This window comes from Luteibacter sp., assembly GCF_036499525.1.
GTDB lineage: Bacteria > Pseudomonadota > Gammaproteobacteria > Xanthomonadales > Rhodanobacteraceae > Luteibacter.
In genome coordinates this window covers 1-54,979 of record NZ_DASYDO010000014.1, presented here as the reverse complement: position 1 = coordinate 54,979, position 54,979 = coordinate 1, and the positions used below count along the sequence as shown (strand labels likewise).

60 protein-coding genes and 1 tRNA gene (1 of these 61 cut by a window edge) are annotated in these 54,979 nt (G+C 65.4%); 32 read left to right on the top strand and 29 right to left on the bottom strand.

Features of this window, described 5'->3' with window-relative positions; all coding sequences use genetic code 11:
- Together VGM71_RS02090 and purD are read left to right on the top strand one after the other, a co-directional pair.
- On the top strand, nt 1-562 hold the end of the coding sequence (locus tag VGM71_RS02090; RefSeq protein ID WP_414675074.1) for an AMP-binding protein. It extends 806 nt beyond the left edge of the window; the window shows 562 of its 1,368 coding nt (coding positions 807-1,368); its start codon lies beyond the left edge, outside the window; it ends in the stop codon at nt 560-562.
- Nucleotides 563-644: 82 nt separating this feature from the next.
- Nucleotides 645-1,928 (top strand): phosphoribosylamine--glycine ligase, encoded by a 1,284-nt coding sequence (gene purD / locus VGM71_RS02085; RefSeq protein ID WP_331542122.1) that lies wholly within the window; start codon nt 645-647, stop codon nt 1,926-1,928.
- 12 nt (nt 1,929-1,940) lie between these two features.
- On the opposite strand, the gene VGM71_RS02080 is transcribed toward purD, so the two are convergent.
- Nucleotides 1,941-3,731, bottom strand: a complete 1,791-nt coding sequence (locus VGM71_RS02080) for an RICIN domain-containing protein (RefSeq protein WP_331542121.1) — start codon at nt 3,729-3,731, stop codon at nt 1,941-1,943.
- Nucleotides 3,732-4,063: 332 nt separating this feature from the next.
- On the opposite strand from VGM71_RS02080, the gene VGM71_RS02075 reads away from it, so the two are divergent.
- Nucleotides 4,064-5,938, top strand: a complete 1,875-nt coding sequence (locus tag VGM71_RS02075; protein WP_331542120.1) for an MFS transporter — start codon at nt 4,064-4,066, stop codon at nt 5,936-5,938.
- A 31-nt stretch (nt 5,939-5,969) separates the two neighbouring features.
- Here VGM71_RS02075 and VGM71_RS02070 read toward each other — a convergent pair whose 3' ends face one another.
- The 8 genes from VGM71_RS02070 to VGM71_RS02035 form a co-directional block, all read right to left on the bottom strand.
- Nucleotides 5,970-6,836, bottom strand: coding sequence for a beta-lactamase induction protein (locus VGM71_RS02070; RefSeq protein WP_331542119.1), 867 nt, complete (start codon nt 6,834-6,836; stop codon nt 5,970-5,972).
- Nucleotides 6,837-6,887: 51 nt separating this feature from the next.
- Nucleotides 6,888-7,871, bottom strand: coding sequence for an NAD(+) diphosphatase (nudC, locus tag VGM71_RS02065; RefSeq protein WP_331542118.1), 984 nt, complete (start codon nt 7,869-7,871; stop codon nt 6,888-6,890).
- Nucleotides 7,872-7,881: 10 nt separating this feature from the next.
- A complete protein-coding gene (erpA, locus tag VGM71_RS02060) occupies nt 7,882-8,265 on the bottom strand; it encodes an iron-sulfur cluster insertion protein ErpA (protein WP_166699957.1) in 384 nt (127 codons plus the stop codon).
- Between the two features lie 30 nt (nt 8,266-8,295).
- A complete protein-coding gene (locus VGM71_RS02055; RefSeq protein ID WP_331542116.1) occupies nt 8,296-8,730 on the bottom strand; it encodes a polymer-forming cytoskeletal protein in 435 nt (144 codons plus the stop codon).
- Nucleotides 8,717-9,460 carry a DUF6776 family protein gene (locus VGM71_RS02050; RefSeq protein WP_331542115.1) on the bottom strand — a complete coding sequence of 248 codons (744 nt, stop codon included), beginning with the start codon at nt 9,458-9,460 and terminating at the stop codon, nt 8,717-8,719. Before VGM71_RS02050 ends, VGM71_RS02055 begins: the two co-directional genes overlap by 14 nt.
- A gap of 116 nt (nt 9,461-9,576) precedes the next feature.
- On the bottom strand, nt 9,577-10,056 hold the full coding sequence (bfr, locus tag VGM71_RS02045) for a bacterioferritin (RefSeq protein ID WP_331542114.1): 480 nt from the start codon (nt 10,054-10,056) through the stop codon (nt 9,577-9,579).
- A 103-nt stretch (nt 10,057-10,159) separates the two neighbouring features.
- A complete protein-coding gene (locus VGM71_RS02040) occupies nt 10,160-10,363 on the bottom strand; it encodes a (2Fe-2S)-binding protein (protein WP_331542113.1) in 204 nt (67 codons plus the stop codon).
- 57 nt (nt 10,364-10,420) lie between these two features.
- Nucleotides 10,421-10,966 (bottom strand): RNA pyrophosphohydrolase, encoded by a 546-nt coding sequence (locus tag VGM71_RS02035; protein ID WP_331542112.1) that lies wholly within the window; start codon nt 10,964-10,966, stop codon nt 10,421-10,423.
- Nucleotides 10,967-11,128: 162 nt separating this feature from the next.
- On the opposite strand from VGM71_RS02035, the gene VGM71_RS02030 reads away from it, so the two are divergent.
- Nucleotides 11,129-11,205: transfer RNA gene (locus VGM71_RS02030), tRNA-Met, on the top strand.
- 29 nt (nt 11,206-11,234) lie between these two features.
- Here the strand turns inward: VGM71_RS02030 and VGM71_RS02025 are convergent.
- Complete coding sequence (locus VGM71_RS02025) at nt 11,235-12,080, bottom strand: hypothetical protein (RefSeq protein WP_331542111.1); 846 nt, start codon at nt 12,078-12,080, stop codon at nt 11,235-11,237.
- A 363-nt stretch (nt 12,081-12,443) separates the two neighbouring features.
- On the bottom strand, nt 12,444-13,043 hold the full coding sequence (locus VGM71_RS02020) for a LuxR family transcriptional regulator (RefSeq protein WP_331542110.1): 600 nt from the start codon (nt 13,041-13,043) through the stop codon (nt 12,444-12,446).
- Between the two features lie 186 nt (nt 13,044-13,229).
- Between VGM71_RS02020 and queD the strand changes: the two genes are divergently transcribed.
- From queD to glmU, 12 genes are all read left to right on the top strand, one after another.
- Nucleotides 13,230-13,586, top strand: coding sequence for a 6-carboxytetrahydropterin synthase QueD (gene queD, locus VGM71_RS02015; RefSeq protein WP_331542108.1), 357 nt, complete (start codon nt 13,230-13,232; stop codon nt 13,584-13,586).
- 424 nt (nt 13,587-14,010) lie between these two features.
- A complete protein-coding gene (locus VGM71_RS02010) occupies nt 14,011-14,376 on the top strand; it encodes an ATP synthase subunit I (RefSeq protein ID WP_331542107.1) in 366 nt (121 codons plus the stop codon).
- 2 nt (nt 14,377-14,378) lie between these two features.
- A complete protein-coding gene (gene atpB, locus VGM71_RS02005) occupies nt 14,379-15,218 on the top strand; it encodes a F0F1 ATP synthase subunit A (protein ID WP_331542106.1) in 840 nt (279 codons plus the stop codon).
- A gap of 82 nt (nt 15,219-15,300) precedes the next feature.
- Nucleotides 15,301-15,588 (top strand): F0F1 ATP synthase subunit C, encoded by a 288-nt coding sequence (atpE, locus tag VGM71_RS02000; RefSeq protein WP_331542105.1) that lies wholly within the window; start codon nt 15,301-15,303, stop codon nt 15,586-15,588.
- Between the two features lie 81 nt (nt 15,589-15,669).
- Complete coding sequence (locus VGM71_RS01995) at nt 15,670-16,140, top strand: F0F1 ATP synthase subunit B (protein ID WP_331542104.1); 471 nt, start codon at nt 15,670-15,672, stop codon at nt 16,138-16,140.
- A gap of 2 nt (nt 16,141-16,142) precedes the next feature.
- The gene (locus tag VGM71_RS01990) at nt 16,143-16,676 is read left to right on the top strand and encodes a F0F1 ATP synthase subunit delta (protein WP_331542103.1); all 534 of its coding nucleotides are present in this window, start codon (nt 16,143-16,145) and stop codon (nt 16,674-16,676) included.
- A 19-nt stretch (nt 16,677-16,695) separates the two neighbouring features.
- Nucleotides 16,696-18,246, top strand: coding sequence for a F0F1 ATP synthase subunit alpha (gene atpA / locus VGM71_RS01985; protein ID WP_331542102.1), 1,551 nt, complete (start codon nt 16,696-16,698; stop codon nt 18,244-18,246).
- 74 nt (nt 18,247-18,320) lie between these two features.
- Complete coding sequence (atpG, locus tag VGM71_RS01980) at nt 18,321-19,229, top strand: F0F1 ATP synthase subunit gamma (RefSeq protein ID WP_331542100.1); 909 nt, start codon at nt 18,321-18,323, stop codon at nt 19,227-19,229.
- A gap of 39 nt (nt 19,230-19,268) precedes the next feature.
- Complete coding sequence (gene atpD, locus VGM71_RS01975) at nt 19,269-20,681, top strand: F0F1 ATP synthase subunit beta (protein ID WP_331542099.1); 1,413 nt, start codon at nt 19,269-19,271, stop codon at nt 20,679-20,681.
- A gap of 39 nt (nt 20,682-20,720) precedes the next feature.
- Nucleotides 20,721-21,146, top strand: coding sequence for a F0F1 ATP synthase subunit epsilon (locus tag VGM71_RS01970; protein ID WP_331542098.1), 426 nt, complete (start codon nt 20,721-20,723; stop codon nt 21,144-21,146).
- A gap of 202 nt (nt 21,147-21,348) precedes the next feature.
- Nucleotides 21,349-22,425, top strand: a complete 1,077-nt coding sequence (locus VGM71_RS01965; RefSeq protein WP_331542097.1) for a DUF748 domain-containing protein — start codon at nt 21,349-21,351, stop codon at nt 22,423-22,425.
- Between the two features lie 67 nt (nt 22,426-22,492).
- Entirely contained in the window at nt 22,493-23,869 is a 1,377-nt protein-coding gene (glmU, locus tag VGM71_RS01960; protein WP_331542096.1) for a bifunctional UDP-N-acetylglucosamine diphosphorylase/glucosamine-1-phosphate N-acetyltransferase GlmU, read from the top strand.
- A 99-nt stretch (nt 23,870-23,968) separates the two neighbouring features.
- On the opposite strand, the gene VGM71_RS01955 is transcribed toward glmU, so the two are convergent.
- Complete coding sequence (locus tag VGM71_RS01955) at nt 23,969-24,943, bottom strand: pteridine-dependent deoxygenase (protein ID WP_331542095.1); 975 nt, start codon at nt 24,941-24,943, stop codon at nt 23,969-23,971.
- 195 nt (nt 24,944-25,138) lie between these two features.
- Here VGM71_RS01955 and VGM71_RS01950 point away from each other — a divergent pair, with 195 nt between their 5' ends.
- Genes VGM71_RS01950 through VGM71_RS01925 form a run of 6 tightly spaced genes read left to right on the top strand, consistent with a single transcriptional unit; the run spans nt 25,139 to nt 30,017 of the window.
- Nucleotides 25,139-25,411: a phosphopantetheine-binding protein gene (locus VGM71_RS01950; protein ID WP_331542094.1), complete on the top strand. Its 273-nt coding sequence runs from the start codon at nt 25,139-25,141 to the stop codon at nt 25,409-25,411.
- 55 nt (nt 25,412-25,466) lie between these two features.
- A complete protein-coding gene (locus VGM71_RS01945; protein ID WP_331542093.1) occupies nt 25,467-25,775 on the top strand; it encodes a hydroxymyristoyl-ACP dehydratase in 309 nt (102 codons plus the stop codon).
- Nucleotides 25,772-26,719 carry an acyltransferase gene (locus tag VGM71_RS01940; protein ID WP_331542092.1) on the top strand — a complete coding sequence of 316 codons (948 nt, stop codon included), beginning with the start codon at nt 25,772-25,774 and terminating at the stop codon, nt 26,717-26,719. Before VGM71_RS01945 ends, VGM71_RS01940 begins: the two co-directional genes overlap by 4 nt.
- Nucleotides 26,643-27,287 carry a LolA-related protein gene (locus VGM71_RS01935; protein WP_331542091.1) on the top strand — a complete coding sequence of 215 codons (645 nt, stop codon included), beginning with the start codon at nt 26,643-26,645 and terminating at the stop codon, nt 27,285-27,287. The genes VGM71_RS01940 and VGM71_RS01935 overlap by 77 nt, the downstream gene beginning before the upstream one ends.
- Nucleotides 27,284-29,608 (top strand): xanthomonadin transporter, encoded by a 2,325-nt coding sequence (locus tag VGM71_RS01930; protein WP_331542090.1) that lies wholly within the window; start codon nt 27,284-27,286, stop codon nt 29,606-29,608. Before VGM71_RS01935 ends, VGM71_RS01930 begins: the two co-directional genes overlap by 4 nt.
- A complete protein-coding gene (locus VGM71_RS01925) occupies nt 29,583-30,017 on the top strand; it encodes a phosphotransferase (protein ID WP_331542089.1) in 435 nt (144 codons plus the stop codon). The genes VGM71_RS01930 and VGM71_RS01925 overlap by 26 nt, the downstream gene beginning before the upstream one ends.
- A gap of 33 nt (nt 30,018-30,050) precedes the next feature.
- Here the strand turns inward: VGM71_RS01925 and VGM71_RS01920 are convergent, their stop codons facing one another.
- Genes VGM71_RS01920 through VGM71_RS01905 form a run of 4 tightly spaced genes read right to left on the bottom strand, consistent with a single transcriptional unit; the run spans nt 30,051 to nt 34,438 of the window.
- Nucleotides 30,051-31,646 (bottom strand): NAD(P)/FAD-dependent oxidoreductase, encoded by a 1,596-nt coding sequence (locus VGM71_RS01920; RefSeq protein WP_331542088.1) that lies wholly within the window; start codon nt 31,644-31,646, stop codon nt 30,051-30,053.
- A gap of 22 nt (nt 31,647-31,668) precedes the next feature.
- Entirely contained in the window at nt 31,669-32,442 is a 774-nt protein-coding gene (locus tag VGM71_RS01915) for a glycosyltransferase family 2 protein (protein WP_331542087.1), read from the bottom strand.
- Complete coding sequence (locus VGM71_RS01910) at nt 32,439-33,239, bottom strand: beta-ketoacyl synthase chain length factor (protein WP_331542086.1); 801 nt, start codon at nt 33,237-33,239, stop codon at nt 32,439-32,441. Before VGM71_RS01910 ends, VGM71_RS01915 begins: the two co-directional genes overlap by 4 nt.
- Nucleotides 33,236-34,438 carry a beta-ketoacyl-[acyl-carrier-protein] synthase family protein gene (locus VGM71_RS01905; RefSeq protein ID WP_331542084.1) on the bottom strand — a complete coding sequence of 401 codons (1,203 nt, stop codon included), beginning with the start codon at nt 34,436-34,438 and terminating at the stop codon, nt 33,236-33,238. Before VGM71_RS01905 ends, VGM71_RS01910 begins: the two co-directional genes overlap by 4 nt.
- An 87-nt stretch (nt 34,439-34,525) precedes the next feature.
- Between VGM71_RS01905 and VGM71_RS01900 the strand changes: the two genes are divergently transcribed.
- Both VGM71_RS01900 and hemF read left to right on the top strand, forming a co-directional pair.
- Nucleotides 34,526-35,236, top strand: a complete 711-nt coding sequence (locus VGM71_RS01900; protein WP_331542083.1) for a YdcF family protein — start codon at nt 34,526-34,528, stop codon at nt 35,234-35,236.
- A 38-nt stretch (nt 35,237-35,274) separates the two neighbouring features.
- Nucleotides 35,275-36,177, top strand: coding sequence for an oxygen-dependent coproporphyrinogen oxidase (gene hemF / locus VGM71_RS01895; RefSeq protein WP_331542082.1), 903 nt, complete (start codon nt 35,275-35,277; stop codon nt 36,175-36,177).
- A 77-nt stretch (nt 36,178-36,254) separates the two neighbouring features.
- Here hemF and VGM71_RS01890 read toward each other — a convergent pair whose 3' ends face one another.
- The gene (locus VGM71_RS01890) at nt 36,255-36,908 is read right to left on the bottom strand and encodes a hypothetical protein (RefSeq protein WP_331542081.1); all 654 of its coding nucleotides are present in this window, start codon (nt 36,906-36,908) and stop codon (nt 36,255-36,257) included.
- A 152-nt stretch (nt 36,909-37,060) separates the two neighbouring features.
- On the opposite strand from VGM71_RS01890, the gene gpmA reads away from it, so the two are divergent.
- Entirely contained in the window at nt 37,061-37,795 is a 735-nt protein-coding gene (gpmA, locus tag VGM71_RS01885; RefSeq protein ID WP_331542080.1) for a 2,3-diphosphoglycerate-dependent phosphoglycerate mutase, read from the top strand.
- 101 nt (nt 37,796-37,896) lie between these two features.
- Nucleotides 37,897-38,433, top strand: a complete 537-nt coding sequence (locus VGM71_RS01880) for a DUF1453 domain-containing protein (RefSeq protein ID WP_331542079.1) — start codon at nt 37,897-37,899, stop codon at nt 38,431-38,433.
- 20 nt (nt 38,434-38,453) lie between these two features.
- Here VGM71_RS01880 and glnK read toward each other — a convergent pair whose 3' ends face one another.
- Entirely contained in the window at nt 38,454-38,792 is a 339-nt protein-coding gene (gene glnK, locus VGM71_RS01875) for a P-II family nitrogen regulator (RefSeq protein WP_166699925.1), read from the bottom strand.
- Between the two features lie 174 nt (nt 38,793-38,966).
- On the opposite strand from glnK, the gene VGM71_RS01870 reads away from it, so the two are divergent.
- The 5 genes from VGM71_RS01870 to VGM71_RS01850 all read left to right on the top strand — a co-directional run bounded on the left by VGM71_RS01870 (nt 38,967) and on the right by VGM71_RS01850 (nt 44,758).
- Nucleotides 38,967-39,221 (top strand): accessory factor UbiK family protein, encoded by a 255-nt coding sequence (locus VGM71_RS01870; RefSeq protein ID WP_331542168.1) that lies wholly within the window; start codon nt 38,967-38,969, stop codon nt 39,219-39,221.
- A gap of 172 nt (nt 39,222-39,393) precedes the next feature.
- Entirely contained in the window at nt 39,394-40,893 is a 1,500-nt protein-coding gene (locus VGM71_RS01865) for a YifB family Mg chelatase-like AAA ATPase (protein WP_331542078.1), read from the top strand.
- Between the two features lie 248 nt (nt 40,894-41,141).
- Nucleotides 41,142-41,663, top strand: coding sequence for a hypothetical protein (locus VGM71_RS01860; protein WP_331542077.1), 522 nt, complete (start codon nt 41,142-41,144; stop codon nt 41,661-41,663).
- A gap of 502 nt (nt 41,664-42,165) precedes the next feature.
- Nucleotides 42,166-43,632: a PLP-dependent aminotransferase family protein gene (locus VGM71_RS01855; RefSeq protein WP_331542076.1), complete on the top strand. Its 1,467-nt coding sequence runs from the start codon at nt 42,166-42,168 to the stop codon at nt 43,630-43,632.
- Between the two features lie 136 nt (nt 43,633-43,768).
- On the top strand, nt 43,769-44,758 hold the full coding sequence (locus VGM71_RS01850; RefSeq protein WP_331542075.1) for a redoxin family protein: 990 nt from the start codon (nt 43,769-43,771) through the stop codon (nt 44,756-44,758).
- A gap of 33 nt (nt 44,759-44,791) precedes the next feature.
- Here VGM71_RS01850 and aceA read toward each other — a convergent pair whose 3' ends face one another.
- Nucleotides 44,792-46,081 (bottom strand): isocitrate lyase, encoded by a 1,290-nt coding sequence (aceA, locus tag VGM71_RS01845; RefSeq protein WP_331542074.1) that lies wholly within the window; start codon nt 46,079-46,081, stop codon nt 44,792-44,794.
- Nucleotides 46,082-46,097: 16 nt separating this feature from the next.
- Nucleotides 46,098-47,696, bottom strand: a complete 1,599-nt coding sequence (aceB, locus tag VGM71_RS01840; RefSeq protein WP_331542073.1) for a malate synthase A — start codon at nt 47,694-47,696, stop codon at nt 46,098-46,100.
- A gap of 134 nt (nt 47,697-47,830) precedes the next feature.
- Between aceB and VGM71_RS01835 the strand changes: the two genes are divergently transcribed.
- Nucleotides 47,831-48,847, top strand: coding sequence for a LysR family transcriptional regulator (locus VGM71_RS01835; protein ID WP_331542072.1), 1,017 nt, complete (start codon nt 47,831-47,833; stop codon nt 48,845-48,847).
- Nucleotides 48,848-48,863: 16 nt separating this feature from the next.
- On the opposite strand, the gene VGM71_RS01830 is transcribed toward VGM71_RS01835, so the two are convergent.
- From VGM71_RS01830 to VGM71_RS01790, 9 genes are all read right to left on the bottom strand, one after another.
- Nucleotides 48,864-49,325: a hypothetical protein gene (locus VGM71_RS01830; RefSeq protein WP_331542071.1), complete on the bottom strand. Its 462-nt coding sequence runs from the start codon at nt 49,323-49,325 to the stop codon at nt 48,864-48,866.
- A 351-nt stretch (nt 49,326-49,676) separates the two neighbouring features.
- Entirely contained in the window at nt 49,677-50,264 is a 588-nt protein-coding gene (locus VGM71_RS01825; RefSeq protein ID WP_331542070.1) for a 1-acyl-sn-glycerol-3-phosphate acyltransferase, read from the bottom strand.
- Nucleotides 50,261-50,683, bottom strand: a complete 423-nt coding sequence (gene arfB, locus VGM71_RS01820) for an alternative ribosome rescue aminoacyl-tRNA hydrolase ArfB (RefSeq protein ID WP_414675073.1) — start codon at nt 50,681-50,683, stop codon at nt 50,261-50,263. The genes VGM71_RS01825 and arfB overlap by 4 nt, the downstream gene beginning before the upstream one ends.
- Nucleotides 50,684-50,718: 35 nt before the next feature.
- Entirely contained in the window at nt 50,719-51,441 is a 723-nt protein-coding gene (locus VGM71_RS01815) for a pseudouridine synthase (RefSeq protein ID WP_331542069.1), read from the bottom strand.
- A gap of 3 nt (nt 51,442-51,444) precedes the next feature.
- Nucleotides 51,445-53,094 carry a ubiquinone biosynthesis regulatory protein kinase UbiB gene (gene ubiB / locus VGM71_RS01810; protein WP_331542068.1) on the bottom strand — a complete coding sequence of 550 codons (1,650 nt, stop codon included), beginning with the start codon at nt 53,092-53,094 and terminating at the stop codon, nt 51,445-51,447.
- Entirely contained in the window at nt 53,091-53,759 is a 669-nt protein-coding gene (locus VGM71_RS01805) for a ubiquinone biosynthesis accessory factor UbiJ (protein ID WP_331542067.1), read from the bottom strand. Before VGM71_RS01805 ends, ubiB begins: the two co-directional genes overlap by 4 nt.
- Before the next feature lie 292 nt (nt 53,760-54,051).
- Nucleotides 54,052-54,390 carry a DUF6402 family protein gene (locus VGM71_RS01800; protein ID WP_414675077.1) on the bottom strand — a complete coding sequence of 113 codons (339 nt, stop codon included), beginning with the start codon at nt 54,388-54,390 and terminating at the stop codon, nt 54,052-54,054.
- Nucleotides 54,391-54,403: 13 nt separating this feature from the next.
- On the bottom strand, nt 54,404-54,565 hold the full coding sequence (locus VGM71_RS01795) for a hypothetical protein (RefSeq protein ID WP_331542066.1): 162 nt from the start codon (nt 54,563-54,565) through the stop codon (nt 54,404-54,406).
- A gap of 53 nt (nt 54,566-54,618) precedes the next feature.
- The coding region (locus VGM71_RS01790) for an IS30 family transposase (RefSeq protein ID WP_331542065.1) at nt 54,619-54,979 on the bottom strand (361 nt) is incomplete at its 5' end.

The window sequence follows — 54,979 nt, the reverse complement described above, 5'->3', positions numbered from 1 at the left end:
CCTTGCCACGGCGGCAGAGCAGCGTTTCCGCGCGCCGTTGTACGAAGTGTTCGGCTCCACGGAAACCTGCGTCTTCGCCAGCCGCCGTCCGTCGGTAGAAGAAGATTGGACACTCTACGCCGGCGTGGCGCTGCACCCGCAACCCGACGGCACCCTGGTGGAAGCGCCACAACTGGCGGAGCCTATCGTGCTCGCGGACATTGTCTCGCTGCACGACGAGGGCCGCCGCTTCCGCTTGCGCGGCCGCAACACCGATCTGCTCGAGATCGCCGGCAAGCGCGCTTCGCTGGGCGACCTCAACCGTCGCCTGCTGGCGATCGACGGCGTGCGCGACGGCGTGCTGTTCCAGCTCGACGAGACGGACGCATCCGGCGTACGCCGCATCGCCGGATTGGTCGTTGCGCCGGGCATGACCGACCAGGCGGTATTGTCCGCACTGCGTCAGGCCATGGACCCGGTGTTCCTGCCGAGACCGCTGCGCATGGTCGACGCGCTACCTCGCAACGAAACCGGCAAGCTGCCGCGCGGCGAGCTGCTAGCCCTCATCCGCCCGGCGCTGTAGGAAAAAAGGACCGGAGTCAATGTGACTCTGACCCCTTTTTCTCCGGAGGTTAGAATAGGCGGCTCGACACCCGGAGAATCCCATGAAAGTCCTCGTCATCGGCGGCGGCGGGCGCGAACACGCGCTGGCCTGGAAGCTCGGCCAGTCCCCGCGCGTGGACGAGGTGATCGTGGCGCCGGGCAATGCGGGCACGGCGCGCGAGCCGGGGATGCGCAACGCCGCCGTCGCCGTCACCGATATCGACGGCCTGGTGGCGCTGGCGCACCGCGAGAATGTCGGCCTGACGGTGGTCGGTCCCGAGGTGCCGCTGGTCGCCGGCGTCGTGGATCGCTTCGCCAGCGAGGGACTGCGTTGCTTCGGGCCCACCGCTGCCGCGGCCCGGCTCGAAGGCAGCAAGGCCTTCGCGAAGGACTTCCTCGCCCGCCATGGCATTCCTACCGCGCACTACGCGGTATTCACCGAGCTCGCTCCCGCGCTGGCGCATGTCCGCGAAAAGGGTGCGCCTATCGTCATCAAGGCAGACGGTCTCGCCGCCGGCAAAGGCGTCGTCGTCGCAATGTCGCTGGGCGAAGCGGAAGCGGCGCTCGAGGACATGCTCGGCCAGCAGGCTTTCGGCGATGCATCCTCGCGCGTGGTAATCGAGGAATTCCTCGATGGCGAGGAAGCCAGCTTCATCGTGATCGCGGACGGCAAGCGTGCCCTGCCGATGGCGACCAGCCAGGACCACAAGCGCCGCGACGACGGCGACAAGGGCCCGAACACCGGCGGCATGGGCGCGTACTCGCCGGCCCCCGTGGTGACGGACGATGTCTCGGCGCGCGTGATGCGCGAGATCGTGGAACCCACGCTCGCCGGCATGGCGGCCGACGGCGCGCCCTTCACTGGATTCCTCTACGCCGGCCTCATGATCGACCGGAACGGCGCGCCGAAGGTCATCGAATTCAACGTGCGCTTCGGCGATCCGGAAACCCAGCCGATCATGCTGCGCCTTCGCTCCGACCTCGTGGACCTCGTCGATGCGGCCCTGGATGGCGACATCGACGGCGCGGCTGCGCATTGGGATCCGCGACCCTCTCTCGGCGTGGTCGTGGCCGCCGGTGGGTATCCAGGCAAGGTGCGCGCAGGCGATCCCATCGAAGGAACAGACATCGATTTCGGTCCCGGCGTGAAGGTGTTCCACGCCGGTACCGCCGAGGGACCGGACGGCCGTCCGGTCACCGCGGGCGGACGCGTGCTCGCCGTCTGCGCGCTGGGCGACGATCTCGCGTCCGCGCGTGCCCTCGCCTATGCGGCGGTCGGGCGCCTCCACTTCACCGATGCCTTCCATCGAAGCGATATCGCGCATCGCGCACTGGATCGCCGCTAATCGTATGACGAATCACAAACCCGTGCGCACAGGCAGGGGTTGCCAGCGTTCTTCCACGGTCACCGCGCTGTATTGCAGGTAGCTTTCGGGAATCTGGGGCGACGAGCCGGCGAGGTTGGGTATCACGTCTCCCTTGCTTGGCTTGTTCGGGTAGGACGACCATGGGCGCAGCAAGGCGTGGTACTGATTCGAGACTATTTCCTGATGGCGCTTCGGATCGAAACGGGCTCCAGGGATGCCGTCCCGGACGTGCAGACGCCACCGGTTGCCGCCCTCATAAAGCGACTGAAGACGATCGGCCGACCAGTGCCACTGCTGGTTCAAAGGGGTGCCCGAGCAGGCGGCCGCGTGCACGATGCCGCTGGATGGATCGGTGGTAAGGCACTGGCGACTTCCACGATTCCGATAGGTGTTGTCCGCCTCAAGGTACCATTGCTGCGCCTCCCCGCCGGGGCCCTTGCCGCACGTTTCCATGACGACGTCGAGCGCCTCCGGGTCGTGCTGCGACAGGCATGCGCCCAATCCATGCAGCGATTGCAGCCGGACGGTGGGTTGCCGGGTGAGGTATGCCGATCCCAGGTTTATCCGGCTTAAGAAGGAAATGGTCGCCTCGCGGTCGGGGCCTGCCTCCGACGTCTGCTCGAGGGAGTCGTATATGCGTACGTCGACGTCCGCTCGCGTGATGACATCGAGCCAACCCTCATAGGCTCCCGGCAGTCGCCACACGGAAGCCGTCTGCAATGTGGCGCGCCGCATCATGGGGGTCATCCGCCCAGTGGAATTGAGCGGTCCCTGGAGTCCGTCACCATCCTCGAAGTAGCTGACATTCCTTGCGATGTCCGGAGCGAGTGAAAAGGCCCAGGTCACGGCGCGGCTACCTTCATTGCCTTCGCGCGTGGAGGCTTCGACGAAGTAATCCTTCAGGGTCATCGAGACGGACAGTTGCTCCGTTCGCTCCTTGCCATAGTTGAAACCAAGCGCGATCTTCCCGAGATGAGGCGCACTGTTTTTCTCCAGTCCTTCGAGAACGTCGAAGGTTGCGCTGGCGCCGTAACTGGTCTTCACAGACACCGTCTCGTTGATCGCCCGTTCGATGGCGCCATCGGACTTCGGCTCGAACTCCTGGACGCCCAGGCGTACCGCCTGGCCCACGCCAGCCAGCTGGGTGGTGACCACGTAGCGGTTGGGTACGAACAGGGCATAACCCTTGCCGTCCGGCTGGAACTTGCCATTCCAGACCGCGCCGTTCTTTTCCGAAGCCTGGTCCACCTCGGTCGTTACCATCACCACCTTCTGGTCGCGACTGGCTTCGATGTCGCGAACCACGACGATATGGTGTCGTATCGCCCTACCGCCTTTGAACGACTTGTCCTGGTGAATTTCTACGCGGGGCACATAGCCTCCATCGCCGGGGGCATCACTGGCCGCCGCCGTGGCTGCGCGAGCCCTTCCTATGCGGGGGGCGGCCATCCGACCTCGTTCCAGCCATTCGTTGAAGGCGGCCTCGACTTCATCGAACGCCAGGTCCTCGTCCACCGTCTTTACGTCGAGCGACCCATCTTGGGAGCGCCGGTATGCCGATATCGCACCCGATGCCTCGAAGCCGAAAGTCGCCGCTTCTCCACCGGTCTCGTCCCCCGGGCCGGTCACCAGGATGACCGCGCCGCGGCCCAGTTCGTCCGCCACCCTGTGACGAACATCGACGTTGGATAGATCGCCGCGCCGGACCCAGGCGAGTGGCATGGATGGATTCGTCGACTCACTGAGCAGCGGCACCATGCCGTTGTATGGGGCAGTGAGCACGGCTGCCAGATCCCGTTGCTGCAGAAAAAAGGGGGGAGCGGGCGCGCCCGGCGGAGCGATGACGGTATTTGCCTCCGCCGCAAAAGGGGCAACTGCCGTCAGCGCCCATACGAAACATCGGATTTTCATCATCTGCCATGTCCTTGGCTTGTGAGGGGGGGAGGGAGCGCAGAGATTGGCGGACGCGCCCTTGGGCTGATGTCAGACTTTTCTGAATCTAGCGACGGTATCGACTGAACCGTGCTTGGGTGTGACCGGCGACATGTTCACGCAGGTAGGAATCGGTTAGGCCGCTTCGCTACACTGGACCGAAAAGACAGGATGTTCCTCGGATGTCGCAGTTCTCGTTGCTCGCCAAACGGCGATTCGCCCCCTTCTTCTGGACGCAGGCACTCGGTGCCTTCAACGACAATGCGTTCCGCAACGCGATGGTCATGCTGGTGGCGTTCCAGATGGCCTTGCCGGATGCCCAGGTATCGCTTTACACGAATCTGGCGCCTGCGCTGTTCATCCTTCCGTATTTCCTGTTCTCCGCGACGGCGGGTCAGCTTGCGGAGAAGTTCGAGAAGACGCGGATCATCCGATACGTGAAACTGTTCGAGATCGCCGCCATGACCATCGCGGCGTTCGGTTTCTTCACGCACCACGTGTCGCTGCTGCTCGTGGTGCTATTCCTCATGGGCGTGCACTCCACCGTGTTCGGTCCGATCAAGTATTCGATCCTGCCGCAGGCGCTGGAACGCAGCGAACTGGTCGGTGGCAACGCGCTGGTGGAAACCGGCACGCAGCTGGCGATGCTTGTCGGCATGATCGTGGGTAACTCGCTGATGCTGATCGCGGGCTACGGCACATTGGCGGCGTCGCTGACGACGATCGGCATCGCGTGCGTGGGCTATCTCGCCAGCCGCTCGATTCCACTGGCACCGGCGACGGCGCCCGATCTACGTTTCAACTGGAATCCGCTGAGCGAGACCTGGCGCGTGCTGAAGATCACCCACGAAGACCGTGCGGTGTTCAACGCGGTCCTGGGCATATCGTGGTTCTGGTTCTTCGGCACCGTGATGATCGCGCAGCTGCCGACCTACACGCGCCATGTGCTCGGCGGCGACGGCTCGGTCAACACGCTGGTGCTTACCCTGTTCTCGTTGGGCACCGGCATAGGCTCGCTGATGTGCGAGCGCCTGTCGCGCAGGCGCGTTGAAATCGGCCTCGTGCCGATGGGCGCGTTCGGCCTCACCGTGTTCGCCGTGGACCTCTACTTCGCACGTCCCGGCGTGACGCCGGGTGTCGCGCTGGACTGGACCGCGTTCATTGCGGTTCCGGGCGCGTGGCGGGCGATGCTCGACCTCGCCATGATCGGCGCGTTCGCCGGCTTCTACGTCGTGCCTCTCTTCGCCTTCGTGCAGAGCCGTGCGCCGCGCGAGCGGCTGTCGCGCATCATCGCGGGCAACAACATCGTCAACGCGTTGCTCATCTGCATCGCCTCGGGCTTCGGCATCGGGTTGACGGCCATGGGCCTGGACGTGCCGACGATCTTCCTGATTACCGGCATCGTCAACATCGCGGTGGCCGTGTACATCTTCACCCTCGTGCCCGAATTCATGATGCGGTTCGTCACCTGGGTGCTGGTAAACACGCTTTACCGCGTGAGTGTGGACGGTCTGAAGAACGTACCCGACGAAGGTGCCGCGCTCGTGGTCTGCAACCATGTGAGCTTCATGGACCCGCTGATCCTCATGGCGAGCGTGCGCCGGCCGATGCGCTTTGTCATGTATTACAAGATTTATGACATTCCCGTGCTGCGTTTCGTGTTCCGCACGGCGAAGGCCATTCCCATCGCGGGGCGGCAGGAAGATCCGGCCCTGATGGAGCGTGCGTTCGAACTCGTCGACCAAGCCCTGGCCAATGGCGAAGTGGTGTGCATCTTCCCGGAGGGTGGCATTACCCGCGACGGCAGCATCCAGAACTTCCGCCCCGGCGTGGACCGCATCCTGGCCCGCCGCCCGGTGCCAGTGGTGCCACTGGCCTTGCGCGGCATGTGGGGCAGCATCTTCAGCCGCCGCGACGGTACGCTGCGCCGCGCACGCCTGCCGCGGCGGTTCTGGTCGAGGATCGAACTGGTGGGCGGTGAGCCGCTCGCGGCGGGCGATGTCGATGCAGCCTCACTGGAGGCCCGCGTCGCCGAACTCCGTGGCGACAAAGCCTAGCGAGAGCCTGCGGCTCCCACCAAGCCATCGCTCAGGCGAACCAGGCGGCGAGGACGATAACGGCCACCACCGCCAGCCACACGATCAGAACACGGCGGATCACGCGGCGGGCGTCCTCGAGTTCGGCAATCGGATCGCTCACGTCCTGCACGTAACCGTCGCCGGCTTCCACGTCGGCATCGACGCCGGCGCGCGCCACGGCGCCCAGGAAATCCGGGTCCAGTCGCGAACGGGGGCTGCCCGAGGTGCGATGCCACTGCTTCCAGGCACCCGTGACGGCGTCGAAATCGGACACCAGCGCCATGGCGAACACCATCAGGTGCGCCGGGATCCAGTCCAGTGCATCGGCTACCCGGCGTGCGGCTCCGCGCGTGGCTATGTCCAGCACTATCGCCGTGTCGCGGGCGAGGATCTGCGCGAGGCGATAGCCTAGCGCACCGGAAGGGCCGAGCAGGAAGAACCAGAACAGCACGCCGAAGCGGCGGCGCAGCGCCCCGTAGAAAGCAGCTTCGACGAGCACCGGGGCGAACCAGCCCAGCGGCGCATCGTCGTGGCGCAAGGCGGCCACGGCTTCGTCCCGGCGCAAGGTATCGTGCGCATGCAGGACCGCGTCGATGTCGCTCTCGATCTCGCGAGGCCCCAGCGCATAGACGAGCACCGCGATGGCGAAGACCAGCCAGCCGAGGTCGAAAAAGGGCAGCGAACGAAGGATGCCGGCAAGAATGGCGCAGGCGATCACCGGCACGAGCAGCACCACCGCGACCCGACCGGGGCCTGAAAGATCGGCCATTCGCTCGACCCAGAGACGGAACCAGCGTTCGTCGCGCCAACGGGACAGCTGCGGCACGCTCCAGGCGATGACGAGGGCGACGAGTACGGCGAAGAGACGTAAGGCCATGACAGACACGATCCGCGGGTCGATGCCTGGATTGTAGGCGAAGGACGATAGTTAGCGGCGGGTGCTCGCCAGCAGTTGGTCGAGATCGACACCGCGCAGGCCGAGCCAATGCTCGATGAGGCGGTACGACACGGAAAGGGGCGGCGGCACGCCCAGCGTGCCCGAGGTCATGCCGTGCACGATATCGTCCACCGTGAACCAGCGGGCATCCTCGAGCTCGTCGTCGCGCAGGCGGATCTCGCGGGTCTTCGCCGTGGCGGTGAAGCCGACCATCAGCGAGGCCGGCAGCGGCCACGGCTGTGAGGAATGATAGGTGGCGTGCAGCACCTCCACGCCGGATTCCTCGCGCACCTCGCGCCGCACGGCGTCCTCGAGCGATTCGCCGGGCTCGATGAATCCCGCCAGCGTCGAATAGCGCCCGGCGGGCCAGCCACGCTGACGCCCGAGTAGGCACGCGTCGCCATCTTCGACGATCACGATGATCGCGGCGTCCGTGCGCGGGAAGTGCAGGTGGGCGCCGTCCGGATTCGTGCACTGCACGCGATGGCCGGAAGCCACCACGAGTGTCGGCGCGCCGCATCGGCTGCAGAAACGCGTGTGCCGTTGCCAGTGGGTTATGCCCTTCGCGTAGGCGAAGAGCCCGGCCTCGAACGCGTCGAGCACGAGGCCGCCCTCGCGCAGCGACATGCGCCGCGCGCCGGTCAGGGAAACGAAGAGCTCGGCCTGGGCCTCGTCCACGACGAGCGTGAACCAGGCGGCGCCGCCGGCAAGTCCCAGCAAGGTGGAGGGAATATCGCCGAAGCGCTCCGCGCGCATTTCCGGCGACATCCAATGCGGCGATTCGGCGTCCGCACGAATGAAGGCGTTGCCCTCGGTATCGAGGACGAGGAAGCGTGTATCCGGAAGCCTTTCCAGTTCTTCTACCCAGAGGCGATCGTCGCGACGCTCCGCCATGCGATCGATGTCGATGCCGGCGAAGACGTTCTCACGGGCACGCGTTGCCGCGGCCTTGTCGCGCTCCTGTTCGACGCTCACGCTCCGCCGCTCATGCGCTGAACGAAGAACCGCAGCCGCACGTGGTCTTCGCATTGGGATTGCGAATGACGAACTGCGAGCCGCTGAACGATTCGGCGTAGTCGATTTCCGCGCCCGTCAAATATTGCAGGGAGAGCGGATCGACGAGCAGGGTGACGCCTTCGCGCGCCACGGCGAGGTCGTCCTCTGCCTGCTCCTCGTCGAAGGTGAAGCCGTACTGGAACCCGGAGCAGCCGCCACCGCTGATGTACACGCGCAGCTTGAGGCCGGGGTTGCCTTCCTCTTCGATCAGCTCGTGCACCTTGCGGGCGGCGGCCTCGGTGAAGACCAGCGGCGCCGTGCCCGATCGGTAGTCGGGCGCGCCGCTCGGAGCCATGGGGAATGGGTTGTTCATGCCGACATAATGGCGCCGTTCCGGATCAGGTCAAGCCTCGTCGAGCACCGGCGCAGCCTCGATGGCCGCCTGGGTAAGCTGGCGGATGGTCTGCGGGGCCCTATGGACCATCTTGCCGTTCACCTGGGCGCCGGCGGCCATTTCCAGCACCTGGTAGTGCACGTCCCCGTCGATCCGGGCCAGCGGAGCCAGTTCCAGGCGCTCAGTGACGTGGACGTCACCCGTGACACCTCCATTGATCACGGCGTGGGGCACCTCGATGCGGCCGACGACTCGGCCGGTCTCACTAATGGTCAGCACCCCATCGCTGCCAGGATCGGCATGGATGGCCCCTTCGAGGGTGCCATCCAGGTGCAGCGCACCACTGAACAGGATGTCGCCACGCAGCGTGACGCCACGGGCGATGAGGCTGGTGGCGGAGGCGCTGACTGAGGGCGCCTGGTTCTTCCGGTTACTGTTGAACATCGTTGGCCTCATCGTTACGCAGGGCGTCGCTCCACGTCACCGTACCGGTGACCGGTTGATCGCCCGTGACATCGGCGACCAGACGCAACCGGGTTGGCTTGAAGCCTGCCGGCAAGGTGAAGCTGCCCTGGATCTGCTGGAAGTACTTGAAAGAGAAGGGAAGGTCGGTCGATTGGCTGCCTTGGCCGAGCGCCGGCCCTTCGAGCGTGGCGACCTTGTTGCCCTGGATACCCTCGACCGCGAGTTTCACCGAGCCCTTGATCACCTCGCCACGGCGGGCGTTCTGGGTGAGGGTCACCACGAGGTTCCACGCGTTGGCGGCACCCTTGACGGGAGTGCTGCGCGCGCCCTGGATCTTGAGCCCGTCGCGCTGACCGCCTCCGCCCACGAGACGCGAATAAAAGGCGAGGTCGGTGCGCAGGCCGCTGATCTCCTCGTCGCGCTCGGCGAGGTTCCGTTTGAGTTCTTTCGCGGCGACGTCGGCGACCTGACCCGCCCGTTGCAGGTTTGCCAGTTGCTGGCGGAGGTCCTCGTTATCGCCTTTCAGTTGCAGGCTGGCGCCGCGATCGGCGACCGCCGCGGGCACGCGCGCTGCGGCAAACCATGCCCCGAAGCCCGCCAGGAGCAGGCTGAGCACCCATCCGCCCACCAGGACGAGGCGCTTCCGGCGCTGGCGGGTCGCGTCCTCGAGCGTGCGCACGACAAACCGTGGCGGTGGGCGTGAAGCCATGGATGTTTCCGTGGAGGAGGCGTGAAGACCGCGATGGTATAGCCCCCGGTTCCTTCAGTGGTCAAGGAGCCGTTCCCTATAAACGAGGAAGGCCACCTTGCGCGGCGGCCTTCCCATTATTCGTGCAGCGAGCCCACCTTGCTGAGCATGTATCGCTCGGGTCCGATATCGGAAATCAGGCTGAACTGGGTCTCCAGCCAGTCGATGTGCTCTTCCTCCTGGCCGAGGATGAACTTGAACAGGTCACGGCTGACGAAATCGTGGATGCCTTCGCTATAGGCGATGGCCTCGCGCAGGTCCTTGGTGGCCAGCAGTTCGAGGTCGAGGTCGCCCTGCAGCGCTTCCATTACGTTCTCGCCGATACGCAGCTTGCCCAGGTGCTGGAGGTTCGGCAGGCCGTCGAGGAACAGGATGCGCTCGATCAGCTTGTCGGCGTGCTTCATCTCCTCGATGGATTCCTCGTACTCGTGCCTGGCCAGTTCGCTGTAGCCCCAGTCCTTGAACATCCGGTAATGGAGGAAGTACTGGTTGATGGCGGCCAACTCGTTGTAGAGGACCTTGTTGAGGTATTCGATGACCTTCGCGTCGCCCTTCATGAGGGATCTCCCTGTTGTGCGGGGGACGACTATACGTCGACCTGCCAAGCCATGACGTAACGAGAATGAAGGTGTTTCGCGTCCGCGAATGGACGCGCTGGCGTCAGGCCGGGGACGGCAGGAACGTCAGCAGCGGGCGCGCGGCCTCGACGGCGTCGCGCAGGCACTGGCGGGCTTCTGGCTCGCAGGCACCGCAGCAGTCCGAACAGCCCGTGCGGGCCTGGAGTTCGGCGAAGGATTCGACACCATCGGCCGCGGCGCGGCGGATGGCGTGGTCGGTAACGGCATTGCACATGCAGATGTACATGGGATTGCATTCGAACGCGAATGCGAACGATTGTCAACTACCGAATTGTGAAGGCGTTCAGGCGCCGGTGTCCCCAACCTGATGCAGGGTTTCGGTCTGCTGCGGGCAGCGGCCTACCTCGACCCGGCAGACCGTTTCGACCGTGGGCGCGAACTGGCGCAGGGCCCGTTCGTAGACCTGTCGCTTGAAATTGACCACGTGGTGCGCCGGATACCAGAAGTCGACCCAGCGCCAAAGGTCGAACTCCGGTTTCTCGCAGGCATCGAGCCGGAAGGCGTCTTCGCTGCAGGCGAGACGAAGGAGGAACCAGACCTGCTTCTGACCGATGCAGGTCGGCCGCTGATGGTGGCGCACGAAACGGCTGGGCAGGCGATAACGCAGCCAGCCCCGCGTTTCCGCAAGCACTTCCACATGCTGGGCGAGCAGGCCGGTTTCCTCTTCCAGCTCGCGGTACATGGCTTCCAGCGGCGTCTCGTCGCTGCGCATGCCACCCTGGGGGAACTGCCAGCCATCGCGATTGACGCGGCGCGCCCAGAACAGGCGGCCGTCTCCGTTCAGGAGCACGATCCCCACGTTCGGTCGATAGCCATCAGCGTCGATCATCCGCCCTCCGCGAGCCTGCTTCCGGCGGCAGGCCGGGTACGCTGGTTCGGCTCGATTCAACCACAGCGCGAGAAGCGCGGGCAAGGCGCTACTTGAACGGAGAGCCAGCCACGATTAAACTGCCCGGCCTTCGCGGTCAGTCCGCGGACGACCAGGTTTCACGGCTAGGTAGCTCAGCTGGTCAGAGCGCGGCACTCATAATGCTGAGGTCGGCGGTTCGAGCCCGCCTCTAGCCACCAATTAGCGGGCACATCAAAAAAGGCAGCGGTCACGCTGCCTTTTTTGATGCCTTGAAGCCGTCGAAAATCTCCGGATCGAACAGGCTGGCGCTCGCGATGTCGCCTACGGGAAGCACCTTAAATCGTGGAAGAGTGCTGGAAATTTCCGCGAATACGGATAGGTAGTTTTCCGTCAGTTCCACCTTTAGGCTGTCCTTATCGCGATATCCGCTCTGGAGAGCCACCAGATTGATATGCGTGAAGCTCCCGGCGGCCAGCGAAGGCATCTGCTCCAGGAGACCGATATAGACCTTCCTGTCCTTCATGGTGAGAAGGAGTGGAATGGGCCCGATTCGTCGTGTAACGGGATCTTCAGGAGTAAGTGCCTCGAATTGGAGCGCGTCGCCGTGGCGCCGCTCCATGGCCGGGCCGATCCACGGAAGCGAATACCCGAGGCGGCGCGCGATCTCCACAGGCATTGACCGGAATACGGCCTGGGGCGCCGGGCGAAGACCGCTCCAGCTCATCATCAGAAGGGATTCCAACTGTGTGAGCGCTCCGCGGCCGTACAGCCAGAAGCCCGCGTCGGTCATGAGCCATGCCCGGTTGATCCACCAGCGGAAGACAAGGCTCAGCGAGAAGGCGAGGGTGGCCGTTCCTATCCCCTGGAAATCCAGCACGCGGTGCATCCAGAGGCCGAGTTGGACGCCCCAGTGGCACTGCAGAAGAGCAAGAACGACAACCCTGGCGACGAGGGCCAGGAAGAGTCCTATAAAAGCCGAGGCAAATAGAAGCTGCTCCTTCGCCTGGCGCGACGCCCAGTACACGGCGCAGTTCGTGTAGGTCACCAGGATGTAGCCGCCCAAGAGCGGAAGAATGAGGAGGTTGAAGGGCATCCCTGCGCCTGTGTCGCCTTACTTTTTATCGAACGAGGCAGGCTGCGTGGGTTCGGGTTCTTCCGAAGCAGGCACTTCACGCGCTTTTTCACTGAGAGCGGAGATCAGCTGCTGGCCTCGAGCGCTGCTCAGGAATGACGTCAGGTCCACAGACACCCCCTGTCGGGAGAAGCTCCCGTACGTGAGGTCGCGTACCTGTGATGTGTTGTACAGCTTGCCCATGGAAATCCCTCGGCGTTCGTGCCGGAAACGCGCACATCCCGTCTTGAGCGTTAATAACGAGGCGGGTCGGAATAAGTCTCCTACTTCCCTTGCCATTTCGCCAGTAGCCGGACGGCTAGCCCCATGTGCTGGTTCACCTCCTCAGGACGTGACCCGGTCGTCTTCCGCACGAGGCGCCAGATCCAGCACGGCGCGCGCGAGTTCGACCACGTTGTGCACGCGCAGCTTGGCCATGAGGTTCGCGCGGTGCAGCTCCACGGTCTTCGGGCTGATGCAGAGTTCGCTGGCGATGACTTTGTTGAGCTTGCCGCACATGATGCCCTCGAGCACCTGCGATTCGCGGCGCGTGAGAGACACATCCGGCCGTAGCGCGGCGAAGCTGTTCGCGGCCGGTTCGTCGCCGTGATCGTCATGAGGCAGGGGTACGAGGAAGACGGCATGGAAAGCCTCGGGCGGCACGTCGAGCAGCTGGCGGGTCATCCGGTAACGCCGCGGCGGCGCATGCGCGTCGCGCAGCACGAACTCGTCGCCGGAGCCGGTGGGCTGGAGGTGCTCGTCGAGCCAGGCCGGGCCCGCACGGCCCCGCGCCGTGCCGAATTCGCGCTGGAACGCCTCGTTCACCATCACGGCGCGCTGCCCGTCGAGGCGCCACACGACGCAGGGCCACGGCAGCGCGGCGAATACTTCGTCGGCCAGCCCGCAGGTATGCGAGCCGTCGAGGGAATCACGAGCAAGGCACATCGATGCCTCCTGGTGGTGCGCATGGGAGCCGGCGAACACCCCTTCGCGTTACGCCGGTAGTTACCACTGCAACGGTTCGTCCATGAAAAGTCCATGAATGTGCCGGCCGGATGTGCGGAAGTGCGAACGCCGTTGTGAAAGGGTGCCTTGGGGGCCCGCGGCGCCGCGTCCGCTACAATGCGCGCCATGCGTATCTTCAAGACCTTCAACATCGAAGCGGCTCACCGGTTGCCGAATGTGCCTGAAGGGCACAAGTGTTCACGGCTGCACGGCCACTCCTTCCGCATCGAACTCCATGTGGAGGGGCCCACCGACCCGGTGCTCGGATGGGTGATGGACTTCGGCGACCTCAAGGCGCGCTTCCAGCCGCTCTACGATCGCCTCGACCACCATTACCTCAACGATATCGAAGGGCTGGAAAACCCCACCAGCGAGAACCTCGCCCGGTGGATCTTCGAGCGGTTGCGTCCGGACGTGCCGGGACTGGCGAAGGTGGTGGTCCACGAGACTTGCACTTCCGGCGCCGAATATTCCGCACCGTAGGAGCGCGCCCTGCGCGCGACATGTTTTGAGGCCGTACCCCGGAGCTGGCGCGCCAGCTCCGGGGATGTCGCGAAAAGATGTCGCGCGCAGGGCGCGCTCCTACGATAGCTGTCATCGCAACTTTTCGCGGTTGCTGCGTTGCGGCGCGCGGGACTACACTCCGGCTCTCCCATCCCCGTGGGGCCCGAGATGACCATGGCAATACAGACGGCCACGTCGCTCGGCGCGCTGGCAGGTCCGCCCGCCCGGGCCTGACCGCCAGCGCTGCCTCGACAACGACGCGACGCACGGTCGCGCCGACGGGTGGTTTTGGCCTTTCGCAGCTTGTCCCGTCGTTTACGGCGCTGGTATACTTTTCCAGATCAAACCGTGGCCCGTTGAACCATCTGGTGCCGCCTTCGAGCGAAACCACGGGAGCCTCGCGTTGCTTAACAGTCTTGCCGCCGGTCGTCACCTTGCGAAGCGCGTCGTCATTGCGCAGCTGGTGGTGGCCGTCGTCGCGGGACTCGCTTTCTCCCTGCAGGGACGACCAGCCGGACTGGCCGCCTTCGGGGGCGCCCTGATAGTCGCTACCGCCACCGCGCTGCTTGCCGCGCGAGCGTTCAGCGCGCTGGGTGGGGCGGGAGCAACGTTCGTTCGGTTCCTCGTGGGCATGATCCTTCGCTGGATCGTCCTCATCGGTGGACTGGCTCTCATCCTGGTTCAGTGGAAGCTGCCACCCTTGCCCGCATTGGCGGGACTGGTGGCCGGCTACGCGGTCAACGTATTTGCATTCAGATTCAAGGGTTGAGCATGGCGAGCGAACCGCAGGGCGGTCTGACCGAATACATCCAGCACCACCTGAACCACCTCACGGTGAACTTCAGCGCCGACCGCTTCTGGGTCTGGAACCTACGTGCCGACTCCATCGTCGTCGCCTTCGCCCTCGGCGCCGCGTTCTGCCTGTGGTTCTGGCTGTTCGCGCGCAAGGCCACGTCGGGCGTGCCGTCGAAGGGCCAGGCCTTCGTCGAGCTGGCCATCGAATTCGTCGACACCCAGGTGAAGGACACCTTCCACGGCGACCGCCGCACGGTCACGCCGCTGGCGCTGTCCATCTTCATGTGGGTATTCCTCATGAACGCCATGGACCTCCTGCCGGTAGACCTCGCCGGCTGGCTGGTGCACACCTTCGCCGGTGAGGAAGCCGCGCACCACACCTACTTCCGCATGGTGCCCACGGCCGACATCAACACCACCGTGGGCCTTTCGGTCGCCGTGCTGTTCATCGTCATCGGCCACGGCATCAAGGCCAAGGGCGGCTTCGGTTACGGCAAGGAACTGCTGACCGCGCCGTTCCACGCCAACAACCCGATCGCCAAGCTGGTGCTGGTGATCCCGAACCTGCTTCTCAACGTCGTCGAAACCCTGTCGAAGCCGGTGTCGCTCGCGATGCGACTGTTCGGCAACATGTACGGCGGCGAACTGGTGTTCATGCTGATTGCCGGTCTGATGGTGAGCTGGATCAGCTTCGTGCCTGGCGTCGTGTTCAACACGGCGTGGGCGATCTTCCACATCCTGATCATCGCCCTCCAGGCGTTCATCTTCATGATGCTCACGATCGTCTACATCGCCACGGCGCGGGAACACCACTAACTCACCGCACCGACGTTAGAACCTTCGGCTTCACTTTTTTCATTTCCAACCTTTCGCTATTCGTTTATCCCAGGAGAACACCATGGAACTCGCCTCGCTTCTCGCCCACGTCCAGGGCATGACCGCCATCGCCATCGGCGTGATCATCGGCCTCGGCGCGCTGGGCGCCTGCCTCGGTATCGCCATCATGGGCTCGAAGTTCCTCGAGTCGGCCGCCCGCCAGCCGGAACTGGTTCCGCTGCTGCAGGGCCGCATGTTCCTGCTCGCCGGCCTGATCGACGCGGCGTTCATCATCGGCCTCGCCGTGGCCCTGCTGTTCGCGTTCTCGAACCCGCTGGTCGGTGCCGTGCGCGCCGCGGTCGCCGGCTAAGCAAGCGTTCGTCTTGTCGCCGTGACCCCAGGGGTCACGGCGATCGTCAGTACCCAAGCGTTCGGAGTCTTCGGAGAGATCATGGAAATCAACATGACCTTCCTGGGCCAGATGATCTCTTTTGCGATCCTGGTCTGGTTCACCACCAAGTTCATCTGGCCCCAGCTCAACGGTGCCATCGAAGAGCGCCAGAAAAAGGTGGCCGAGGGTCTGGCCGCCGCCGAGCGCGCGCGCGCCGAGCTCAAGGATGCCGACGCCAAGGTCGCCACCGAGATCAAGCAGGCTCGCCTGCAGGCGACCGAGATCATCGACAAGGCCCAGCAGCAGGCCAACCAGATGCTGGACAAGGCCCGTGCCGAAGCCACCGGCGAGATCAATCGTCTGAAGGCCCAGGCCCAGGACGATATCGCGGTGATGGCCCAGCGTGCGCGTGAGCAGCTGCGCGAGCAGGTTGGCGCCCTCGCCGTTCGCGGTGCCGAGAAAATCGTCCAGCGCGAAATCGATCCGGCGGCCCACAAGGCCCTGCTCGACCAGCTCGCTGCCGAGATCTGATCATGGCCCAGGCGCTCACTCTCGCCCGACCGTACGCGCGCGCCGCTTTCGAAGTGGCGCACGCCGCGGGTGCGCTCGCCGACTGGTCGGCAGCGCTCCACTTCGCCGCCGCTGTTGCAGCCGATCCCCAGGTCGCCGGGCTCGGCAACGCTCCGAGCGTGCTGCCGCAGCAGCTCGTCGCGATCCACCTTCCGCAAGGCATGGCCGCGGATGCACCGTTCGCCTGCTTCCTTCAGGAGCTGGCCGAGAACCGCCGCATGCACCTGCTGCCGGAGGTCGCCGCGCTCTACGACCAGTACAAGAGGGAGTCCGAGTCGACCCTGAAGGTCAAGGTCACGAGCGCGCTGGATCTCGATACGGCACAGGCGGAGCAGCTGCGCGTCTCGCTCAAGCGACGCTTCAAGCGCGAGATCGAACTGGATACGCACGTCGATCCGGCGTTGCTCGGCGGTGTCGTCATCGACACGGGCGAGCAGGTCATCGACGGTTCGGCGCGCGGCCGCCTGCAACGGCTGGCCAGCGCGCTGACGCACTGATTTCATATAGGAACTGACCATGTCCAGCACCACTCTGAACCCGTCCGAGATCAGCGAGCTGATCAAGACCCGCATCGAGCAGTTCAAGCTCGGCGCCGAGGCACGCAACGAAGGCACGATCATCAGCGTGTCCGACGGCATCGTGCGCATCCACGGCTTGGCCGACGTGCAGCAGGGCGAGATGATCGAACTGCCGAACGACACGTTCGCCCTCGCGCTGAACCTCGAGCGCGACTCGGTCGGCGCCGTGGTGCTCGGCGAGTACCAGCACCTGCGCGAAGGCGATGCCGCCAAGACCACCGGCCGCATCCTCGACGTGCCGGTCGGTCCGGGCTTGCTCGGCCGCGTCGTCGACGCGCTGGGCAACCCGATCGACGGCAAGGGTCCGATCGACGCCGCGGGCAGAAGCCCCGTCGAGAAGGTCGCCCCGGGTGTCATCTGGCGCCAGTCGGTCGACCAGCCGATGCAGACCGGCTACAAGTCCATCGACTCGATGATCCCGATCGGCCGCGGCCAGCGTGAGCTGATCATCGGCGACCGCCAGACCGGCAAGACCGCCGTGGCGATCGATGCCATCATCAACCAGAAAGACTCCGGCATCCGCTGCATCTACGTGGCCATCGGCCAGAAGCGCAGCGCGATCGCCAACGTCGTGCGCAAGCTGGAAGAAAACGGCGCGCTCGCCAACACCATCGTCGTGGTCGCCTCGGCCTCTGAAGCGGCCGCGCTGCAGTACGTCGCGCCGTACGCCGGCTGCGCCATGGGCGAGTACTTCCGCGACCGTGGCGAAGACGCGCTGATCGTTTACGACGATCTCTCCAAGCAGGCCGTGGCCTACCGCCAGATCTCGCTGCTGCTGAAGCGTCCGCCGGGTCGCGAAGCCTACCCGGGCGACGTCTTCTACCTCCACTCGCGCCTGCTCGAGCGCGCCTCGCGCGTCAGCGTCGAGTACGTCGAGAAGATGACCAACGGCGAAGTGAAGGGCAAGACCGGTTCGCTCACCGCGCTGCCGATCATCGAGACCCAGGCCGGCGACGTGTCCGCCTTCGTTCCGACCAACGTGATCTCGATCACCGACGGCCAGATCTTCCTCGAAACCGATCTCTTCAATGCCGGTATCCGTCCCCCGGTGAACGCCGGTATCTCGGTGTCGCGCGTCGGTGGTGCTGCCCAGACCAAGATCATCAAGAAGCTGTCCGGCGGTGTGAAGCTGGCGCTCGCGCAGTTCCGTGAACTGGCCGCGTTCGCGCAGTTCGCTTCGGACCTCGATGCCGCCACCCGCGCCCAGCTGGACCGCGGCCAGCGTGTCACCGAACTGATGAAGCAGGCACAGTATTCGCCGTTGTCGATCGCGGAACTCGGCATGTCGGTTTATGCGGCCGAGAAGGGCTACCTCGACGACCTGCCGGTCGCCAAGGTGCTGCCGTTCGAGAAGGGCCTGCACGCCTTCATGCGTCAGAACCACGGCGACCTGATGGCGAAGATCGACCAGACCGGCGACTGGGACAAGGACATCGAGGCGACCTTCAAGGCCGCCGCCGACGAGTTCAAGAAGACCGGTAGCTGGTAAGAGCGAAACGCGCGGGGCGCAGGCTGCAAGGCCGCCCCCGCGAGCTGGCGCCACCTTTCAAAGACGAGTAAGCCATGGCTAGCGGCCGCGAAATCAAAACCAAGATCAAGAGCACGCAGAACATGCGCAAGGTGACAGGCGCGCTGCAGATGGTCTCGGCGTCGAAGATCCGCAAGGCGCAGGACCTGATGAAGGGCTCGCGTCCTTACGCGCGCCAGATGCGCAAAGTCATCGCGCACGTCGCGCAGGCCAGCACCGACTTCACCCACCCGTTCCTCACCGAGCGCGGAAACGTCGCCCGCGTGGGTTACATCGTGGTGTCGACGGATCGCGGTCTCGCCGGCGGCCTCAACTCCAATCTGTTCCGCCGTACGCTGACGTCGATCCGCGAATGGCAGGGCAAGGGCGCCGAGGTCGACGTCGTCGCCATCGGCCAGAAGGCCGTGCAGTTCTTCCGCCGTATCAAGGGCGTGAACCTGATCGGTTCGGCCACGCATCTCGGCGAGAAACCCAAGCTCGAAGACCTGATCGGCGTGATCAAGGTCGTGCTGGATGCCTATTCGGGCAACCGGCTGGACCGCGTCTTCCTGGTCTACAACGAATTCGTGAACACCATCGTGCAGAAGCCGCGCATCGAAGCGTTGCTGCCGCTGTCCGTGGTCGCAACGGAGCTGGGGCGCGCCGAGGGCGCCGCTTCCGAAGGCGTGAAGGTCGAGCAGACGCACGACTGGGACTACATCTACGAACCCGACGCGCGCACGGTGCTCGAGCACCTTATGACGCGCTACATCGAGTCGGTGGTGTACCAGGCCGCGCTGGAGAACCTTGCCAGCGAGCACGCCGCGCGCATGGTCGCCATGAAGGCCGCATCGGACAACGCCAGCAAGGTCATCGGCGAACTGACGCTCGTCTACAACAAGGCACGTCAGGCCGCGATTACCCAGGAAATCTCGGAAATCGTCGGCGGCGCCGCCGCGGTCTAACCGAACAAGTCACTAAATAAGATTCATCCGGAGCATTCCATGAGCCAGGGTAAAGTTGTTCAGATCATCGGCGCGGTCGTCGACGTCGAATTTCCGCGCGACCAGGTGCCGCAGGTCTACGACGCACTGAAGATCGACGGCACCGAGATCACCCTCGAAGTGCAGCAGCAGCTCGGTGACGGCATCGTGCGCACGATCGCGCTTGGTTCCACCGACGGCCTGCGCCGCAACCTCATCGCCCGCAACACCGGCGAAGGCATCAAGGTTCCGGTCGGCAAGGCCACGCTGGGTCGAATCATGGACGTGCTCGGCAGCCCGATCGACGAAGCCGGTCCGATCGGCGAGCAGGAAAAGTGGGTCATCCACCGCGAAGCCCCGTCGTACGACGAGCAGGCTGCCGCCAACGAGTTGCTGGAAACCGGCATCAAGGTCATCGACCTGATGTGCCCGTTCGCCAAGGGGGGCAAGGTCGGCCTGTTCGGCGGCGCCGGCGTGGGCAAGACGGTCAACATGATGGAGCTCATCAACAACATCGCGAAGGCGCACGCGGGCCTGTCCGTGTTTGCCGGCGTGGGTGAGCGTACTCGTGAAGGCAACGACTTCTATCACGAGATGAAGGACTCCAACGTCCTCGACAAGGTCGCGATGGTCTATGGCCAGATGAACGAGCCGCCGGGCAATCGCCTGCGCGTCGCGCTCACCGGCCTGACCATGGCCGAGTATTTCCGTGACGAGAAGGACGAGAGCGGCAAGGGCAAGGACGTCCTGTTCTTCATCGACAACATCTACCGCTACACGCTGGCCGGTACCGAAGTGTCCGCGCTGCTCGGCCGCATGCCGTCGGCGGTGGGTTACCAGCCGACGCTGGCCGAGGAAATGGGCGTCCTGCAGGAGCGCATCACCTCGACCAAGACCGGTTCGATCACGTCGATCCAGGCCGTGTACGTGCCCGCCGACGATCTTACCGATCCGTCGCCGGCAACCACCTTCGCGCATCTGGACGCGACCGTGACGCTGAGCCGTAATATCGCCTCGCTGGGTATCTACCCGGCGGTGGATCCGCTGGATTCCTCCAGCCGTCAGCTGGACCCGGCCGTGATCGGCCAGGAGCACTACGACACCGCGCGCCGCGTCCAGGTGACCCTTCAGCGCTACAAGGAACTGAAGGACATCATCGCGATCCTCGGCATGGACGAGCTTTCGCAGGAAGACAAGGAAGCCGTGTCGCGCGCCCGCAAGATCGAACGTTTCTTCTCGCAGCCGTTCCACGTGGCCGAGGTGTTCACGGGTTCGCCGGGCAAGTACGTGCCGCTGAAGGAAACCATCCGCGGCTTCAGGATGATCCTCGACGGCGACCTGGATTACCTGCCGGAACAGGCCTTCTACATGGTCGGCGGTATCGACGAAGCCATCAAGAAGGGCGAGGAGATGGGTGCGAAGAAGGCCGCGTAAGCCTTCTTTCCCCATCCCTGACCAACGGAAGACCAGCCCATGACCCATACCATCCGCGTCGACATCGTCAGCGCCGAAGCCGAGATCTACTCCGGCGAAGCCACGCTCGTGGTCGCCACCGGTGAGCTTGGCGAGCTGGGCATCGCGCCGCGTCACGCCCCGCTCATCACCCGCCTGAAGCCAGGCCACGTGGACGTGATCGCTGCCAACGGCGAGCGCCAGCAGTTCTTCGTGTCCGGCGGCATCCTCGAGGTGCAGCCACAGGTCGTGACCATCCTCGCCGACACGGCGGCCCGCGCGGCCGACCTCGACGAGGCGTCCGCCCTGAAGGCGAAGGAAGAAGCCGAGGCCGCCCTGGCGAACCGCGGCCAGCAAATGGACGTGGCGGAAGCCCAGGCCAAACTGGCCGAAGCCCTTGCCCAGCTCCAGGCGCTGGAGCGCATGCGCAAGACGCTCAAGCACTGATCGAAGCCCCTCCCGGAGGGGCGTTTTCCTGTAGGAGCGCGCCCTGCGCGCGACCTCTTCTGAGGTCATGAGCCACAGGGCCTGCGGCGCTTCGCGAAAGGCTGTCGCGCGCAAGGCGCGCTCCTACGGGACCGGGCTGTTCATCAAACCATGACCCGCTCCGCGCAAAACTGTCGCGTACGCCATTCCGGTACCCGCCCCCATGCGAACCCGCTACCGTCGCAGCCTGTGGATCATCGGCGTCGTCGCCGTCGTGCTCGTCGTCGGGCGCATCATCCTGCCCTATGTGGTGCTCGACTACCTCAACGGCCGCCTTTCGCGCATGGGTTCGTACTCGGGTCATATCGCCGACATCGACATCCACCTCTGGCGTGGCGCGTACTCTATCGACCGGCTCACCATCCAGAAGGTAGACGGCAAGGTACCGGTACCGCTCTTCGACACCGACCGGGCCGATATCTCCCTGAGCTGGCGTGCCATGGTCCACGGGCACATCCGCGGCAAGATCGACTTCTACCGGCCCGTGCTGAACTTCGTTGACGGTCGGGGTGAAGGCGACACGCAGACGGGCAAGGGCGTGGACTGGCGGGCGCAACTGCGTGCCCTGGCGCCCACGCGCCTGGACGAGGTCAATGTCTCGGACGGCACGATCACCTTCCACAACTTCGTGTCCAGCCCCAAGGTCGACCTGAAGATGACCGACGTGAACGGCACGGCCACGAATCTCACCAACGTACAGCGCGAGGGCGGTTCCCGTGTGGCTCACATGCACGCCACGGCGAAGGTGCTGGGTGACGCCCCGCTGGAAACGCGCGCGGAGTTCGACCCCCTCGAGCGCGTCGGGGATTTCCGTTACGAGCTGAGCATCCGCGACATCAAGCTGGTAAAGGCCAACGACCTGGCCCGGGCCTACAGCGGGCTGGACTTCGCCGGCGGCGAAGGCGAATTCTTCATGGAACTGCAGGCGCGAAACCGCCGCCTCGACGGCTACGCCAAGCCGCTTTTCCACGGGCTGAAGATATTCAGCTGGAAGCAGGATGTGCAGCAGGAAAAGAAGAATCCACTCAAGCTTGCCTACGAGGCGGTGGCGGAGGGCGTCACCAAGCTCTTCAAGAATCAGTCGAAGGACCAGTTCGCGACCCGCGTACCCATCTCGGGAACCATCGACGACAAGAGCGTCTCGCCACTGGAGGCGATCGCCGGCATCCTTCGCAACGCCTTCGTGGAGGCGTACAAGCCGAGCCTGGAACACCTGACCGAGCGGCCTAAAGACGAGTAGCCGACTTGGCAGCGGAGGGTAAACGCGCGAAAGTGCGGCCCTCGTTCCAAGGCAGGCACCCGAATCCATGACAGCGACGCCCCTCCATGTCCTCATCCTCGCCGCCGGCGAAGGCAAGCGGATGAAGTCCGCGTCGGCGAAGGTGCTCATGCCGCTCGCCGGGCGGCCCCTGCTGGCCCATGTGATCGAGGCGGCCCGGACCCTGGAGCCGACGGGTGTGCATGTGGTGTACGGCCACAACGGCACGCAAGTGCGCGAGGCCTTCGACGCCGATGCCGGCCTCGGCTGGATCGAGCAGCGCGAGCGCCTGGGCACGGGGCACGCGGTTCGGACGGCCCTCGAAGCATTGCAGGTACAAGGTCAGCTCGAGGGACGCGTACTGGTGCTGTACGGCGACGTGCCGCTTATCCGGCCGGAGACACTGTCGGCCCTCGTGTCGACCCGTGAAGGCCTGTCGATGCTGGCGACGCGCCTGGTCGATCCGAAGGGTTACGGCCGCGTCGTACTCGATGCCGGCGGCCACGTGCGCCATATCGTCGAGGAAAAGGATGCCAGCGCCGCGCAGCGCGCCATCGACCTGGTGAACACCGGCATCGTCGCCGCCGACGCGACGCGCCTGCTGGCCTGGACGCAGCGCCTCGGCAACGCCAACGCGCAGGGCGAGTACTACCTCACCGACGTGTTCGGGATGGCCGCCGATGAAGGCATGCCGGCCGCATGCGTCGACTGCGAGGCCACCGAGGCCTCCGGCGCGAACGATCCCTGGCAGCTTGCCGACCTCGAGGCGCTGTACCGCGAGCGCAGCGCGCGCGCCCTGGCTCTCGCCGGGGTGCGGCTTGCCGATCCAAGCCGCCTGGACGTGCGTGGCAAAGTCACGGCCGGCCGTGACGTCGAGGTGGACGTGAACGTGATCTTCGAAGGGGAAGTCGAACTGGGCGACGACGTGCGCATCGGCCCCTTCACCCGCGTGCGGAATGCGAAGCTCGCCGCTGGTACGGTCGTCCTGGCGCACTGCGACCTGGATGGCGTGGTGACCCATGGCCCGTGCACGATCGGTCCCTTCGCGCGGCTGCGACCGGGCACGGACCTGGCGGCCGGTGTGCACATCGGCAACTTCGTCGAGACCAAGAACGCGGTCATCGCAGAGGGCTCGAAAGCCAACCACCTCACTTATCTCGGCGACACGGTCATCGGCAGCAAGGTGAACATTGGCGCCGGCACCATCACGTGCAACTACGACGGCGTGAACAAGAGCCGCACCACGATCGAGGACGGCGTTTTCGTCGGCTCCAACAGCTCGCTGGTGGCCCCGGTGACGTTGCATGCGGGCGCGACCATCGGCGCGGGCTCGGTGATCACGAAGGACGCTCCGGCGGATGCGTTGACCATCGCGCGAGGCCGGCAGACGACCATCGAAGGCTGGCACCGCCCGACCAGGAAGTAGACAAATGTAGGAGCGCGCCTTGCGCGCGACAGCGTTTCGCCGAGAACAACAGGGTCTGTTACTCACGGCCTCAACAGATGTCGCGCGCGGGGCGCGCTCCTACGTGCGATAGCGCCAGCCGTCGATCTCGATGAGCAGTTCCGCACGGCAGATATCGCCGTGCAACAGCAGCAGCGGCGCGTCGGGGAAATGCTTCGCGGCAAACGCACGTACGGCCGCCACGTGCTCGGCCTGCCGCACGTAAGCCTTCAACGGCGCCAGGCGCCCGATTCCGGCAGGCAGTCCGCCGGCGGCGAGCAACGCCTCGAGGTTCCGCAGCGTTTCGGCAAGTTGCGCATCGATATCGCCCGCGTGTGCCGATGCATGCCCCACCACCGCGGCCGTACCCGAAATGGCCAGCACGTCGCCTGCGGGCAACAGCGTTGCCCGAGCGAAGCTAGGCGGCGTGCGCCCGTACTGCCGCGGGTAACGCCACGCGCTCACCTGGCGAGGATTCTCCACACGCGTGCCGGAGCGGTCCGTGGCAAGGAGGTACACCTGCAACAGCGCGGGATCCGCGCCATGGCCGATCGCCGTGGCCGCCGGGTAGCCCTGGGCGAAAACCTCGCCCATGCCGCCGATGCGTCCCGTGCAGAAGTGCTTGTAGCGCTCGTCGTCGCCCTGGCCTGCGTTGATCGCGCCGAGGTAATTCCAGATCCGCTGCACGTGCTGCTCCGCCGCTCCCGCGACGAAACGCGACAGAAGGTCATAGGCATGCCGCGCGGCGGCCTCGGTACCGCCATGCTCGTCCTCGCGGCATTCGACGGCAGCGAACAGCCAGCCGCCGCCACGAGACCAGCGCAGTTCGCCTTCGCGTCCACCGTGAACCTCACCGTCCACTTCCCAGACTTCGACCAGCGGATCGCCGAACGGCTCCAGCGCCACGCGCAGCCAGCGAGGGTCGTCGAGGACGGGGGCCGAGGCCCCAAATCCGAAGGCCGCCAGCGTGGAGGCGGAAAGCTCGCCGGATTCGTGCGAGTAGCGTACGCGCGGCGCGGCGCGGGCATGGGTGGTTTGGCGCGCGGGCTCGCGCATTTCGCTTCCTGGGAGCATCGAGTCTTCCGTCCAACGCGGTCTGCCCATCATATCGTCCCGATGCCGGGCCGCGGCGTGAACGCATGGCCGTCACCCGTCTGAACCGCCCGAAGCTGGCCGAAAGACCCCTGTGTTAAACTCCGCGGCCGCTGCCATCCGGGGGGAGGCAGGAACATCCAGGACCTGGAAACATCAATGGCAACGCAGACCACAGCACAGCAAGAACTGGCCGAGCTCATCGTCACCAGCCTCAATCTCGAATCGGTGAAGGCCGCCGAGATCGACCCGGAAGCCCCGTTGTTCGGCGGCGACCTGGGCCTCGATTCCATCGACGCGCTGGAAATCGCGCTGGCCGTGTCCAAGCGCTATGGCTTCCAGCTGAAGTCCGACAATCCCGACAATCGCACCATCTTCACGAACCTGCGCACGTTGTCGGAGCATATCGAACAGCATCGCGCCGCTGCCTGACGGCCGTTCAGGCCGTACTGGCCTGGGGCGTGGTTTGCTTCGTCCGGAGATGTCGATGACCGAGTCCGATCCCGCGCCGTTCGTGCGTCCGCTGCGTTTCGCGGCGGCGCACCCGAGTTTCGCCGGCCATTTCCCCGGCCGGCCGATCGTGGCGGGTGTGCTCCTGCTTGAAGCGGCGGCGCTCGCGCTCGGAAACTGGCGCGGACTGACCGTTCGGCAGGTCGTTGACGCCAAGTTCATCGCGCCGCTTCTGCCCGATGAAGACGCCGAACTGGAACTCGTCGCGCTTGGCGACACGCGTTTCCGCTTCACCGTTCGTCGCGGCCCGGATACATTGCTCCGTGGCACGCTGGAGGGCGCATGAGTCATTGGAAGCAACGGGAAGGCGGCGGCCGGTTCGCGATCTGGCTGATCCGCACGATCGCGCTGCGGCTTGGCCGCGGCATGGCGCGCGTGCTGTTGTATCCCATCGCCCTGTACTTCTTCCTGCGTCGCGCGGACGAGCGGGCGGCGTCGCGGGCCTACCTGTCCCGCGTGCTGAACCGTCCGATCACCCACTACGACGTGTTCCGGCATATCCATATGTTTGCCGCCACCTTGCTGGACCGCCTGTTTTTCCTGGCGCACGGCGAGCGCGACTTCGTCGTGGACGTCGAAGGGCTGGATGCGCTGGACCGCTGGGTCGCCAAGGGGCAGGGCCTGCTGCTCGTCGGCTCGCACCAGGGCAGTTTCGAAGCCCTGCGCGCGGTGGGCGCGCGTCGTCCCGACGTGCGGCTGCGTGTCGTCCTCGACAAACAGAAGACGCCGGCGCTCACCGCGGTGCTCGAGGCATTGGCGCCGGACGTGGGCGCGGCAGTGATCGACGCCTCGCGCGGCGGTGCGTCGGTGGCGCTGGCGATGGCAGAGACTGCGGAGCAGGGCGGCATGGTGGCCCTGCTTGCCGACCGCGGCCATCGCAACGAAGCCACCTGCAGGGTGCCCTTCCTCGGCCAGCCCGCGCCATTCCCCGCCGGCCCGTGGCTGCTGGCGTCCGCGCTGAAGATTCCGGTCGTGTTGTGCATGGGCATTTATCTCGGCGGCAACCGCTATCGGTTGATCTTCGAAGCGTTTTCCGACGGCATCGACATTCCGCGCGCCGAGCGCGCAGCCGCCCTGGAGAGCCTCGTCGCCCGTTACGCTGCACGGGTGGAGCACTACGCCCGCCTTTACCCCTTCAACTGGTTCAATTTCTATGACTTCTGGCAAGAAACTGGCCCTGCTGACGAGCCTGCTGCTGCCGCTCAACTGCCTAGCCACTCCGACGCCTGACGCGGACGATGCGAACGCGCTGATTGTCAGCCTGCATCGCCCGGCGCCGGCACGCACACCCTTTGCGGAAGCGCGGTTCATGCGCGTGCTGGACAAGCCGCTGGTGGTTTCGGGTGAACTGGCCTGGCTCGGCGGCGATCGTCTCGAACGGCGGGTCGAGAAGCCCGCGAAGGAAGTTTCCACGATCGCCGATGGCGAGGTGACGCAGGAGCGCGAGGGCAGGAAGCCGCGCAGTTTCTCCCTGAAACGCGCGCCGCAATTGCAGGTGTTGCTCGACAGCTTCGTCGCCCTGCTTGCCGGCGACCCGTCGCGGCTGGGCGAATCCTTCGACGTCAAGCTCGGCCGCGATGCCGACCGCTGGCAGCTGACACTGACGCCGCGCGACGCGCGCGTCGCAAAGCAGATCGCCGGCATCCACGTGTACGGCAGCGGCCAGCTCGCCCGCTGCATGCGCATGGACGAAAGTGATGGCGACACGTCGATCGACCTGCTTGGCGAGCTCGCCGCCACGATGCCGGCGGAGCCGACCCGCGAAGGCCTCATCGCGCAGTGCGGCGGCGCGATGTGAGGAGCGCGCGCCTCGGACTGCTCGTCGCCTGGATCGCCTTCCTCGCACTGCTTGGCACGCTGGTTGCCACGCAGCTGAAGATCGGCACCGACCTGCGCAGCTTCATGCCCGCGCCGACCACGCCGGACCAGAAGCTGCTGATGGAGCAGGTGGGCGAGGGTCCCGGTTCCCGCCTGCTTCTCGTTGCGATCGACGGCGGGGACGACACGACCAAGGCGGGGCTCAGTCGCGGTCTGGCGGCTGCCCTGCGCAAGGATCCGGCATTTACCCAGGTAGTGAACGGCGACTTCGACCTCGGCATGCTGGACAACGCATTGCTGCCCTACCGCTACCTGCTGTCCCCGACACTCGATACTGAATCGTTCGATGAGGCCTACCTCGGCGACCAGCTCCAGCAGCGGCTGGACGACCTCGGTTCGCCCGCGGCCACGCTGCTCAAGGGTCTTCTGCCGCGCGATCCCACGCTCGAAACCCTGAAACTGGCGGAGCGCTGGACACCGGTCCGCTCGCCCGAGGTCCGCGACGGTGTGTGGTTCTCGTCGCGTGGTGAAGCCTTGCTGCTGGCGCAGACGCGCGGCGCCGGCTTCGATCCCGGTGCGCAGGACAAAGCCATCGGTCACCTCCGTGCGGCTTTCGCGGCCTTGCCCGGTAGCGGCGCCTCGCGCCTGACGCTAAGCGGACCCGGCTATTTCACCGTCGTGGTGAATGCGCAGACACGCGACCAGGCCGACTGGATCGGTCGCATCTCGACCGTCGGCTTCATTGTGCTGATGCTGGCCGCCTATCGCAGTGTGAGCAGCCTCTTGCTCGGTGCCTTGCCGGTCGCCACCGGCGCGCTCGCGGGTATCGCGATACTGACGGTGTGCTTTCCCGAAGTACACGGCATCACGCTGGCCTTCGGCTTCACCCTGCTGGGCGTGGCGCAGGAATACCCGATCCGATTGCTGAGCCATCGGCGCGATGGCGAATCCGCGGTGGCCAGCGTGCGCGGGTTGTGGCCCTTGTTGCTCACAGCCATTGCCTCGGCCTGCATCGCCTATCTCGCCTTCTACGCGTCGGGCGTCGGCGGGCTGAAGCAGTTGGCCGTGTTCACCATCGCGGGACTGCTCGCCGCGGGCTTCAGCACACGCTACGCGTTGCCGTACCTGCTGCCGGAGCACGCGCGCGATGTGGCCGGCATGCCAGGCCTCGCGGCATTCCGCGGCTGGCTCGACGCCTTGCCACGGCCGCGCTGGCTGCCGATACCGATCGCCACCGCCGTGGTGGCGATGATCGCGTTCGCTCCCGGGCCGTTCTGGCAGAATGATCTTTCTGCGCTCACGCCGTTGCCGCGCGACCTGCTGATGACCGATGCCCGCCTGCGCGGCGAGCTTGGGGCGCCGGATGTCCGCTATCTCCTGATCGTGCAGGCGAAGACGGCCGACGGCGTGCTCGCGGCATCGGCGAAGCTGGAGCCGCGCCTGCGCGAACAGGTGGCGGCGAAGGCGCTCGACGGTTTCGAACTCCCGTCGATCTATCTTCCCGACCTCGCGACGCAGCGGGCGCGGCAGGCGAAGCTACCGGATCGCGCGACGCTCGACGCATCGCTGGGGAAGGCACTCGACGACATGCCGTTCCGCAAGGACCTGTTCGCGCCTTTCGTCGCGGACGTGGAGACCGCGCGCAACGCACCGTTGCTTACGCCCGAGGTGTTCGCGCGGTCGCCGCTGGGGCAGCGACTGGCCGCGATGCTCCTGCCACGTGGCGATCATTGGGTGGGTTTGTCGACACTGAGCGGCGTGCACGATGCAGCCGCCGTCGCCGCGGCGGTATCCGCCGCCGATCCCGGTGCGCGCCTGCTCGATCTGAAGGAAGCGTCCGAATCGCTGGTCGCGGCCTACCGCACGCGCATCCTGCATGCCGTACTGGCCGCCGGCCTGTTGCTGTTCGTCACGATCACACTGGCGCTGCGCAGTATCCGTCGCGCATGGCACGTGCTGGCTCCGATGACGCTTGCGACCTTCCTCGTGCTCGCCGTGGAGAGGATGGCGGGGATCCCCATGTCGCTATTCCACCTGGTGGCGCTGATCCTCGCCGCCGGCCTGGGTCTGCACTACGCGCTGTTCTTCGAGCGCGACACGGGCGATCCCGCGGAGCAGCGGCGTACGCTCCACGCGACGGTGGTCTGCGTCATCGCGGCACTGCTGGTGTTCGGCATGCTTGCCTGGTCCTCGATTCCGGTGCTGCGCGCGATCGGCCTCACCGTGGCGCTGGGTGTCGCCTTCCACTTCTGTCTTTCGATCCTGATGGCCCCCCATGCTCGCCAAGACCGACTTCGTTGACCTCATACCCCACGCGGGCGACATGTGCCTGCTCGACGGGGTCCTGGCCTGGGACGTGTCGTCGATCCATGCGCTCAGTACCAGTCACGTGCTTGCCACGCATCCGCTGCGAGGTGCGGAGGGGCTGCATGCGGTGCACCTGGCCGAGTACGGCGCACAGGCGATGGCGGTGCATGGCGCGCTGCGCGCCCGCGGGGAGGGCCGCACGGAACCTCGTCCCGGCATGCTGGTGAGCTTGCGTGGCGTGAAGCTCGGCGTCGATCGCGTGGACACGTTGCCGGGAACGCTCGACGTATATGCCGAGTGTCTTCTTGCCGACGAGAACGGTGCCCAATACGCCTTCCGGATCGACCACGAAGGCGTGGAGATCGCATCCGGGAGGGCGGCGGTCATCCATCCCCCTGCCTGAGGATGAACCGCCGGCCTGGACTCCCTTTCCTGGTCAGGCCACGCGGGCGAACAGTTCCATGCGGCGTCCTTCGGTGTCGATGAGGTGCTCGTAGCCCTCGACCACCGACGGATGGTCCGTGGCGGCGTGTTCGACGATGCTCGACGCCAGCGCCCGCATCATGCGCACGTTGTCGCGCAGGCGGTTGGCGAGCGTGTCGTCGTTGAGGCTGTCGTGCAACGTGGCATTCATCTCGGCGAACCAGGTAAGGTCGCGCTGGTCCATCATGGTCTTGCCGTTGCGTCGTTCCGATACCGCATGCCAGCGCTGGAAGAATGTCTGCATCACGGTGTTCAGTTCGGCGGATTCCATGAGCTCCGGGCCCATGCGGGAGATGAAGTCCGCGTCGCCCAGACGCTCCTGGAAGACGATCTGGCAGAGCACGCCCCAGTAGTATGCGTAATCCCAGATGACCTTCACCGGCAGGACTTCCGGATCGCCGAACAGGTTGTACTGGCCGCGGTACATCTTCAGCGTGCCTTCGTAGAACGAGAAAAACATCCGTTCGTAATGGCGCGCGTACGAAGCGAGGTTATCGCCGCGCCGGTCGACGCCGACCAGCAGCGTGATGTAAGTGTTGGCGATCGCGATGAAGTCGCTGCCCGGGGAATAGAAGGGATCGAGAAACGCCCCCGCCTCGCCGGTGAGCGCCCAGCGGTCGGACGAGAACATCCGCGAGCAGCCATAGGAGAAGTCCCGGAAGAAGGCGAAATCCAGGAGTTTTTCACGGTGCGCGGCCACGTGCCTGGCGACGACCGGCTGGTGTTCTTCCAGCCAGGCCAGGGCGAGCTCGAAGGTCTTCATGCCTTCCATCGGATGCATGCCCGCGTCGGCGACGATGCCGACCGAATGCGCCCCGGACGAAAGCGGAATCAGCCACACCCAGTAGCCGGGGCCGACCAGATGGTTCGTCGACCGCCAGCGCTCCGGAGGATGGCAACGATCCTTCCATACCGCGTCGTCGCACCAGTCGTCGATGGCCAACCGCTCGCCGATGCGGAACCACACGGCGTTGGCGTGGTGGCCATTGTCGCGCGTGAGATCGAGCTTGCGGCGCATCAGCCCCGCGCGGCCGGACGCATCGAGCAGCCAGCGGGCCTCGAGGCTTTCCTCGCCGGCGCTACCCTTGAAACGCACCGTGTGCGATGCCTCGCCGGAACCGATGTCGAATCCGCGCACGGTGACCCCTTCGCGGAAGTCGATGCCGCGGCGGCGTGCCTCGTCGCCGAGGAAGTTTTCCAGGATGCCGCGGTCGATCTGGTAGCTCGGGGTGGGAAGGACCGCGCTCACGCCCAGTTCGGTGACGTTCTCGAGGCTGTCGCTGCCTTCGGAGAAGAAGAAGCGGAATCCGAACTTGCGGATGTGCGCTTCCTCGAGGTGCGCGAGCAGTCCGAGCGTGTCGCCGAAATAATGCGCGGCGATCTCCACGGTGGACTCGCCGACCTTGTAGGCTGCTTCAGGCAATGGCCGGACCTGTCGTTCGAGCACGACGATGTCCATGTCGGGATAGGCACCCTTGAGCTGCATGGCGAGCGTGAGCCCGGCCAGGCCTCCTCCAAGGATGACGGCGTCGTGCGGCTTGCGATCCATCGGTTCGACCCCTGGTGCGATGTCAGTGTGCTGCGGGGCTTACCGCCCCTTTGTCGTCGACGATCGTGGGAAGGGCCCGCGACCGGCGGTAACTGGTGAGGATACTTCCATAGTGGAGCAGCCGGCCGATCGTATACGTGGTGATCCGCGTCACGTCGCGCACGGGACTGAAATGGCTGAGCCGGAATTCACCCTGGTAGCGAGACGCGATGGGCACCGACACCACGCCGACGCCGCGCTCGCGACACGCCGTGATGAGCACGGCGGCCTCGAAGACGAAATGCTCCGCCGGAAGATCGACCAGGTCGAGAGTATCACTCGGATAAAGTCGCTGGCCGCTCTGTGTGTCGGCGATCGGACGCCCACAGGCCCAGGAGATACCCCAGTCGGCCACGGCATTGGCGCGTCGGCGTCCGGTCGGCTGCTGTTCGCGATCCAGCAGGCGCGCCCCGATGACGATGCAGCCCGGATAGCGTTCGCCCGCGGCGAGGATGGCGGGTATGTCGGCCGCCAGGTGCTGGCCATCGCCGTCCATCGTCACCACCGCGTCGTAACCCATGCGGCGCACTTCGCGGAAACCTGTGCGCAGGGCCTCACCCTTTCCGCGACGTGTCTCGTGGCGTAGCAGGGTGACCGGCATGGCGCCCACGATTTCCGGGGTCCGGTCGTCCGAACCGTCGTCCACGACGATGACGGGCAGCCCCAGCTCCAGCGCGTCGCCCACCACGCGGCCGATCGCCCGTTCCTCATTGAGGCAGGGAATGAGGATGCAGTAGCGCGGTGTGGCCAGGCTCATGCGACCACGCCGATGTCGATATGCAGGTCGAGGCCGCGCGCCGCTGGCACGCGCAATGCCATTGGCCGGGTGAGCGCCAGCGCATGCATCAACGGCACGGCGCGCGCGGAGGGATTGCTTGCCGCCAGTCCGTCCAGCCATGCGTCGCCGAGCGCCTCGTTGCCGCTGTTGCCGCGCTCCGGCGTGATGTCGAGCCGTACCGCCGCGCCATCCGCGCGTGGCGAGAGCACCAGCGCCACCGCGAACGGACCGGTGGTGCTGGTCATGCCGCCAAGCGGCCCCGTGCCGGCGATGTCGTAGCTCGCGAGCAGCACGTCGCGATCGTCGGCCACGGCGAGCGTGGCCGCTTCCAGCAGCCCGGCGCCAAAAGCCTCCTCGCCTCCGGATACGGCGCTGGACGAGGCATGGCATCCCGTGGCGATGGTCCAGTAACCCGCCGGCGCGTTGTGGACGGAATTGTGGAACTTCGTCGGCGAGAGCTCGCGGGGATTGCCGGCCAGCGTCTCGCACATGTAATCGGTAATGACCTGGTCGCCGTGCGCGGAGGCGAACACGCAGGGCAGGGTGGCCGGATCGCGGCCACTCATGTGCACGGCCTGTCCCGCGGCGGCCACGGCAAGCAGGACGCTTTCCGGTGCGCGGCGCCGTTCGTTCGGTGGAAGCACATCGGCGACCGGACGCCCGGTACCCCCCGGTGCGGCCGCACCGGTCGCGATCTCACGGAACGCATGCCAGTCGGCCGCACCCGGTGCCCACAAGCCAACGCCACTGATCCATACCGAGAGTGCCGCGCTCATGCGTGCCGTCCCTCCCGGGCAAAGGCGAGGCACGCATTATTACCGCCGAAACCGAAGGAATTGCTGAGCGCGATGCGGATGTTCGCCGGCTCGGGCACCCAGGCCATCTGCGGTCCGCACAGGGAATCCGGCGTGTCCGCACCGAGGTTGCCGGGAACGCGGCCGTCGCGCATCGCGAGCAGGGTGATCGCCGCCTCGAGGATGCCCGAGGCGCCGAGGGTGTGGCCGGTGAAACCCTTCGTCGAACTGGCGCGGGTCGACGGGGGGAAGGTTCGCGCGACGAGCGCGGCCTCCACTTCGTCGTTCTTCTGGCTCGCGGTGCCGTGCAGGTTGATGTAATCGACGTCGCCCGGCTCGATCCCCGCGCGGGCCAGCGCGTCATTCAGCGCAAGCTCCGCGCCCAGGCCTTCCGGATGCGGCGTGGACATGTGGTGCGCGTCGCTGGCTTCGCCGTAACCGATGAGCAAGGGCGCATCCATCGCCGCCTCCACGCGTTCGAGGATGGCGAAGCCCGCGGCTTCGCCGATCGAAATGCCGCTGCGGCCGGCGTCGAAGGGGCGACAGGGTTCGGGCGAGACGAGTTCGAGCGAGTTGAAGCCGAACAGTACGCTGTCGCAAAGGCTATCGGTGCCCCCCACGACAGCGGCATCGATCAGCCCGAGCCGGATCATGCGTTCCGCGTTGGCGAACACCTTTGCACTGGACGAGCAGGCCGTGGCCACCGTAAGGCACGGACCTTCCAGTCCGAACGCCGCCGCGACGAAGCCGGCCAGCGAGTGGGGCGTGTGCAAGGCCGGGCGATGCAGGTCGGGCGGCATTCGGCCATGGTCGAGGCGACGGTAACCTTCCTCGGTCGCACCGATGCTGGACGTCGAGGTGCCGAGCAGCACCGCCACGCGCGTGGCGCCGTAGCGCTCGCGCGCCGCGCGTACCGCATCGGCAAAGCCGTCCTGCTGGAGAGCGATCCAGGCGAGGCGGTTGTTGCGGCAATCCCACACGGCCAGTTCCGGTGGAAGCGGCTCCTCTTCCAGGCCCCCGACGCGACCGATCCAGCAATCGAGCGGCGCCACGCTGAAATCGTTCGGGACGAGGCCGCCGCGCGAGGCGGCAATGGCATCGGCGTGGGCTTGAAGCCCGCGGCCGAGGGCGGAGGTGGCGGTGTAGGCGCGGATGGCGAGCGGTGTCATGGGATGGGGCATGTCGCGAGCCTATCCTTTTTGATCCGCAGCGTCGCGTGAACGCGGACGTGCGTTCAGGCGATACTGCGCTTCTTCAGGGTGGCTTCCATGTCCGGTATCCAGGCACCGAAAATCCTGCGCCGCGGCGTATGGCGTTACCTCAGCGATCGCGACATCCTCGTCGCGGCCCTGGTCACCGCCGTCGTCTTCGTCGCCAGCCTGGGCTTGATCTATATCGCGCACCTGGTGCGCGTCTGCTGGCTGGCCGCGCATGCACCGGCGCGTGCGCCCGGGCGCCGGGCAATGCTGATTTTCGGTCGCCGCCTCGTAGGCGACCGCCCGGAAGCGGATTTCCTCGGGCGCCTCGCCCGCGGCCGCACCGACGCGCTGGCGGGCCTCGCCGACCGGGTGCTCCTGCTTGGTGGATACAGCGGCGGGTCGATCAGCGAAGCGGAAGCCGGACGCCGCTGGCTGATAGCCGAAGGCTGGCCGCCGGCCGTGCCGCTGGAACTGGAACAGGCCTCCATCGACTCGCTCGAAAACCTGCGCCACGCCCGCGTGTTATTGCGAGAGCGGCGCGAGGAGCCGTTACCGCCGGTGTGGCTGGTGACCAGCCGCTACCACCTGGCGCGCTGTCTTTACCTGGCCCGTCGCCTGGGTTTCGATGCCGCGCCCCTCGCCGCCGAGGAACGGCTGCCGCTCGGCCGCCGATACCTGGCCCGGCTGCTCATGGAGGCCGCCTATCTGATGTGGATCGATAGCGGCATGCGCTGGGCTGCCCTGACCGGCAACCGGCGGATGGCTACCCGGATTTCCTGAGCTAAGCTTTGCGATCACCCATCGCGAAAGGATGTGCCATGTCCGAACAAGCCGAGCTCGTCGCGTCGTACCTGCGCGGCCTGCAGGATCGCATCTGCGCCGCCGTCGAGGCGGTGGACGGCAAGGCACGCTTCGAGGAAGACGCCTGGACACGTCCCGCGGGCGGCGGTGGACGGACGCGCGTGCTGCGCGAGGGCGGCGTCTTTGAACAGGGCGGGGTCAACTTCTCGCGCGTATCGGGCTCGCCCTTGCCGCCGAGCGCCACCGCGCATCGCCCCGACCTTGTCGGCGGCAGCTTCATCGCCACCGGCGTCTCGCTGGTGCTCCATCCGCGCAACCCGTACATCCCGACCACGCACGCCAACGTGCGGTACTTCGAGGCTTCGAAGGAGGGCAGCGATCCCGTGTGGTGGTTCGGTGGCGGATTCGACCTGACGCCGTATTACCCGTTCGACGACGACGTGCGTCACTGGCACACCCTGGCGAGGGATCTGTGCGATCCGTATGGCGGCGACGTCTACGATCGCTACAAGCGCTGGTGCGACGAATACTTTTATCTAAGGCACCGCAACGAGACGCGCGGTGTGGGCGGGTTGTTCTATGACGACCTCAACGAAGGCGGCTTCGAGCGCTGCATGAATTTCACCCGCGATATCGGCGACGGTTTCCTTGATGCCTACCTGCCCATCGTCGAGCGCCGCCGCGACACACCTTATGGTGAGCGCGAGCGTGAATTCCAGCTCTACCGCCGCGGCCGCTACGTGGAGTTCAACCTCGTGTACGACCGCGGCACGCTGTTCGGGCTGCAGTCGGGCGGCCGCACCGAGTCGATCCTCATGAGCCTGCCGCCGCGCGTGCGCTTCGAATATGGCTATTCGCCGGAAGCGGACAGCGCGGAAGCGCGGCTCCAGGAATACCTGAAGCCGCGCGACTGGGTTTGATCGGTGAAGCGAAGGTTACGGCGTCTCCGCTACGTTGGCTTTTCGCGCGCAGGGCGCGCTCCTACAGGTTGAGACGCCTACGGCGTCGCGCCCGAGAATTTCTTGGCCGTGGCGCCTTCGATCTTGCCGACCGTGGCCGAATCGCTGACGTAGAGTTCCACCTCGCGTTCGAAGGTCAGCGTGCCCTGGACGACGGCATGGGGGCCGATGACGATCTTCGGCACGCGGTCGCTGTTGCTGCTGAACCAGCTCATCGTCGGCTTCTTCACGATCAGGCCACCTTCGACCTTCGAGCCTTCGCCGATCGTGACGTCGGCGTTGTCCGTTTCGATGCCGCCGCCGACATGGGCGCGATCCAGGCTGATCTCGCCGTTGACGTTCGACAGGTGGCCCTTTACGTCCGCGCCGGGCTTGAGGCGCACCCGGCCGTTCACGGTCTCCACTTCTTCGGATACGCGGGATTTCTCACCGAGGGTCACGGCACCGTTTACGGACTTCACGATGGTGGCCGTGGCCTCGTTGCCGAGTTCGACGGAACCGTTCACGGTACTGGCTTTCTGCACCACGGCGCGGTCGCCGATGCGCACCGAGCCGTTGACGGTATGCACATCGCCCGCGTGCTGGCCCGCGTCGACCGAGGCGGTGCCATTGACCTTGCTGACGTCCTCTTGCGCGAGGGCCACGCCGGATACGGAGAGGGCGATGAAAAGGGAAAGAAGGGTACGGCGCATTGCGGGACTCCGCGGGTGGAATGAACCCGTAGGATGCACCGAATGGGCGCAAGGTTTAGCGTGACTGACGACAGGGGGCTGTCCGTGGGGCAAGTTGACGACGCCGGGGCCACGCTCCACCATCGGATTTTCCCAGTCTCCCCTTGGACGCCATGTACAAGCTCGTGATGATCCGCCACGGCCAGTCGGCCTGGAACCTCGAAAACCGCTTCAGCGGCTGGGCCGATGTGGACCTCAGTGAGCAGGGCGTAGCCGAGGCCCGTGAAGCGGGACGACTCCTCAAGGAAGCCGGCTTCACCTTCGACCTGGCCCATACCTCGTATCTCAAGCGGGCCGTACGCACGCTGTGGCACGTCCAGGACGAGATGGACCTGATGTGGATCCCGGTGGTGACCGACTGGCGCCTCAACGAGCGCCACTACGGCGCCCTTACCGGCCTCAACAAGGCCGAGACGGCAGCGAAGTACGGCAACGAGCAGGTCCACGTCTGGCGCCGCAGCTACGACACGCCGCCGCCGGCGCTCGAGGCAGGCGCGACGTCGTTCGCCGACGACGATCGTTACAAGGGCATCGACGTGCCCCTGACCGAGTGCCTGAAGGACACCGTGGCCCGCGTGCTGCCGTACTGGCACGAGGTGCTGGCTCCCGCCATCCGCGCGGGCAACAACGTGCTCATGGCGGCCCACGGCAATTCCATGCGCGCGTTGGTGAAGTTCTTCGACGGCATCTCGGACGACGATATCGCCGACCTCAACATCCCCAACGGCATCCCGCTGGTATACGAATTCGACGCCGAACTGCGGCCGGTGAAGCACTACTACCTGGGTGACCAGGCCGAGATCGAGGCAAAGATGGCCGCGGTGGCGAACCAAGGCAAGGCCAGGTAAAGGCAGGTGACAGGCGTCACCATCGATGGATCACAACCGCCCCTCGAACGGTGACACCGGTTGGCTAAGCTGGCCTCACACCGACACCAAAAGGCTCCGCCATGCTGGCCTCATCTGCCATTTCGCTCATCTTCACCGTTCCGTTGATGGCGTTCGCCGTGTACCGCCGCGTGCGCGGCAGCTTTGGCCGGCAGCCGATCCGGACCAGGCGGATGACGGTCCGCGTCGTCATCTTCACCCTCGTGATCGGACTGATGATGCTCTCCGGGCTGCAGGACGTCCGGCTGGCCGAGGGCGCCCTTGGGGGCGTGGTGGCCGGTGCGGCCTTGGCGGTCCTGCTGGGCCTGCGCCTGACCCGGTTCGATATTGGCGGCGACGGCACCGACTATTACGTGCCCAACCCCTGGATGGGCGGCGTACTGACTGCGCTGCTCCTGGGCCGGCTGGCCTGGCGCTTCCTGATGCTGGCGCCTGCGATGGCAAGTGGCGCCGTGGCCGCCGCCCACGGCCCTGCTTCCGGCAACAGCCCCCTGACGATGGCGATCGTCGGCCTCACGGTCGGCTACTACCTTGCCTATTACGCCGGCATTCTCATTCACCACCGCCGCCACAAGCCGGCCCTGCGGGCGGCCGCCTGAGGTCCGCCCGGCGCCCTTGCTCAGAGGGCGTCGTTGTCCAGTTCCCCGGTGCGGATGCGGATGACCTGCTCAAGGGGACTGACGAAGATCTTGCCGTCGCCGATCTTGCCGGTGCGGGCCGCCTGCTGGATCGCCTCGACCACCCGCTCGATCTGGTCGTCGGCTACCGCCACCTCCAGCTTGATCTTCGGCAGGAAGTCGACCACGTACTCGGCCCCGCGATACAGCTCGGTATGGCCCTTTTGCCGACCGAAGCCCTTCACTTCCGTCACCGTCACGCCCTGGACTCCTACGTCGGCCAAGGCTTCGCGGACGTCGTCCAGTTTGAAAGGCTTGATGATGGCGACCACCAGCTTCATGTTCTCTCCTAGTGCGCGGCCGGCCGCCGCGCGGTTGGCCATTGTGCCATCCGGGTCTGGAGGCGTCTCCATACGGGGGCTTGTAGGAAAAACCCTACACGACGTGTGGGCATTCGCCTATAGCGCCTACAATTCCATCACTTAGAATTCATTCACGACATCGAGGTGCGCAAGATGGATGTGCAGGGTATTGATCAACTCGCACAGCGGTTGGCATCGTTGGTTCCGCCAGGGTTGGCGCAAGCGCGTGAGGATATGCACGCCAACTTCAAAGATATTCTGGCGCAAGGACTACGCCGCCTCGATCTCGTAACCCGCGAAGAATTCGATGTTCAGAGCCAGGTCCTCGCGCGTACGCGCGAACGGCTCGAGCTTTTGGAAAAACGCCTCGCCGACCTCGAAATCAGCGCGGCGCAACGCGGCCAGTAAGGACGGCCGAACGTCCCGGGACCGCCCCCGATCCGTCACCCTCACCCCGAGAGCGGTCGGGGGCGGTTATTTTCCCAGAGCGCAAAGGAGTGCGTATGCCGAGCGGATCCAGCCAGGTTCGTGAGCGTTCGCCTCCGGTGGATACCCGTTACCGGTTACGATACGGCCAGCCATGAGCCTCGCCGTTACGCTTTCGCGTGCGCAGGAAGGTGTCTCGGCCCCGCAGGTCATCGTGGAAGTCCACCTGTCCGGCGGATTGCCATCCACCTCCATCGTGGGCCTGCCCGAGGCGGCGGTTCGAGAGGCGCGTGACCGCGTCCGCGTCGCCATCCAGAACACCGCTTTCGAATACCCGAACCGGCGGGTCACCGTGAACCTCGCTCCCGCCGAACTGCCCAAGGACGGCGGCCGCTTCGACCTGGCCATCGCCCTGGGCATCCTGGCCGCCGGGTCCCAAGTGCCCCGCGAGCGCCTGGACGACTGCGAATTCCTCGGCGAGCTGGCCCTTTCGGGTGAACTCCGTGCCGTGCCGGGCATCCTTCCGGCGCTTATCCGTGCGCGCCGTAGCGGCCGCCGCATCGTGGTGCCCCGTGCCAACGCCGCCGAGGCCGCGCTGATCGGGGAGGGCGACGTTCTCCTGGCCGGCAGCCTGGCCGAAGTCTGCGCCTGGCTGTGCGGCCACGCGAACCTGGCTGCTCCGGAACCCGCCGACTTCCACAGCATGCCTTCGTGCGGCCCCGACATGCAGGACATCCGGGGTCAGTACCAGGCACGACGCGCCCTCGAAATCGCCGCGGCCGGCGGGCATCACGTGCTGATGATCGGCCCCCCGGGCACGGGCAAGACCATGTTGGCGGAGCGCCTCTCCGGCATCCTGCCGCCCATGACCGAATCCGAGGCGCTGGAGAGTTGCGCCATACGCTCGCTCTCCGGCGAGGACGTCGATCCCGGCTGCTGGCGCCGCCGTCCGTTCCGCTCACCCCATCACACGGCATCGGGCGTCGCCCTCGTCGGTGGCGGCTCGTCGCCCCGCCCGGGTGAAATCTCGCTGGCGCATAACGGCGTGCTGTTCCTCGACGAGCTTCCCGAATTCAGTCGCCACGTGCTGGAGGTGCTGCGCGAACCGCTGGAATCCGGACAGATCGTCATCTCACGTGCGGCCCGCCAATCGACCTTCCCGGCCGAGTTCCAACTTGTCGCCGCGATGAACCCCTGTCCCTGCGGCTATGCGGGCGATCCGCTGCACGAGTGCCGTTGCACGCCCGATCAGGTGCAGCGCTATCGCTCGCGCATCTCCGGTCCGTTGCTCGATCGCATCGATATCTGCGTGGAAGTCCCCCGCGTACCGATCGCCGACCTCACGGCCGCGCGCGGGCCGCGCGACGACGACAGCGTCACGGTGCGCCAGCGTGTGATCGCGGCACGCGAGAAAGCGCTCCTTCGTGCAGGACAGGCGAACGCCGAACTCAGCGTGGTCAACCTCGAGCGCGACTGCGCGCTTCCTTCCGCAGAGCGGGACTGGCTGCAGGCCGCACTGGACAAGCTCGGCGCTTCCGCCCGCGCCTACCACCGCATCCTGCGCGTGGCGCGTACCATCGCGGACCTCGAAGGCGGTACCGGGTGCGTGGAGCAGGTGCATCTGGCGGAAGCGCTGCATTACCGGCGGTTTTAGGTCTTCAGCGCTCCAAAAATTGACAGACCTACAATCCGACCCGATGGGTTTGGGCGGAGGGTTGTTCGTCGGTGGTGGCGGGTCGTTGGGCAGGGCTGCCTGAGAGGCGTCGCCCAACTCGGGCCTGGGAGAGGTTCTTGCGAGTAGCGTTGGACGGCGACCGATACGTCTTTGGCATTGAAGCGACGAGCCTTGAATAGCAGCAAGCGCAGGTCCTTGCGCCCTGCTATTCGAACTCGGAGGCTCCAATGAAAAAATCAGGAAAAACGAGCAAGCGTCACTTCGTATGGATGCTTTGCATTGGGTTCGTGGCGAACGCGGTGCCCACTAAGGTGTTCGCTGCGGACGATTCGCCGCCAAACGCTGCGGAACCAGGCCAGTCGCCGCGGGCGCCAATCGAAGAGCGCATGGACATGGAGCCCGTGCTAACGGCGCTTGTCCAGGAGCACCTAGCCAAGGAGGAGCGCCTTGCTGGTCAGCAATCGATGGTATCTCCCAGGATCTGGTACAGCGAAGAGGGCGACACGATCAACATCGATCTGGGTAGAGCGTACTTGCCAACCCATTACACGTTGACGTTCGAGGAGCGAGTGAATGGCATCGCGGCCATTCTCTATGAAGCGGAGAAACCGACGCCGATCTATAAGGTCGATGTGTGGTTCGATGGAAAAGATATCTTCGACTACTTTCCCGAAGAACGCGGGCCTGCGGATCGTGCTGTGCCCAAGGCGACCTCAATGGAATCCGACAATATTTCGTCGCACGCGTAAGCGCTCAATAGGCCACCGCCGACCTTCGGCCAGCGACGTCCGGAGTCTGCCATGAGAGCCAATTCGCACTTCGCCTTCCTCATCGCTGCCACGCTGGCATCGCTCGCTACCCGTGTTCCCCTTTCGGCGGCAGCGCAAGCGGCATCGCCAGTGCCTGAACGGTGAAGCGGGTATCGACAATGACGGGATCGGTCTTGAGTGAGCTAAGCGAGGCTCACCCGAAGGAGTTAATACTTATTTCATGTACCGAGTAGTTGACAAATAGAGGGGTCGGGCGGAGAATTCTGTACCAGGCGGTTCTCTTAATGGCTGCCCGCCCCGCTCCGGTGCTGGATACCCCTCCCTCCCCCCGCTCCAGCACCGGGGCCCGGCCTTCTTCCAGCGGCGCTTCACCCCTTCCCGCGCATCGGCCCGCTTCCCATGGCGCTGGCCGATTTTCCTTCGTTTGCCGCAGCATATGCTTCAATGTGGATCTTCAAAAGATCCGTGATTGGAGGCATTCATGGCGCCAATTCTCCCGCTGGCCATCGACCTGCCCGCGGAGCGGCAGCGCGACCTCGTCCGCTCGCTGCATCGCCAGTTGCAGGGCGCCATCCTCGATGGGCGGCTCCAGCCGGGCTTCCGCATGCCGCCGACACGAGCGTTGGCTACCGAACTGGGCATTTCCCGAAACAGCGTCGTCTCCGCCTTCGACCTGCTTTTCAGCCAGGGCTATCTTGTCGCCCGGCAGGGATCGGGCACCTTCGTCGCCGATCACCTGCCGGTGCGGCCCGTCGATGCGGCCAGAGGCGACGTCGCCCGTATGGCTGGGCGTTTAAACAGTTACTGGCAGCAGCGGATGGCCGCGCCCGGGCCGGTGCTGCCCGGGCCCAGGCGCTTCGACTTCAGGGTGGGACTTCCCGACCATCATCTGTTCCCGCACGAAACATGGCGTCGGCTCGCGTCGACGGCGATGCGTTCCCTGGCGAGGGAGGAGGCGGACTACGCCGATACCGCCGGACGACGCGAGTTGCGCCAGGCGATCGCCGCATACGTGTCTTTCGCCCGGGCGATTGCCTGCGATGAAGCGGACGTCGTCGTCACCAATGGGGCCCAGCACGCTTTCGACCTGATTGCCCGCATCCTGGTCGAGCCGGGTGTGACGCGCGTCGCGGTGGAGGACCCCGGCTATCCGCCGGCCAGGGAGGCTTTCGCGGCGGCGGGCGCACGCCTCGTCACCGTGCCGATGGACGACGAAGGGCTGCGGGTGGACTGCATACCGGCGGACGTCGGCGTGATCGTGACGACGCCATCGCATCAGTTTCCGCTGGGCACGGTCATGTCGCAGCGCAGGCGTGCCGAGCTGTTGGACTTCGCTCATGAACGCGGAATCGCGGTGGTGGAGGACGACTACGATGGCGAGTTCCGCTTCAACGGGCGGCCGCTCGACGCCCTGCGCACGGTCGACGAGCGCCATGCGGTGTTCTACGTGGGCACGTTCTCGAAAAGCCTGTTCCCGGCCTTGCGACTCGGCTACATCGTTCCGCCCTCGTGGGCGATACCGGCACTGATAGGGGCCAAGCGACTCAGCAACGGACATAACCCGTCCCTCGAGCAGGTGACTCTCGCCGCATTCATTCGCGATGGGCACCTTGCGCGGCACGTGCGCAAGGCGCGCCGTGTCTATGGGGAGCGCCGCGCGGCGCTGGAGCACGCCATCGTGCGCCATGGAAATGAATGGCTCTCGCCGATCCGGACCGACGTTGGCCTGCACATGGCCGCCCGCCTGCGCGATGGCATCCCCGCGGATACCGTCGTCGCGGCGGCGGCCACGCGAGGCGTCGCGGTAGATAGCCTGGGTGCCTACCAACTCGAAGGCCGTTGCGCCGGCCTGATGTTCGGCATCGGGATGATCCGGATTGAGGACGTGGAGCAGGGCGTCCGGGAGTTGTGCGGGGCCATCGCTGAGGTGTCGAACGAGGCGGGGTGACTCACGTCAGACGTCGAAATTGGACCGCATGATATTTCGCTATCCGGATCTCGCCACGGACCAACCCCGCCCGCACGCTATTGCCTCCCATTCTCAAATAGGCGCATTGGCAATGCCCAGGCTATTCGCATGCTTCATGCTCCTTCTCGCGCTTGCGGGATCGTCGGTCGCCAACGCGACGGACGACGATGGTGGCGAAAAATACGCGAAGGAAGCGGCAGCGTCCGTGGTCGGACAGAAGGCGCCCGCCCTGACTATCACGACCATTGATGGAAAGACGATCGATCTGGGCAGGCTTTACGGTCACAAGACCGTCTACCTCAAGTTCTGGGCCACCTGGTGCGTGCCCTGCCGGGAACAGATGCCGCATTTCGAGCACGCCTATGAAACGGCCGGCCCCGATACCGTCGTTATCGGGATCAACACGAACTTCAATGAAACGAAGGAGGGCGTGGAAGCCTTCCGCAAGAAGTTCGGTTTGAAGATGCCCATCGTGATGGACGATGGCCGGCTTGCCGAAGCCTTCCATCTGCGGGTGACCCCGCAGCACATCGTCATCGACCGCAACGGACGGGTGGCCTATGTGGGCCACGCGATCAACGCCTCGCTCGAGGCCGCACTTGCCGGAACGGAAAGTCCCGCCAGGCCGCCGGAAGCGAAAAAGATCGCGGCAGACGGCACGCGTGGGCAACTGACCACGCTCGATGGACGGACCTTCGAGCTTGGCGCCTCGCCGAGCCATCGATCGCGCATCCTGGTCTTCCTGTCGCCATGGTGCGAAGGCTACCTCGCACAGAGCCAGCCGCTGGCCAGCGCGCAATGCCGTTCCGCGCGCGAGCAAGCCGAGAAGCTGCGCGCAAACCCGGGAGCGCAGTGGCTCGGGATCGCATCGGGGCTGTGGTCGGACGACACCGGACTGAGGGCCTATCGCAAGGACAACAACGTCACGCTGGCGCTGGCATTGGACAAGAGTGGCGATGTATTCCGCCGCTACAACGTGAAGCGCGTTCCCACGGTGATCCTCGTGGACGCCGAAGGAAAGGAGGTCCAGCGGCTGACGGGCGACATGCGCAACCTGCCGGCGCTGGTCGCGCGCGCGGCAAGCCTTGGCAAGGCCGGTTCGTGAATCGCGTGAGCGCGTCACGCCATCGGCGACGCCTCATGCCGCCGATGCCGGATGGAACTGCTGTTCCTCGGTAGAGCCGCTGAGGGCCGATAACGAACTAAGCGAGCCGGCGATCACCTGGTTCACGGTGTCGAAATAACCGGTGCCCACTTCGCGCTGGTGCTTCGCCGCCGTATATCCATCCTTTTCTGCCGCGAACTCGGCTTCCTGCAGTTCGACATAGGCGGCCATCTGGCGGTCGCGGTAGCCACGCGCCAATTGGAACATCGAATAGTTGAGCGCGTGGAAACCGGCGAGGGTGATGAACTGGAAGGCATAGCCCAACCCCGCGAGCCGATTCTGGAATTCCGCGATGGTCTTCTCGTCGAGGTGCTTCTTCCAGTTGAAGCTGGGTGAGCAGTTGTACGCAAGCTTCTTGCCGGGGAACACGGCATGGATCGCTTCGGCGAAGCGTCGAGCCTGGTCCATGTCCGGCGTGGCGGTCTCGCACCAGATCAGGTCGGCGTATGGTGCATAGGCGAGACCGCGCGCGATCGCCTGGCCGATGCCTTGCCGGGACTCGTGGAATCCTTCGACCGTTCGCTTGCCGGTCAGGAACGGCTTGTCGTGATCATCGATATCGGATGTGACCAGGCCGGCGCCCATGGCATCGGTGCGGGCGACGATCAATGTTGGAACGCCGGCAACGTCGGCGGCGAGACGGGCGGCCACGAGTCTCTGCACGGCTTCCTGCGTGGGCACGAGCACCTTGCCGCCCATGTGTCCGCATTTCTTGGCACTGGCAAGCTGGTCTTCGAAATGCACGCCGGCGGCGCCGGCTTCGATCATGTGCGCCATCAGTTCATAAGCATTGAGCACGCCACCGAAGCCCGCTTCTGCGTCGGCGACGATGGGCACGAGCCAGTCGATGGTGTCTTTCCCCTCGGCGTGGTGGATCTGGTCCGCGCGCAGCAGGGTCTTGTTGATCTTGCGCACCACGTTCGGCACGGAGTCCACCGGATACAACGACTGGTCCGGGTACATCGTGCCGGCTGTGTTCGCATCGGCCGCGACCTGCCAGCCGGACAGATAGATAGCTTGCAGTCCGGCCTTCACCTGCTGCATCGCCTGGTTGCCGGTGAGCGCGCCAAGTGCATTGACGTACGGCTTGTCGTGTAGCGCCCGCCACAGTCGTTCCGCACCGCGGCGGGCGAGCGTGTATTCGACCTGCACGGAGCCGCGCAGGCGTATCACGTCCTCGGCGGTATAGGGGCGTTGGACACCGTTCCAGCGTTCATTGTTTTTCCAGTCGAGCGTGATCTGTTCGGCGGTGAGCGTCTTCATCGTCTTGGCTCCCAGGTCAGGACAGGTGCTCGTAAGCGGGAAGGGTGAGGAAATCACGCAGTTCGTCAGCGTGCGTGAGCGCATGGATGAGCGCGGCCGCATCGTCCGCACGGCGTGCACCGGGCTGGTCGCTTTCGCGCAATCGATGGCAGTGCGCCGCAAGGGCGTGGTCGAACAGCGCGAAATTCACTTCCGCGTGGTCGCTGAACTCTACCGGGCCGTGGTGCAGCCATTGCCATAGCTGGGCCCGCGCGATCTCCGCCGTGGCGGCGTCCTCCATCAGGTGATGGATGGGCACGCAGCCGAGGCCATCCAGCCAGGCGGCGGTGTAGCGCAGGCAGACTTCGACGTTGTTATCGAAACCCTGTCGCGTGATCGTGCCTATGGCTGGCGCGATCAGTGCGTCACGGGAAACGTCCACGTCCTCGCGCGGTACATGCAACTGGTTGGGCGTCGGCATGTGGTCGTCGAAGATAGCCCGGGCGACCGGTACGAGCGCGGGATGCGCCACCCACGTGCCGTCGTGGCCCGCGGTGACTTCTCGCAGCTTGTCTGCGCGCACCTTTGCCATGGCCGCCTCGTTGGCATCCTCGTCGCCTTTGATGGGAATCTGCGCGGCCATGCCGCCCATCGCGAAGGCACCGCGGCGATGGCAGGTGCGTATCAGCAGTTCCGAATAAGCCTTCAGGAAAGGGACGCTCATGACGACCTGGCCGCGTTCCGGAAGCAGGCGGTCCGGATGGGCACGGAAGGTCTTGATATAGGAAAAGATATAGTCCCAGCGACCGCAATTGAGACCCACGGCGCGATCGCGCAGCGCATGCAGGATCTCGTGCATCTGGAAAACGGCCGGCAGGGTCTCGATCAGCACCGTGGCCTTCATCGTGCCCTGGGGCAGGCCGATCGCGGCTTCCGCATGCGACATGACATCGTTCCACAGCGCGGCTTCCTCCATGCTCTGCAGCTTCGGCAGATAGAAGTACGGGCCGCGGTCTCGTGCATGCAATGCCTTCGCGTTGTGGAAGACGAAGAAGCCGAAATCCACCAGGGCACCGGACACGACGTCGCCATCGACCTCGGCGTGACGCTCCGGCAGGTGCCAGCCGCGCGGACGGACGACCAGCACGGCGGGGCTCGCGCCAACGCGATACGCCTTGCCCTCGGCGCTGGTGAACTCGATGCGTCCGTCCACGGCGTCGCGCAGGTTGCGCTGGCCGTCCATCTGGTTGGCCCAGGTCGGCGCGCTTGAATCCTCGAAGTCGGCCATGAACACCTTCGCGCCGGAATTCAGCGCGTTGATGATCATCTTCCGTTCCACGGGGCCGGTGATCTCGACGCGGCGGTCCTTTAGCGCGGCTGGAATCGGGGCCACCGACCAGTTGCCGTCGCGGATGGCGACCGTGTCGCTCCGGAAGTCGGGGAGGTCGCCGGCGTCGTAGCGCTGCTGGCGCGCGGTCCGCTCGGCCAGGAGGCCGAGGCGGCGGGCGTCGAAGCGGCGATGGAGGTCGGCCACGAAAGCCGCGGCTTCCGGCGTCAGGACGTCCCGATAGTCCTCGCCGTGGGCTCCGAAGCGGAGGCGGGACGTCGGATCGATCGCGCTTTGGGGAACGGCCATGGAGCGTGCTCCGCTGTGGGGGTGGAGTCCACGCTACGTCCGGAGCTATGCTTTTGACAAAGCATATGTTTTAAAGATTAATTTTAACAAAGTTAATACAAGAAATAACCCGTTGAAATTGCGAGGTTAAAGTCATGCCACGCAAGCTTGATACCCCTCCGAAGTCATCGGTGAAGCCCGTGCGCGGCACGGCGAGCGACGAAACCGGGCGGTTCTACTACAAGGGCAACCGCCTCAAGCAGCTCCGGGCCTTCGTCTACACCACCCGCCTGGGTACGCTGAGCCGCGCGGCGGAAGCCCTCTTCCTGTCGCAGCCCTCGGTGAGCCTCCAGCTCAAGGCCCTGGAGAGGGAACTGGGCACGCCCCTGCTCGAACGGACCCGGCGGCGCGTGACGCTGACCGATGCCGGCGAGGCGCTGTACGAAATGGCGCGTCCGCTCGTTGAAGGATTCGAAAAGCTGGACACGGAATTTCAGGCGAAGACGCGGGGCAATCAGGCGGGGAAGCTCACGGTCGCGGCGGGGTCGTCGACGATCCAGTACCTGCTGCCCGACCTGGTGAAGGCCTATCGCGAGCGCTATCCGTCGGTGCACCTGCAACTGGCGAACGTCACCGGCAAGGACGGCCTGGCATTGTTACGCGCGGACGAGGCGGATCTCGCCATCGGCTCGATGCTCGACGTGCCGCAGGACATCGCCTGGGCACCGGTTTACCACTACGACCCTATGCTGATCATGTCGCCGGAGCATCCGCTGGCCGCGAAGGAAGACATCCGCCTTGAAGACCTCTCGCCCTACGGGCTCATCCTCCCGCCGCAGCGACTGACCACCTTCCGGCTCGTCGACATGGTATTCCAGCAACGCCACGTGCCGTACACCGTGGCGATCGAAGTCGGGGGCTGGGACGTCATCAAGCAGTACGTCGCCATGGGGCTCGGCATTTCCATCGTCACCGGCATCTGCATCACCGAGGCGGACAAGGAGCGGCTGGTGGTGCGCAACGTGCGTCGCTACTTCCCGCAACGCAGCTACGGCGTGGTGATGCGCAAGGGAAAATTCCTGAGCCCCGAAGCCCGTGCCTTCATCGACCTCATCCGCCCCGGATTGTTGACTCATCGCGATTACGACGAGTCGGGGCATTCAGAACGCTGACAGGGCAGATGCCGGACTATGCCTCGATGTCGATCAATTGGCCGTTCAAGTATTCGATCACTCCTCGAACACCGTCCGCAGCGTCTATCGCCGCCTCGTACAATTGAATGGCAACAGGATACTCAGCATATTCGCCACTACGAATCTTCGTGCGTGAGACGTCAGTCCATGCGAGCAGATCGACCGGGCCGGGGTGATCAAACCTGAAGATTGCGAATTTAATGAAGGCGTCCTGGGATATGTACCCTTCCCAATACAGCGTGGCGGTCAGTTCGCCGAGTTGGTCGGAATCGATGGAATGCAAATCTACGTTCAGCAACCTTTTCCTTAGTTCCTCGGGCAGGCTTTCTGCCGCTTCCGCAGGGCTGCCTCTTTCAATGGGGGTGTCCCGGTAGCCGTAATCATTCGGGCGCTCCCGTTGCAGGCGCCAACCGGCCGTGAACGCCTCTGGTGACCTCGCCGCCGTCGCAACTTGCATGTTCGCTCCTAGTCGACATGGAGAGCTCAGCATCCCATCATCAAGGCACGATCGCAGTCGGTAGAGAACTCTGATGTCCTACCGGCGTTCCTGCACGAAGTCGGATGATCGCTATTGGTTCGGCGACACTTATCCACACATCGAGAAGGCGTGAGCCGCTACTCGGCAAGTACGCGTGTTCATATGGTCGTGAGGCGCGATTTCGGAATCATAGCCGTCAACAACTTGCATATCCGCAGTAATTACACCGTGCGTCACAGGCGTGGTCTGGGCTAGTAACTGGCACCTCGGCTCAGGCGCCACGGTTTCGCCGTGGCTCCTGCTCAAGCTGCCACTATCGCAAAGTTATACTCAGGCGCTGCGATGCTTGCCGCGGTAGCCGGCAAACATCGCGCGGATGCGCGCCATGTCGGCGTCGGTATCGCCGGTGGCCTCGATCAGGGGGCCGAAGGTGAAGGTCTTCGTCGGATAATCGATGAAGATCGGCTGGATGGGGACGCCTGACGCATGTGCGATGCGCAGGAAGCCGGACTTCCACTGCTTCACGGGCTTGCGCGTGCCCTCAGGCGTGATGCCCAGCCACATCTTCTCGTGGCTGGCGAAACGGGCGACCATCTGGTCGACCACATTGGTCGCCGCGGAGCGATCGATGGGAATCATGCCCAGACGGCGGACGATCGGCCCGTAAGGGCCGTTGAGAACCTCGCGCTTGATCATCACGCCAAGGTCCACGCCCAGGGCGGACTTCATCAGCAAGCCCCACACGCCGTCCCAATACGATGAATGCGGCGCGCCGATCAGGATCAGCTTTGGCACGTTCGGCAATTCGCCAACGATGCGCCAGCCACTGAGCCCGATCGCCCGGCGACAGAAACGCTTCCACCACGAATCGGGCAATGCGGGAGCCTGTGGCGGCAGGCGCAAGGGAACGGCGCTCATTCGCGGCCCCAGTCGCGCGACCGCGTCTTTTTCGTGTGCGACCGTTGCGCCTTGCCTTCGAGCCGGCGTTCCTTCGAAGCACGGGTCGGCTTCGTGGCTACGCGTTTCTTCGCCACGACGGTGGCCTCGCGGAGGATGTCGACAAGCCGCTCGCGGGCATCCTCGCGGTTGCGCGCCTGGTCGCGGAAGCGGCGTGCCTGGATGATCAACATGCCGGCATCGGTCATGCGGCGATCGCGGCGGGAAAGCAGGCGAGCGCGTACCTCGTCTGGCAGCGACGGCGAGCCGGCCACGTCGAAACGCAGTTCCACCGCACTCTCCGTACGGTTGACGTGCTGGCCGCCGGGACCGTCGGCACGCGTGAAGCGTTCGACCAGTTCGGCGTCCGGGATGGCGATGGAGCGGGTCACGATAAGCATGTTGGAACGGATTCTAGCAGCGTCGCCGACGATGCTCAGTCGGCAGCACCAGCCCAGGCCGGGAGCACATTTTGCCAGCCGAAACGCTCGAGGAGCCGGTTCCAGGTGTCGTCGAGGCTCGCATTCAACGTGACGGCGCGCCCGTCGCCTGGGTGCGCGAACGACAACGACGCCGCGTGCAGGAGCAGGCGGTGCGAGGCGAAGTGCTGCTTGAACAGCCGGTTGTGATCGCCACGGCCGTGCTGGCTGTCGCCCACGATCGGATGATGGATATGCGCGAAGTGCTTGCGGATCTGACGGAAGCGACCGGTTTGCGGCTCCGCTGCCAGGAAGGCGTAGCGCTGCTTCTCGTAGCGCCCGAGGGGAATGTCTACCTCGACCGTGGCGAGGCAACGGTAGTCGGTGCGCGCGTCCTTACGCGGTCCGGTGTCGCGCGAGCCGGGGAGGGGATAATCCACGGTGCCCTCGGCAGGGTCCGGCCACCCGCGCACGACCGCGAGGTAACGCTTGCGCACGCTGCGCCCCATGAACTGTTCGCCCAGCTGCGCGGCGACCTCGGACGACCGCGCCACGAGCAGTACGCCGGACGTGGCGCGATCGAGGCGATGTGCGAGGTGAAGGCGTCCCTCTACCTGTTCGCGCAGGAGGTCGATGAGGAAGGCATCGTCCGGGCCGACGAACTTCGACCGGTGCACGGCGAGGTTCGCGGGCTTATTGACGGCGACGATGTCGTCGTCCTGGTAAAGAATGTCCAGCACGGGTCAGGGAACGCGACGTGGCCAGCCGGCAACGAAGGCGACGAGGCCCGCGACGGCGATCGCCACGGCCGGCCACATCGCGTGCGGCGCCAGCGTGCCGAGGAGGGCGGCGGAAACGAGCAGGGCCGAGCCGAGCAGGCCGCACGCGACCAGCCGGCGCATCCGCCGGGCGTCCTCGCGCACCAGTGCGAGCGCCACCGGGTCGGCCACCTGTACCTGTTGTCCGCTTGCTACCTGGCGGAACGCGTCGCGCACCAGTTCCGGCATGCGCGGCGCGGTATGGACCCACTCAGGCAACCGGCGGCGTACATCGCGCAGGGTGGCCCGCAGGCTGTAGCGCTCACGCAGGATTCGGCGCAGCACCGGATGTGCGACTGCCCAGATGTCGATCTCCGGATCGAGCATGCGGCCGACGCCCTCGATGTTTAGCAGCGTCTTCTGCAGCAGGATCAATTGCGGCTGCAGGGTCAGCTCGAAACGGCGTGCGGTCTGGAACAGCTTCACGACCAGCTCGGCGATGGAAATCTGCGCGAGCGGGCGGGTGAAGTACGGTTCGCACACGGTACGCACGGCAGCTTCCAGTTCGTCCAGGCGAATCGTCGACGGCATCCAGCCGGCAGCCACGTGCAACTGGGCGATGCGCGCGTAGTCGCGCTCGAACAGGGCGATGAAATTCTCCGCCAGCCAGTACTGGTCCGCTTCCGGCAGCGAACCCATGATGCCGAAATCGAGTGCGATGAAGCGCGGCTCGTCCACGCGCGAGGTATCGACCCAGATATTGCCGGGGTGCGCGTCGGCGTGAAAGAAGTTGTCGCGGAATACCTGCTCGTAGAAGAGCCGGACCCCTTTCTCCGCGAGATGCTTGCGGTCGAGGCCGGCGGCATCGATGGCGGCGACGTCGTCGGCGCTCACGCCGTGCACGCGCTCCAGGGTCAGCACGCGTTCGGTGCTGAAGTCCCAATGCACTTCCGGCACGTAGAGATCGATGCCGCTGGCGAAATTACGGCGGAGCAAACTGGCGCTCGCGCCTTCGCGCTGCAGGTCGAGCTCGTTGGAGAGCATCTTCTCGACCTCGGCGACCACCTCGAGCGGGCGGATCTTGTCCGCACTCGGATGCCAGCGCTGGGCAAGGTGGCCCAGCGCGTGCAGGAGGTCGACATCGCGCGCGATGCGCTTGTCGATGCCCGGACGCAGCACCTTGACCACGACCTCGCGGCCGTCGTGCAGCGTGGCGGCATGCACCTGGGCGATGGAAGCCGAGGCCAGCGCGGTCTCGTCGAACGCGGCATACAGCGTGCCGACCGGCGCGCGCAGTTCGCGCTCGACGATGGCGCGCGCTTCGCTGCCCGGGAATGCCGGGACCTGATCCTGCAGCAGCGAGAGTTCGTCGGCGACGTCGGAGGGCACGAGGTCACGGCGCGTGGACAGTACCTGGCCGGCCTTGACGAAGATGGGGCCGAGTTCGGTGAGCGCGAGACGCAGGCGGGCACCCCGCGGCAGCGCGCGCACCTCGTCGGAGGGCGAGGGAAACAGCGGGCGAACCAGCTTCAGCGGGCGAAACAGGTGCGCCCCGTCCACGAGCTCATCGAGCTGGTACTTGAGCAGTACGGCGGCCACGCGCAGCAGGCGCGGGGCGAGACGCAGCGGCGTCATGCGCCAGACTCCCTCAGTGCGCGCTCGAGGCGGGCGAGCCGGGACTCCGCGCGCTCGGTGCGCTCGCGCACCGCATCGACCCCGTCGAGGAAATCGTCCATCTCGCCAGGGGCCACCGCGACGCGGCCTTCGTCGCGCAGCCAGTCCGCGGTGTCCTCGGTGAGATGCGCGAAGGATTCCTTCGCATGCGACAAGGCGTCGCGCATGGCCCTGGCAAGGGGCACCCCGATGACGTCGCCGAAGGTCTTCGCGAAGGCCTCTTCGACATCGGGAGTGTACTGCCGCGCCAACCGCTCCAGGCGGCGCGCGAGTTCAGCGTCGCCGGCGATCTCCACCTTGCCCGGTGCCACGCCGTCATCGTCGCGGCGGAGCGCCATCGCCAGCAGGCTGCCGGGCGAGGCGTTCACACGCAGGCTGCCGCCTTCCTCCGGCGGTCCGACGCGAAGACGGCCTTTCCCGACCGAAATGCGCAGGGCCAGCGCCGGGCCGTCCAGGAAAACCTGGATGCTGCGGCCGTCGAGGGCATCCAGGCGCGCACGCGTGTCCGGATCGAGGTCCACGGCACGGTTGAGCGCGGCTTCCATCGCGCGTCCGGCAAGGACACGCAGGGGACGGGGCAGGAAACGGTTGGGGCCGGTGTCGGCCGCGGAGCGATCGGGGGTCATGCCCCGGATTGTAACTCGGGCGGTCGGGAGGGATTGGACGCCCGATTTTCACCGGGCCTCACCGCGCCGGTCCCTACCCCAAGCGGGTCAAAGTCTCCGGATCGGGATGGGGTTTTCACGAAACGGCGATGGGAGTATCCAGTACGGCCGAAAAGCGTTCACACGGATGCAACCATCGGGGCTTGTATCGGAAAAAGCATAGGTGCCCCACGCCTTTTCCAACCAGTCGGAGGCGACATAAAGCAGGACGGCGGCAAGGGCGAGGAAGGCGACAAGGGCGGTCCGAATGCATTCAGCCCAGGTCGATCCAGAAGTCTGCTTCTTCCCAGTGGACGTCGGAATAGATCACGAAATCGCCGCCCCGACCGCCCGCTTGCCGGAACGCGTCGAAGTCGTGATTGAAGACATTGCCGATGGGCTCGCCGTGCCATTGAAACACCATGCTGTCGAGCATCGTGTTCATGACCATGTGTGCCTTGGTAAGCATGCCGTTATGCGTCCAGGTGCCGAGGAACTGGAATTCATTGAAATCGTAGTTGTCGCGAAGATAAAACCCCGCGTGCGTCACATGCAGTGCCGTCCGACCTGTCCATTCGTTACGTGCCGCTTCGGCAATCGGGACGACTTCCAGACGGCCTTTCCCGCTAGCGCTTCTCGACTTCAGGGTCGAGCTTCTCGCGCCTGAGCCCGTACTTTTCGGCGTTGCTTTTGTAATAGTCGCTCAAGCGCTTCAAGGTGGCTTCATCCGCACACCGATCCGTATCCGCCAGGGGAAACCCGTTGACGTCGATGACGCGCCGACCCATAGAACGCGGGTCTCCCCAGAAATAACCGGTTGCAGCCGACGGAGGGGGCGGACTCAAGAATCAAGTGCAACACGATTGGCATAGTCGGCCATCTCTATGGCCATGGCTTCCTCGGGCGTCTTCCAGCCCAAGGTCATGCGAGGACGGCCATTGAGCAGGCGTGCGATATCGTTCAGCTGGGTCTGACTTACCGTGGAGAGGTCCATGCCTTTGGGAAGGAACTGGCGTAACAAGCCGTTCGTGTTCTCGTTGCTTCCTCGTTGCCATGGGGCATGCGGATCGGCGAACCAGATATCGATGTTCAGGCGCTTGGCCAGCGCTTCATGACAAGCCATCTCGCTGCCTCGATCGTAGGTCAGGCTTTCGCGCAGGAACGCGGGCAGCTTCTTCATCTGACGTACAAAACCTTCCAGT

Excerpts from the sequence above, each read along its gene's own strand:
- atpG (WP_331542100.1), top strand. The coding sequence starts at position 18,321 with ATGGCTAGCGGCCGCGAAATCAAAACCAAGATCAAGAGCACGCAGAAC.
- VGM71_RS01935 (WP_331542091.1), top strand. The coding sequence starts at position 26,643 with ATGACTTCTGGCAAGAAACTGGCCCTGCTGACGAGCCTGCTGCTGCCG.
- VGM71_RS01805 (WP_331542067.1), bottom strand. The coding sequence starts at position 53,759 with ATGACCCCCGATCGCTCCGCGGCCGACACCGGCCCCAACCGTTTCCTG.
- bfr (WP_331542114.1), bottom strand. The coding sequence starts at position 10,056 with ATGAAGGGCGACGCGAAGGTCATCGAATACCTCAACAAGGTCCTCTAC.
- VGM71_RS01890 (WP_331542081.1), bottom strand. The coding sequence starts at position 36,908 with ATGCGCCGTACCCTTCTTTCCCTTTTCATCGCCCTCTCCGTATCCGGC.
- glmU (WP_331542096.1), top strand. The coding sequence starts at position 22,493 with ATGACAGCGACGCCCCTCCATGTCCTCATCCTCGCCGCCGGCGAAGGC.
- VGM71_RS01920 (WP_331542088.1), bottom strand. The coding sequence starts at position 31,646 with ATGGATCGCAAGCCGCACGACGCCGTCATCCTTGGAGGAGGCCTGGCC.
- VGM71_RS01955 (WP_331542095.1), bottom strand. The coding sequence starts at position 24,943 with ATGCGCGAGCCCGCGCGCCAAACCACCCATGCCCGCGCCGCGCCGCGC.
- glnK (WP_166699925.1), bottom strand. The coding sequence starts at position 38,792 with ATGAAGCTGGTGGTCGCCATCATCAAGCCTTTCAAACTGGACGACGTC.
- VGM71_RS01990 (WP_331542103.1), top strand. The coding sequence starts at position 16,143 with ATGGCCCAGGCGCTCACTCTCGCCCGACCGTACGCGCGCGCCGCTTTC.
- VGM71_RS01855 (WP_331542076.1), top strand. The coding sequence starts at position 42,166 with ATGGCGCCAATTCTCCCGCTGGCCATCGACCTGCCCGCGGAGCGGCAG.
- ubiB (WP_331542068.1), bottom strand. The coding sequence starts at position 53,094 with ATGACGCCGCTGCGTCTCGCCCCGCGCCTGCTGCGCGTGGCCGCCGTA.
- VGM71_RS01880 (WP_331542079.1), top strand. The coding sequence starts at position 37,897 with ATGCTGGCCTCATCTGCCATTTCGCTCATCTTCACCGTTCCGTTGATG.
- queD (WP_331542108.1), top strand. The coding sequence starts at position 13,230 with ATGCGTATCTTCAAGACCTTCAACATCGAAGCGGCTCACCGGTTGCCG.
- hemF (WP_331542082.1), top strand. The coding sequence starts at position 35,275 with ATGTCCGAACAAGCCGAGCTCGTCGCGTCGTACCTGCGCGGCCTGCAG.
- VGM71_RS01925 (WP_331542089.1), top strand. The coding sequence starts at position 29,583 with ATGCTCGCCAAGACCGACTTCGTTGACCTCATACCCCACGCGGGCGAC.
- VGM71_RS01965 (WP_331542097.1), top strand. The coding sequence starts at position 21,349 with ATGCGAACCCGCTACCGTCGCAGCCTGTGGATCATCGGCGTCGTCGCC.
- VGM71_RS01995 (WP_331542104.1), top strand. The coding sequence starts at position 15,670 with ATGGAAATCAACATGACCTTCCTGGGCCAGATGATCTCTTTTGCGATC.
- VGM71_RS01970 (WP_331542098.1), top strand. The coding sequence starts at position 20,721 with ATGACCCATACCATCCGCGTCGACATCGTCAGCGCCGAAGCCGAGATC.
- arfB (WP_414675073.1), bottom strand. The coding sequence starts at position 50,683 with ATGCTTATCGTGACCCGCTCCATCGCCATCCCGGACGCCGAACTGGTC.
- aceA (WP_331542074.1), bottom strand. The coding sequence starts at position 46,081 with ATGAAGACGCTCACCGCCGAACAGATCACGCTCGACTGGAAAAACAAT.
- VGM71_RS02035 (WP_331542112.1), bottom strand. The coding sequence starts at position 10,966 with ATGATCGACGCTGATGGCTATCGACCGAACGTGGGGATCGTGCTCCTG.
- VGM71_RS02075 (WP_331542120.1), top strand. The coding sequence starts at position 4,064 with ATGTCGCAGTTCTCGTTGCTCGCCAAACGGCGATTCGCCCCCTTCTTC.
- VGM71_RS01950 (WP_331542094.1), top strand. The coding sequence starts at position 25,139 with ATGGCAACGCAGACCACAGCACAGCAAGAACTGGCCGAGCTCATCGTC.
- VGM71_RS02040 (WP_331542113.1), bottom strand. The coding sequence starts at position 10,363 with ATGTACATCTGCATGTGCAATGCCGTTACCGACCACGCCATCCGCCGC.
- VGM71_RS01835 (WP_331542072.1), top strand. The coding sequence starts at position 47,831 with ATGCCACGCAAGCTTGATACCCCTCCGAAGTCATCGGTGAAGCCCGTG.
- aceB (WP_331542073.1), bottom strand. The coding sequence starts at position 47,696 with ATGGCCGTTCCCCAAAGCGCGATCGATCCGACGTCCCGCCTCCGCTTC.
- VGM71_RS01910 (WP_331542086.1), bottom strand. The coding sequence starts at position 33,239 with ATGAGCGCGGCACTCTCGGTATGGATCAGTGGCGTTGGCTTGTGGGCA.
- VGM71_RS01915 (WP_331542087.1), bottom strand. The coding sequence starts at position 32,442 with ATGAGCCTGGCCACACCGCGCTACTGCATCCTCATTCCCTGCCTCAAT.
- atpA (WP_331542102.1), top strand. The coding sequence starts at position 16,696 with ATGTCCAGCACCACTCTGAACCCGTCCGAGATCAGCGAGCTGATCAAG.
- VGM71_RS02050 (WP_331542115.1), bottom strand. The coding sequence starts at position 9,460 with ATGGCTTCACGCCCACCGCCACGGTTTGTCGTGCGCACGCTCGAGGAC.
- VGM71_RS01865 (WP_331542078.1), top strand. The coding sequence starts at position 39,394 with ATGAGCCTCGCCGTTACGCTTTCGCGTGCGCAGGAAGGTGTCTCGGCC.
- atpB (WP_331542106.1), top strand. The coding sequence starts at position 14,379 with ATGGCGAGCGAACCGCAGGGCGGTCTGACCGAATACATCCAGCACCAC.
- VGM71_RS02020 (WP_331542110.1), bottom strand. The coding sequence starts at position 13,043 with ATGTGCCTTGCTCGTGATTCCCTCGACGGCTCGCATACCTGCGGGCTG.
- VGM71_RS01830 (WP_331542071.1), bottom strand. The coding sequence starts at position 49,325 with ATGCAAGTTGCGACGGCGGCGAGGTCACCAGAGGCGTTCACGGCCGGT.
- VGM71_RS02070 (WP_331542119.1), bottom strand. The coding sequence starts at position 6,836 with ATGGCCTTACGTCTCTTCGCCGTACTCGTCGCCCTCGTCATCGCCTGG.
- purD (WP_331542122.1), top strand. The coding sequence starts at position 645 with ATGAAAGTCCTCGTCATCGGCGGCGGCGGGCGCGAACACGCGCTGGCC.
- atpD (WP_331542099.1), top strand. The coding sequence starts at position 19,269 with ATGAGCCAGGGTAAAGTTGTTCAGATCATCGGCGCGGTCGTCGACGTC.
- VGM71_RS01905 (WP_331542084.1), bottom strand. The coding sequence starts at position 34,438 with ATGCCCCATCCCATGACACCGCTCGCCATCCGCGCCTACACCGCCACC.
- VGM71_RS01860 (WP_331542077.1), top strand. The coding sequence starts at position 41,142 with ATGAAAAAATCAGGAAAAACGAGCAAGCGTCACTTCGTATGGATGCTT.
- VGM71_RS02055 (WP_331542116.1), bottom strand. The coding sequence starts at position 8,730 with ATGTTCAACAGTAACCGGAAGAACCAGGCGCCCTCAGTCAGCGCCTCC.
- VGM71_RS02025 (WP_331542111.1), bottom strand. The coding sequence starts at position 12,080 with ATGCCCTTCAACCTCCTCATTCTTCCGCTCTTGGGCGGCTACATCCTG.
- erpA (WP_166699957.1), bottom strand. The coding sequence starts at position 8,265 with ATGAACAACCCATTCCCCATGGCTCCGAGCGGCGCGCCCGACTACCGA.
- VGM71_RS01945 (WP_331542093.1), top strand. The coding sequence starts at position 25,467 with ATGACCGAGTCCGATCCCGCGCCGTTCGTGCGTCCGCTGCGTTTCGCG.
- atpE (WP_331542105.1), top strand. The coding sequence starts at position 15,301 with ATGGAACTCGCCTCGCTTCTCGCCCACGTCCAGGGCATGACCGCCATC.
- VGM71_RS01850 (WP_331542075.1), top strand. The coding sequence starts at position 43,769 with ATGCTCCTTCTCGCGCTTGCGGGATCGTCGGTCGCCAACGCGACGGAC.
- VGM71_RS01795 (WP_331542066.1), bottom strand. The coding sequence starts at position 54,565 with ATGGGTCGGCGCGTCATCGACGTCAACGGGTTTCCCCTGGCGGATACG.
- VGM71_RS01940 (WP_331542092.1), top strand. The coding sequence starts at position 25,772 with ATGAGTCATTGGAAGCAACGGGAAGGCGGCGGCCGGTTCGCGATCTGG.
- VGM71_RS01825 (WP_331542070.1), bottom strand. The coding sequence starts at position 50,264 with ATGAGCGCCGTTCCCTTGCGCCTGCCGCCACAGGCTCCCGCATTGCCC.
- VGM71_RS01900 (WP_331542083.1), top strand. The coding sequence starts at position 34,526 with ATGTCCGGTATCCAGGCACCGAAAATCCTGCGCCGCGGCGTATGGCGT.
- VGM71_RS01870 (WP_331542168.1), top strand. The coding sequence starts at position 38,967 with ATGGATGTGCAGGGTATTGATCAACTCGCACAGCGGTTGGCATCGTTG.
- gpmA (WP_331542080.1), top strand. The coding sequence starts at position 37,061 with ATGTACAAGCTCGTGATGATCCGCCACGGCCAGTCGGCCTGGAACCTC.